Genomic DNA, 51809 nt, shown 5'->3' with positions numbered 1-51809 from the left:
CGCGAGCAGCTATCACCCAGTAATGGGAATCCCCCTCCTGTGACGCGAAGCGCTAAGGTGGGGGAGGATGTCAAGGACTCTTCATCTTCGGTGGAGAGGAACACCTTCTTCTGCTCGTTCCAGAGCCAGGGCGCATGGGCCTTGTCGTCGTAGTAACGCACATACTGGCCTTGCATCACGTGGGCCGGGTTGTTGGGATCCAGACCCCAGGCCTGGCCGTAGCTCGGCAAGGTGGTGATGCCGAGGCTGGCCGCGTGCTCCAGGTTCTTGGCATGCCACATGGGCACGGCGCCGCCGCCAATCTCCTTGCCGTTCTTGTCAAGGTCATGCCAGATGTTGTCGATGCCCACCGCCCCGTTGCCGCACGGAATGGTGCTGCCACCGGTGCCCGGCTGGCAATCGCTCTGGCTCGGCAGCGCCGCCTTGCCACCCAGACCGTGGGTGCCACCGGTGACCCCCTGCCAGCCACGGGTGTAATAGGGCACCCCTATGTTGATCTTGCCCGCCGCCAGGGCACCACGGAAGTAGTGGGCCGCCCAGGCGGAGTTGAGATAGCCGATGCCGCCAAACTGGGCCTGGGTGTAGACACCCCACTGGGACAACTCGGGATCCGCCTTGTTGTCGAACAGGGCGGCGTTGTGACCGACGAAGTGGTTCCAGGCACCGTGGAAGTCATAGGTCATCAGGTTGACGTAGTCGAGGTACTGGGTGACCTGGAAGTTTTCCATGCCGCGCAGCAGGTAGGCCGAGGCCGGCGAGGCGATGGTCAGCATGTACTTGCGACCGTCCTCGGTGCCGGCGCTGTCGAGCTTGTTGCGCAGGGTCTTCATCAGCACTTCATAGTTCGCAAAGAGCTTGCCGCGACACTGGTTGGAGAGCGGGAAATCGTTGGGGTTGCCCGCATCCTTCATGGAGGTGGGGTACTCGTAGTCGATATCCACCCCATCAAAGCCGTACTGGCGGATGAAGCCCACGGCCGAGTCGGCAAAGGCGTTGATGCCGGCGGTGTTGACCGAGCAGTCGCCCTTGGTGGTGGCGGCGTAGAAGCCGCGGGTATCGGCCCAGCCCCCGACGGAGATGAGGGTCTTCACGTCCGGGTACTGCTTCTTGTACTTGGACAGCAGGTTGAAGTGACCCTGATAGGCGAACTCCGGATCCATCTCGGCGCCCGGCACTCCGTTCCAGGTCAGCTTGGTGGCGGCGTCATCCACCTTGATGGTGTGACTCTGCTCGTCCACCGCCGCGAAGGCGTAGTTGATGTGGGTGATCTTGTCCCAGGGAATGTCGCTCACCAGGTAGGCGGGCAGGCCGTTCTTGCCGGTGCGCCAGGAGGTGAAATACCCGATGACGCGGCGGCCGTGGTCATCCCCCATGCACTCGCTGCCGTCGGCGCGGTAGATCTGGCGCACGTCGCAGGAGAGGTTGCCGCCGGTGGGGGGCAGGGCCGCCTCTTCCACCTGCACGTCCACCTGGGCCGACTCGCCAGAGAGGTTGCTCTTGTCGGTCGCCACCAGCTTGAGGCCGGTCAGCCCCTTGTTCTGGGGCGTCCAGCTCAGCTGCCAGGGGGCGCTGGTGTCCTCGCCCACCTTCTGGCCATTCACGAAGAGCTCGACCTTGGCGACGTCGTCATTGGCGTCGGTGACATTGCCGCTCACGGTGAGGGCGCGGCCCAGGGTCACCCTGGCACCGGCGGCCGGGCTTGCGATGCTCACCCTGGGCGCCTCCGGGGCCACCACGGCGGCGACCTTGAAGCTCGAATCCGCCTCGCTCAGCACCTTGCCGTCTTTATCCAGCGCCCGGGCCTTGAGGGCGTGATTGCCCGCACCGGCGGCAGACCAGCTGGCACTCCAGGGAGAAGCCGTGGCGGTGGCGACCAGGGTGCCGTCGATGAGGTATTCCACCCGGGCGAGCGCCGTGACCGGGCCGCTCAGCGTCACCGCCAGGGCCACACTGGCCCCCTCGCTGACGCTGGCACCCACGGCGGGGGAGCCGATGGCGACGACCAGGGCCGGCGGCGGCACCTCGCCACCATACAGCTTCCAGGCATCGGCCCAGACCACCCCCACCCCGGGGGCGTAGTGATAGGGGGACGCGCCGCACCAACCTGAGTAAGGGAATTCCTTGCATTCATAGAGGGCGCCTGCGTTGCTGACGATGTCGCCAGACTTGTAGGCGGTGCCGGCCTGATAGGCGGGGTAAGCGGCCTGCGCCCAGGCAGGGACGGCCGCAAGGGCGACCAGCATGGCAAGCCTGCTGGGCCTCAAGATCTGTTGCATATTGTTATCTTCCTTGTTTTGTCTTGGCTTCAATACCGGGAAAAGCGCAATCGCAACAGGGAACAAGGGAGCGACAACAGGCCATGGACGGGCCACAAACCCTCAAGTCACCCTGGGTAACCCCGCTGTCTGGCCCGGATGGGACAGATCGGAGGCTTTGCGTCCCGGCATCACTGCCGGTTTGCCCTTTGCCTGGGTTCCGTGAGGAACGGCTCGAGTATAGGAAGCAAGTGACCACTGCTCAATCTTTATTCTCGAAGGAAAATATGTGAATGCTGGCGGCCTCACACTTTTCGCTCCCACCTGATGACAAATAGATCATCAATATCAAACTGTTAGCCACGTCAAAAAATGGCAGATGGGCTCCTTTGTCTCCTCATAATGTGCGTTGGTTCACTGGTCAGAGCTGCCAGAAATGTGACAATGCGCGCCCTTGGCCACGATGCCAAGGCTATGGAAACACTGGCAAAAATAAAAAAAGGAATACCCATGAAAGGAACACCTACCCTGCTGTCGCTGGCCGTGGGGCTCGCGCTCGCGTCCCCCTCTCTCTACGCCGCCGGCTTCAGTTGCCCGGCCGACAGTGCCCTCACCCCCATCCCCGCCATCCAGGGCAGTGGCGACAAGAGCCCCCTCGTCCCGGACGATCAGTTCGAAAGCGCCCAGAGCGTCTCGGTCAAGGCGGTGGTCTCGGGTCTGGGGGAAAGCCTCAACAAGGGCTTCTACCTGCTGGATGTGCAGGGGGACGGCAACCCCGAGACGTCGGACGGCATTTTCGTCTACCTCAATGACAAGAACTTCGCCAGCAAGTACCCGGACATCCAGCCGGGCGCCCTGGTCTGTCTGGAGGCCAAGGTCGAGGAGTATTACGGCCACACCCAGCTCAAGCCCCTGTTTGACGGCAGCACGCCGCGCCTGACAACCCTGGCCCAGGGCGACGCCCCGGCCGCCACGGCGCTGCGGGTACTGGAGGGGGAAACCCTGGCCCGGGCCCTGGAGCGTCACGAAGGGATGCGGGTGCGCCTCGACGCCGACAGCGCCCTCAAGATCAGCCGCAACTTCAGCTACGACTATGCCGCCCGGCGCAACAACCTGGTGCTCGCTCACGGCGCCCCGCTGATGAAGCCGACCCAGCTCCATGTGGCGAGCAGCCCCGAGGCCGTGGCGCTGGCCGAGGCCAACGCCAGCAACCGCGTCTTCCTCGAGTCGGACTTCAAGGCGGGGGACGGCAAGCTCCCCTGGCTGCCCGCCTGGGAGCCGGAGCAGGGTTACCTGCGCATCGGCGATGCCCCGGTCAATCTGGAGGCCATGGTCGGCTACAGCTACAACGAGTACCGGCTGATCGTGCCCCGGGATCAGACCATCACCGCGGGGGATCTGCTGCGCACCGGCGACAACGACCGCCAAAGCGCCCCGGCCCGCCTGGATGGCACTGACCTGCGCATCGGCAGCTTCAACGTGCTCAACTACTTCACCAGCCACTCCAGCGTGGGGGGCGCCCTCAACGTGCTCTGCGCGGATCAGGCGGATGCGGACAGCGCCAAGGGCTGCAACCGCGGCGCCAAGAGCCTGGAGGAGTTCCAGTTGCAGCGCGCCAAGATCGTCAACGCCATCACCGAGATGGACGCCGACCTGCTCGGCCTGATGGAGATGGAGAACAACGGCTTTGACGAGCACGCCGCCCTCCACGATCTGGTGGAGAGCCTCAACGCCAGGCAGAAGGAGGCGAGCAAGCACTACGCCTTCGTCACCCTGCCCAAGGCCCTGCTCACGGAGGATCGCTTCTTTGGCGGCGACGCCATCATGGTGGCCATGATCTACCGCCCCGCCCTGCTCACCCCGAGCGGGGATGCCGACGTCATCCCCCTGCCCCAGCAGCGCTACACCACGGGCGGCGTCACCAAGAGCGCCGGTCAGCGGGACTCCCTGGTCCAGCGCTTCACCGTGGCGGGCAGCGACGCCCCCCTGACCCTGGTGGTCAACCACCTCAAGTCCAAGGGGTCGGGCTGCTATGAGAACGGGGATGGCAAGACGGAGCCTGCGGATCTGCAGGGCAAGTGCACCGAGTTTCGGGTGAGCGCCGCCAAGGTGCTGGGGGAGGCGGTGAGCAAGATGCCGGGCCAGGTGCTGCTGGTGGGGGACTTCAACTCCTACGCCAAGGAGGATCCCATCCGGGTGCTGACCGACTATGCACCGGTCGCGGGGGAGCGCCAGATCCGCTCCGCCTCCCACACCTACATCGGCGACAAGCCCTATGAGCAGATGGGCCAGACGGTGGCCAAGGGTTACGGCCTGGTGGATCTGAACGTCAAGTTCAACCAGGAGAAGGCCATCTCCTACAGCTACGAGGCCGAGCTCGGCACCCTGGACTACGCCCTCGCCAACCCGGCGCTGGCTGACAAGGTGGTGGCGGTGGCCGACTGGCACATCAACTCCTTCGAGAGCAACCTGTTCGAATATGGCAGCGCCTACACCGGCGACCTCATCAAGTCGGACAACCCCTTCAGCGCCTCGGACCACGACCCCGTCATCGTTGACCTCAAGCTCAAGGAAGCGAGCAAGGGGGGTGGCGGCGCCATGGGCGCCCTGCTGCTGGCCCTGTTGCCGCTCGCCTGGCGGCGCCGTCGCTAAGACGCGGCATCCTCGATGCCAGGTGCAAAGCCCGCGATGATCGCGGGCTTTTTTTGTGCCAGGGCCATTTGAAAAACAAATGAAAAGGGTCACATCATGGGATTAATAAATACCCTGTTGCCCCCGCCTCGCCCCTTTCCCGGGGGCTGGTACCCTGTCGACGGGGAAACCCGGTGCTGACGTATCCCGCAGGCTGCCGAACGAGCCAACCGCCACGCGGCAGAGGATGGCACCACGCAGCCCGCGCCGTGGCCATGGCGGCATCGGCGCCAATCCCCGTCAGCAGCGGCCAGGGCCGCTGATGCCCTCGCGGACAGGGTGAAGCGCCATTTGCCAGACAAATGCAAAGGGCGAGATCATGGGAAATCCAAATGACAGGCAAACAAAAAGGCCACCGCGATGCGGTGGCCTTGGTGCTTTCTTGCGAAAGATGGTGGAGCTACGCGGGATCGAACCGCGGACCTCTTGCATGCCATGCAAGCGCTCTCCCAGCTGAGCTATAACCCCGATGTGTGTGAGTGACACTGAATCACTCTGAATTTGGTGGAGCTACGCGGGATCGAACCGCGGACCTCTTGCATGCCATGCAAGCGCTCTCCCAGCTGAGCTATAACCCCAACTCACCTCGGCGCTACCAAAGTTATCTCTGGCAACGGAGGCGCATGATAGGCATCACCCGCTTTGCTGTCAACCCAAAATTCTCGCCCGCTGGAGCGTTTAGTCAAAATTCAGACAGTTAGCTGTTTTTACCGCCAACCTCGTCGCTATGTCGCTGTTTTACGTCGCAAATCCGCTTGAGGCCAAAATACGAAGGGCCCCCGTCAGGGAGCCCTTTTCATGCCATGGCCGATGTTTATTCAGCGGCCATGCGCGCTTCGATGTACGCCAGGGCGCGATCGATACGGGCGAGGACCCGCTCCTTGCCCACCAGCGCCATCACGGCGTCGGCGATGCCAGGGGACTGGCCCGTACCGGCGCTCTGAATTACTCGGCGGCCATGCGCGCTTCGATGTACGCCAAAGCGCGATCGATACGGGCGAGGACCCGCTCCTTGCCCACCAGCGCCATCACTGCGTCGATGGCAGGGGAAAGATTACCCCAGACCGGTGACGGCAATGTGCGGCGGCAAGCTTACTCGGCGGCCATGCGCGCTTCGATATACGCCAGGGCGCGGTCGATACGGGCGAGGACCCGCTCCTTGCCCACCAGCGCCATCACGGCGTCGATGGCAGGAGACTGGCCCAGACCGGTGACGGCCACACGCAGCGGCATGCCGACCTTGCCCATGCCCTGACCCAGCTCGGCGGCGGTCGCTTCAATCAGCTCGTGCAGCGCCTCGGTGGTCCAGGTCTCCAGGGCCGCCAGCTTGGCCTTGGCCAGCGCCAGCGGCTCGGCAGCCACACCGCGCAGGTGCTTCTTGGCTGCCGCTTCGTCGATGGCCTCGTACTCTTCGAACAGGTAGCGGCTCTGGGCAGCCACCTCCACCAGGGTGTTGCAGCGCTCGGCCAGCAGGGTGACCACGTCGGCCAGCGCCGGGCCCTTGCTGGTGTCGATCTGCTGGTGTTCCATGTGCCAGGCCAGGTGCTTGGCCACATAGGCCGGATCCAGGCTGCGCATGTAGTGGTTGTTGAGCCACAAGAGCTTGTCGGTGTTGAAGGCGGAGGCGGACTTGGAGATGGCATCCAGGCTGAACAGCTTGATCATCTCGTCGAGGGTGAAGATCTCCTGATCCCCGTGGGACCAGCCCAGACGCACCAGATAGTTCAGCAGCGCTTCCGGCAGGTAACCGTCGTCGCGGTACTGCATGACGGAGACGGCGCCGTGGCGCTTGGAGAGCTTGGCGCCGTCGTCACCCAGGATCATGGAGACGTGGGCAAACTCCGGTACCGGCGCGTTCAGCGCCTTGTAGATGTTGATCTGGCGCGGGGTGTTGTTGATGTGGTCTTCCCCACGCACCACGTGGGTGATCTCCATGTCCCAGTCATCGACCACCACGCAGAAGTTGTAGGTCGGCGCGCCATCGGTACGGCGAATGATCAGATCGTCCAGCTCGGTGTTGGCGAACTCGATGCGGCCACGGACGTGGTCATCGAACACCACGGAGCCTTCGGTCGGGTTGCGGAAGCGGATCACGTGGGGCGCATCGGCCGGGTGATCGTGGTCGCCATCCCGGCACTTGCCGTCATAGCGGGGCTTCTCGCCGTTGGCCATCTGGCCTTCGCGCAGCGCTTCCAGCCGCTCCTTGGAGCAGTAGCACTTGTAGGCGCGGCCGTCAGCCAGCATCTCGTCGATGAGGCCGTTGTAGCGATCGAAGCGCTTGGTCTGGTAGTAGGGGCCCTCATCCCAGTTCAGCTCCAGCCATTCCATGCCCTCAATGATGGCGTCGATGGCCTCCTGAGTGGAACGTTCCAGATCGGTATCCTCGATACGCAGCACAAACTCACCGCCCTGGTTCTTTGCAAACAACCAGGAATAGAGTGCGGTACGGGCACCGCCGACATGCAAAAAGCCGGTCGGGCTGGGAGCAAAACGGGTTTTGACTTTCATCTTTAAGCCTTGTGTAGAGGGCCTTGGGCCAATTCGTTAAAAAAACCGTCGCATTTTAGCACCGACAATGACGGATGGGAAAACCATGGCGAGGCAGAGGGGAAAATAGGGTCTATTCCCGCAAAAACCGCTGTTTTAGAGTGATGTCTCAGAATTTTCCCTTTTTTCCCGCTTAGCTAGGCGAGGTCGCTGGAGAGATCTCCCGCACAGCCGATACTTCAGTCACCCCGTCAACGAACCCTCAACGATACAAGGAACGCGCGATGCAGTTTCGTTCTATCCAGAATCGTATCCTGGTACTGGCCGGTGTCGCCATGACCACGGCCCTGGTCATCCTGATCCTGCTCAACCAGTATTCAGGCCGGCAGACCCAGCAGCTCACCATCGACTCCAGCCGCGCCGCCCTGCAACAGGAGGCGTGGCAGAAGGTGAGCGCCAACGCCCGTGCCGAGGCCGCTACCATCACCCAGCTGCTGCAAAAGGGGCTCACCTACACCCAGCAGATGGCCAGCGTCTTCGCTCGCCAGCAGGAGGGCAAGCTGCCGCTGGATCGCCAGCAAGCCACCGACCTGCTCAAGGCCCAGCTTGCTTTGGAGCCCCAGCTCTATGGCGCCTTCGCGGGCTTCGAGCCCAACGGCTTCGACGGCCAGGACGAAAGCTTCGCCGGCCAGAGCGCGCTCGGCAGTGACGACAAGGGGCGCTTCGTTCCCTACTTCTACCGCGACAAGGAGCAGATCGGCAGCGATCTGCTGCTCTCCATCGAAAAGAGCGATCCGGACGAGTTCGGCAACCCGGCCAACGACTACTATGCCTGCCCGAAACGGGAGGGGCGCCCCTGCCTCATCGATCCCTTCAAGGTGGACATCAACGGCCAGCAGGTGCTGGTGAGCACCATCACCACCCCCATCCTGGTGGATGGCCGGTTCAAGGGCATCGCCGCGCTGGATCTGGCGGTGGACTCCATCAGCCGCCAGGCCCAGTCTCTCAACAGCAACATCTATGACGGCAAGGGGGAGACCCTGATCGTCAGCGCCGCCGGCGTCATCACCGGTACCAGCGGCGACGCCAGCCTGCTCGGCAGCCGCGCCGACAAGGTGCTCGGCAACGGCTGGCAGCAGTACCTCAAACCGGACGTGCAGCGCCAGGAGCTCACCGACGCGTTTCGCATCTCGGTGCCCATCGCGGTGCCCGGCATGGCCCGCAACTGGGCCATCATCGTCACCCTGCCCTACAAGGTGGTGCTGGCGGGAGCGGACGAGCTGGCACGCCAGCTCACCGACATGAACCGCGCCGCCATGACCCAGCAGCTCATCGGTGCCCTGCTGGTGCTGGTGCTGGCCCTTGGCACCATGCTGGTCATTGCCCGCAGCATCACGGGCCCCATCCGCCAGATGGTGAGCCTGGTGGATGACATCGCCGACGGCGAGGGGGATCTCACCAAGCGCCTGGAGAGCCGCTCCCGGGACGAGCTGGGGGCCCTGGCCCGGGGCATCAATCGCTTCATCGACAAGCTGCAGGCCTTGCTCGGGGATGTGCAGAAGACCGCGAGCGAGGTCCATCGCCACGCCGGGGATACCGATCGCATCGCCGGACAGACCGACAACAACCTGCAGCATCACCAGGCGGAGATGGAGCAGATGCTGACCGCGGTACAGGAGATGTCCTACGTCAGCCAGGAGGTGGCCACCCACGCCAACAACACCGCCGACTCCGCCAAGCAGGCCCAGAGCGCGGCGGACGAGGGCAAGGTACGCTTCCAGCGGGTGATCCACTCCATGCACAAGGTGGCCGCCGAGGCAGGCAAGGGAGCCGAAGTGGTGGAAGGGCTGGCTCACGACAGCGAGCAGATCACCAGCATCCTCACCGTCATCCAGGGGATCGCCGATCAGACCAACCTGCTGGCGCTCAACGCCGCCATCGAGGCGGCTCGGGCCGGGGAGCAGGGGCGCGGTTTTGCGGTGGTGGCCGACGAGGTGCGCAAGCTGGCGGGCAACACCCAGCAGGCGGTGCAGAATACCCAGGAGCTGATCGACAAGATCCGCCACAGCTCTACCAACGCGGTCAACGCCATCCAGCAGAGCCAGCAGCTGACCCATCAGGCGGTGGGGGAAGCGGATCAGGCGGAGGCGGCCCTCGGCAGCATCTTCCAGGCCATCGCCACCATCAACGACATGACCTACCAAATCGCCTCCGCCGCCGAGGAGCAGAGCTCGGTTTCCGAGACTGTCTCCGGCAATCTGTCAAAAACCAGCGCACTGGCCAACGACATCGCCAGGGACGCCACCAGCACGGCCAACGCCAGTCAGGCCTTGCGTCAGGCGGCGGAACGTTTGCAGCAATTGTTGGGTCAGTTTCGTCTCAGCTGATAATTTTCATGCTCCGGACTCTCCCCCTCGGGGGCGAGTCCGTTTACCATAGGCGGCATATTTGCCTGATGGCAGGCAATGTAGTGAGAGGTAAATGCCGTGCCCACCCCGGACCGTCGCCCACGTGGCCATAACAGACGAGCCCAGCAGCGTCGCCAAGACGAATCACAAGGAACCCTGCTCCAACGTATCAACGCGGCTACCCTGCCCCTGCGCCAGCGTCTCGGCCAGGGTATGAGTGGCCTGGGTCAGCGCAACAAGGAGCCGAAGGCGGCCTCGTTCAAGCTGGCAAGCCCCCTGCCCCGCAAACACACCATAGGGTTGCTGGTGCTGATCCCGCTCTGGCTGCTGGTGCTGGCCTGGGAGCCCGCCCCCGCCGCCCCGACCACGGCGCCGTCAGGCTCTCTGGCGGTCCCCCTGGCCGTGCCGGCCCAGGCCCTGACCGTCGGCAACGCCGGTGAGCCCCAGGCCGCCAAGCCCGTCGAGGAGAAAGTGGATGGCACCTGGTTGCAGCACGACGTGCAGGCCGGTGAAACCCTCTACTCCATCTTCCGCAAGTTCGAGTTGCCGGGGGCCGAGCTCAGCCGGCTCATCGCCATCGAAGGGCCGGACAGGCCGCTGACCCGGCTGCAGTCGGGCAAGTCGGTGTTCATCCTGGTGGACACCAGCCGCCGCATCCAGCGGGTCGAGGTCCGCTCTCTCGGTCAGGTCAGCTACCGCTACGACCGCCAGGGGGAAGGGTTCGCCCTCAAGGAATAAGGGGGCTCGACCACTTCCCCTTATGCAGACGGGAGGCCATGGCCTCCCGTTTTTTTTGATGTGAAGCATGAAACAAGCTGCTGACTTCACAATACTTTTAGCTCGCTCAAAAAATGAAAAGTGCCAAATTGACAAGGGATCGGGCTCCAGTACAATCGGTCAGGCTTTAGACAGGGATTGTGCTACATGCTACTGGGACAAAGAGACGTGGTCAGTCATGCTTCAACCCCTGACTTCCAGGCAAATGCTGCCCAACCAGGCTTAGTTTCATTTTGTTATAGATAGGACTTACCACATGTCTGACATTCGCACCGGCCAAGTAAAATGGTTCAACGAAACCAAGGGTTTTGGCTTCATCGAGCAATCCCAGGGACCGGACGTTTTCGTTCACTTCTCCTCCATCCAGAGCGCAGGTTTCAAGACCCTGGCTGAAGGTCAAAAAGTCCAGTTCACTGTGACCCAGGGCAAAAAAGGCCCTCAGGCCGAGAACGTCACCGTTATCTGAGCCAGCGCCAGTGAACCCGTAGGAGGAGCCATCGCCCCTCCTATTTTTTTGCCCGCGATTTCCCCTCCCCGATCGGCAGAGCTCTTGCCGGGCTTGCCATCCCCACCTGTAAGCCGTCTATGGCCGCCACCAGCCGCTATAAATCAAAATGATGAGTTTTGGTTAAATGCCCCGGTTTTAACTTATAGCGAGCCACTGTCTGTCATTCAGGCCCTGCCAAGCCTGTTAGCCGACCGCAAAGGGTTGTGCCCGATCTCCGGGAGGCTATTAGCAAGCAATACATCTTGGTCTTATGACTTGGGATGTGCGGGGAAGAGAGAAAACAGGCAAACGCCGGATACGACAAGTCATCGCGGCGCGATGTGATGGGCAATTCAATTCAAAGGGATTATGAGGACGTCGAAGAGAGATTGGAGCGGGAAACGAGACTCGAACTCGCGACCCCGACCTTGGCAAGCGCGGATCATGCTCTACCAACAGGACGCGGCAGTGATGGTACTGAGAAACTGGATTCGTGTACTTGGGGGAGAGATTGAGTTCGAAGGGTTCGAAGAGAGATTGGAGCGGGAAACGAGACTCGAACTCGCGACCCCGACCTTGGCAAGGTCGTGCTCTACCAACTGAGCTATTCCCGCAAAACCTGAAAACAGACCGTACAGCATTTGGTTGCTTGCGCTACTGTACGGGAGCCGAATTATAAGAGCAGACATTCCAATTGCAAGGGCTTTTTTGTCTGGTTGCAGCCGTTCGCTCAAAAGCTGGCCGAACTGCTGATTTTAGCAACCGAACGACGGCAAACCCTTGCCAGCCACTCAGATTTTGAAGACGTGGGCGCGGTAGAACTGCAGTTCGGCGATGGATTCGCGGATGTCGTCCAGCGCCTGGTGAGAGCCGCTCTTCTTGAACTGATCCAGCAGTTCAGGCTGCCAGCGACGGACCAGCTCCTTGATGGTGCTGACGTCCACGTTGCGGTAATGGAAGAAGGCTTCCAGATCGCTCATGTGCTTGACCATGAAGCGGCGATCCTGGCCGATGCTGTTGCCGCACAGGGGGCTGGTGCGCTCCGGCACCCACTGGCGAATGAAGGCGAGGGTCTCGGCAACGGCCTTGGCCTCGTCGTATTCACTCGCCTTGACCCGGGCCACCAGGCCGCTCCTGGTGTGGGTGTTGACGTTCCAGCCATCCATCTTGCCCAGCTCTTCCTCGCTCTGGTGGATGGCGATGACCGGCCCTTCGGCCAGCACGTTCAGGTCCTTGTCGGTGACGATGGTGGCGATCTCCAGTACCACGTTCTCTTCGGGGTCCAGACCCGTCATCTCCATGTCGATCCATACCAGGTTCTGCGCGCTGACTGTCATGATTGCTCTCTCTATTGGGAGGAATGGCGGAATTTTGCCAATTTGCATGTATCATACTGGCTTTGAATCTGTTCATAAACTGGCAAACCCCGTGGCAAAGAAAGCAAAACTCAATCTGGGTCAACAAAGGCGCGTCCAGGCCAACCGCGAGCGGCGGCTGCAAAAAGAGCACACCACTGTGGTCGATGACACCCTGTTCGGCCCCGCCATCGAAGGGGTGGTGATCAGCCGTTTCGGCCAGCACGCGGATGTCGAGGCGAGCGATGGTGCCATCCACCGCAGCAACCTGCGGCGCAGCAGCATCAGCAGCCTGGTGTGTGGCGACAAGGTGGTGTGGCGCCCCGGCCTCAATGCCGCGACTGCCGGCGTCATCGAGGCGGTGCACCCGCGCCACTCGGTGCTGACCCGGCCGGACTTCTACGACGGGGTCAAACCCATCGCCGCCAACATCGACCAGATCATCATCGTCTCGGCGGTGATGCCCGAGTTCTCCACCAACATCGTCGACCGCTACCTGGTGGCGGCAGAAGATGTGGAGATAGCGCCCCTCATCGTGCTGAACAAGGTCGACATGCTCGATGACGCGGCCCGCGCCCGTATCGAGCACCAGCTCGAGACCTACCGCAAGCTCGGTTACGAGGTGCTGCTGGTGAGCTGCGAGAGCGGTGAGGGCATCGACGCCCTCAAGGCGGCGCTCACCGACAAGATCAGCATCTTCGTGGGCCAGTCCGGGGTGGGCAAGTCGTCCCTCACCAACGCCCTGATGCCGGGGCTGGACGTGCTCACCGGCGAGATCTCCGAGAACTCGGGGCTCGGCCAGCACACCACCACCACGGCGCGGCTCTACCACTTCCCGAGCGGCGGCGATCTCATCGACTCCCCCGGGATCCGCGAGTTCGCCCTCTGGCACCTGGAAGCCGACCGCATCACCTGGTGCTTCGTCGAGTTTCGCGACTACCTGGGTGGCTGCAAGTTTCGCGACTGTACCCACAAGGATGATCCCGGCTGCGCCCTGCGCGCCGCGGTCGAAGCGGGCGCCATCAGCGCCGATCGCTTCCACAACTACCACCGCATCCTGGAAACTATGCAGGAAGCCCGCCACGGTCGCCAACAGGCGCGGCTGTGACCCGTTCAACTCATTCCCAGATGAAGATCATGAGCATCACTGACAACCTGAAAATTGCCGGTCAATACTGCCTGCCCAAACACGCCCTCTCCCGCCTGGTGGGCAAACTTGCCGCCGCCGAAGCGGGCAACCTCACCACCAAAGTGATCGAGGCCTTTATCAAGCAGTACCAGGTCGACATGAGCGAGGCGCTGCACGAGAGCCCGGCCCACTACAAGAGCTTCAACGCCTTCTTCACTCGCGAGCTCAAGCCCGGCATCCGCCCCGTGGTGGAAGACGCCATGACCCTGGCCCTGCCGGTGGATGGCACCGTCAGCCAGCTCGGGCCCATCAGCCAAGGTCGCATCATCCAGGCCAAGGGCCACGACTACAGCGCCCGCGAGCTGCTGGGGGGCTATGAGGATCTGGTGGCGCCGTTCAAGGATGGCGACTTTGCCACCATCTATCTGGCACCCAAGGATTACCACCGCATCCACATGCCGCTGGATGGCGTGCTGGAGAGCATGGTGTTCGTACCCGGCGATCTCTTCTCCGTCAACCCCCTCACCGCCGAGAACGTGCCCAACCTGTTTGCCCGCAACGAGCGGGTGGTGGCCACCTTCCGTACCCCCCACGGCCCCATGGCCCTGGTGCTGGTCGGTGCCACTATCGTCGCGAGCATCGAAACCATCTGGGCCGGCAACATAGCGCCGACCAAAGAGAAGAAGGTGGTGCGCTGGGACTACACCGGCGATGAAGCCATCACCCTGCAAAAGGGGGCCGAGATGGGCCTGTTCAAGCTGGGCAGTACCGTGGTCTGCCTGTTTGGCCCGGGCATGCTGGCCGGTTTCGAGCCGCACCTGGCCAACGGGGTCACCACCCGCATGGGTCAGCCCTTTGCCACCCTGGCGGCGCAAGCATGAGCGATCAACCCGCTTCCCAGAAGAACAACCCGCTGCACGGGCTGACCCTGGAAGCCATCGTCACGGCCCTGGTCGCGCACTATGGCTGGGAAGCGCTGGGGCAGCAGATCAATATCCGCTGCTTCACCGATAATCCCAGCATCAAGTCCAGCCTGAAGTTCTTGCGCAAGACCCCCTGGGCCAGAGAGAAGGTCGAAAGCCTCTATCTGTACGTCCAGCGCAAGCAGGCCAAAGAGAAGGAGTGACGCCATGGCGTTCAAGATTACCTACACCTACAAGAAGCAGGCCAGGGAGATTGGCTACGCCAACGACAAGTTCAACAGCATCTATGAGGCCGTTGCCGCCGCCGAGGGGATCGATCTGACTCGCTTCCACGCCATGGAAGAGCAGCTGGCCCAGGTGTGCCGCCGCGACAAGAAGAGCATGAAGGATTACCGGGAGAACTACTTCAAGGAACTGGGCTTCTCCAACATCGTCATCGAACGGGACGCCAAGGAGTAACCATGCGCACCCTGACCCTGATGGCGGCCACCCTGCTGCTGGCCGCCTGCAACACGACACCGAGGGAGCCCCTGGTCGGCGCGGATCGCGACGAACATGGCTGCATCGGCAGCGCGGGCTATCAATGGTCGGCGCTGGCAGGCCAGTGCGTGCGGCTGTTCGAGCAGGGCATTCGCCTCAATCCGACCGATGCCGATCAGACCGTCAGCGCCTTCGTGCTGTTCAATGCCGATCAGAGTCAGGCCGAGCTGACCCTGCCAGAGGGCGAGCCGATCCGGCTGATCCGCCAGGGCGAAGAGGGCAACTGGTCCTGGCAGGGCGGCGGCTATCAGCTCTTCCCCTGGAAGGGCTATGTGCTCAAATCCGGTGAACAGGCGCTGTTCCACGGTGACAGCGGCTTGCAGCCCTGAGCGCGACAGCACCTATCCAAGTCCCGGCTCCTGCCGGGGCTTTTTATTGGGCGCCTCATAAAAAAGCCACACCCGGAAGGGTGTGGCAAACAACAGGCTGGATTACTCAATCAACGCTAAACAGCGCCTCAAGACGCTGGCTACGTCGAGGCTGCCGGGACACCTCAGCGATCTATGGCGTCCAACACCCGGGCGGAATAGACCATGGCGGCCCCGGTGTTCATGGCGATGGCGACCCCCAGGGCATCGGCGATCTCCGCCCGGCTGGCGCCCTGCTTGAGGGCGGATTCGGCGTGCACCGCGATGCAGCCATCGCAGCGGGTGGTGACCGCCACCGCCAGGGAGATCAGCTCGCGGGTCTTGCCATCCAGGACACCCTCCTTGCTGCCGGCGGATGAGAGCAGCTGAAAACCCTTGAGGGTATCCGGGCTCAGGGTGCCCAGCTCCATCACGCGGCCGGTCAGTTCTTTACGGTATTGTGCCCAATCTTGCATCTTGATTCTCCTCTGGGGTGAACGGGCACCTGCCCGTTCGATGGAGCCAGTATTGCATCAAGGTGTGATTCAATTAATACTTAAAAGATGCAAATAAACACCATATCGAATCATGAGTGACATAGATCAGTTGATCGGCCAGGCCGGGATCCGCGGCTCCTTCGATGTACGCTGCCTCTATCGCGGCGGCTTCCCCCTCTCCCACCCGCAGAGCCCGAGCGGGGTCATGCCCTTTCATCTGCTGATGAAGGGGGAGATCCGGGTCAGTACTCAACAGGGTCAGGAGGTGACCCTGCAACCGGGTGAACTGCTGCTGCTGCCGGGGGGGGAGCCCCACACCATCTGGCGGGGCGGCGAATCCCTGGCGGACATCGAAGATGACGCAGGCCTGCTGCCCGTTCGTGGCGACGGGGGGGATGAAGTGGAGTTTCTGTGCGGCGAGTTTCATTACCAGGGCCCCCTGCGCCCCCTGCTGCTGGACGCCCTGCCAAGCCCGCTGTGCATCCCCCTGCTGGCCAGCGAGTCCCGCGAGGCGCTGTCCCTGGTGCTGGCCCTGATCCGCCAGGAGCTGACCCGCGAGCAGCAAGGATCGAGCGCCGTGCTGACGGCTTTGAGCCAGGTGTTGCTGGCCATGGGGCTGCGCGCCCATGCCAGCGATCCCGGCGGAGCGCTTGGCCTCATCGGCGCCCTGCAGGATGCGCGGCTGGGTCGCTCCCTGCAAGCCATGCTGGCCAATCCCGCCCATCCCTGGAGCGTGGACGAACTGGCGACCCTGGCCGCCATGTCGCGCGCCACCTATTTTCGCCATTTCCGCCAGCGCCTGGGGTGCAGCGTTTGGGAGTTCATGGTGCGGGTACGCATGGTGCGGGCGGCGGAACTGCTGCGCCAGCCGGATCACCTGCCCATCGGCGAGGTGGCCCAGCGGGTGGGTTATCAGTCCGAGGCGGCTTTTGCCAAGGCCTTCAAGCAATCCACCGGGCTCGCCCCTGGCAAGTTTCGCCAGCAGGGGCTGGCCTTTGGGGAGTGACGGGCAAAAAAAGACCCCGCTGCACGCAGCGGGGTCTGTGATCTTCAGGCTGTCCGGTAAGCGGGATCAGTTGCTGAGGGTTGCGAACAGGCTCTGTTCCAGGCTGCCGCGGGAGACGCACACCGGGGTGATGGAGGGAGCCAGCACTCGCTCGCCGGAGGACTCGACGAAGTAGAGCTGGGTATTGCCCTTGACGTTCACGGTGGCGACGCTGTTGTTGCCGCTCTGGGTGATGATCAGGTTGATCTGCAGGTTGGGGTTGCCCAGCGCCACCTTGGACCCCATGGTGCCGCAATCCAGCCACTCCAGACCGTCGGCCGAGTTCTCGACGTTGGCGGTCATCAGGCCGGAGCCACGCTGGCTGTTTTCGATGTTAAGGCCATGATCGCCAAACCACTTCTCGGCGCGGGCCCACACCAGATCCACCGGGATCTGCATCTCCTGGGTGTTGTTGGTCGCCTTGGCTACCGGCGGGGTATAGCGGTACTGCTCGCCGCCATTGTTGTCGCTGGCACAACCGGCCATCAACAGGGCCAGTGCTACTCCCACTATCTTTTTCATGCTGCTTCTCTCATCCATATAATCCGGCCCTCGGCCAACCGGCGGCTATTATGGCGATCGCGACACAGGCTGTCAGCAGGGATCCGCACAAATGGCGTACTCTTAACCCAGGCTTTACAAAACCCACCTGTTATCATAGATTTGCTCGAAGTCTCCCCCGTGAGTGCTCTCGTGACTTCTTCGCTCTCCCTGGCGCTGCTGCAGCAGATCATCGACCAGTTACCCATGAATATCTTCTGCCGGGACAAGCACGGACGGTACCTGTTTGCCAACAAGGCATTCGCCAGGGAAGCCGGCCTGCAAGATCCGAGCGAACTCATTGGCAAGAGCGATGCCGAGATGCCCTGGGGGGATGTATTCCGGGAGGAAGATGACCGCCTGCTGGCCGACGGCAAACCCCTGCTGCACCAGCAGCTCCATTGCCACAGCGGCGAAGGCGCCAGCTGGATGGAGATCAACAAGGTTCCCCTGTATGACGAGCACGGCGACCCCATCGCCCTGTTTGCCATGGTCAGCGCCATCGATCAGCGCAAGGAGCTGGAGCAAACCTTCCGCCAGCAGCAGTTGCTGCAACGCCGCCTGCTGGATGCCATTCCCGACCTCATCCGTCTCGAGGATCACCAGGGCGTGCTCATCGACTGCAACCAGGCCTTTCTCGACTTCATGGGGCTGGTGGCAAGCGAGGCTCTGGGTCGGCGCGTCCCGCCCCGGCTGCCCGTCGAACAAACCCTGGGTCAGGGGGAGTATTGCGTGGTGGATGCCCAAGGCAGAGGCCGCCATCTGGAGGTCACCCGGGTCGAGGTGCCGGATGACGAGGGCAACTCCCTCGGCATCCTGACCCTGAGCCGCGACATCACCGGGCTTCGCACCACCCAGGCCCAGTTGCAGCAGGAGCAGCACTACGACAGCCTGACCGGCCTGCTCAAGCTCTCCCACTTCCTCCAGACCAGCCGTCATCTGGGGGCCCGCAAGGCCAGCCTGCTGCTGGTGGATCTGCAACATTTTCGCGAGATCAACGATCGCTTCGGCATACGGGTCGCCGACCGCCTGCTGAGCCAGGTGGCCCGCCGCCTGCAACGACTGGCGCCGCCCCAGTCCCTGCTCTGCCGGGTCGCGGCGGATGACTTCGCCCTGCTGCTGCCCGAGCTCCCCCTCTCTCTGGATACGTGGAGCCGCAACCTGCAGCACGAGCTGATGACGCCCTACCAGGTCGAGGAGCACAGGATCCAGATCCCGGTGTTCCTCGGCATCGCCCATGGCAAGGCCAAGGATGCCGAGCGTCTGCTGAGCCACGCCGAGGCCGCCCTGGCCCAGGGCAAGCGCCAGCAGCAGCACTGTACCCTGTTCGACCCCGCACTCGATGCCAAACTCAAGCGTCGCCAGCTCATCGCGGCCCAGTTGCCGCTCGCCATCAAGTCCGGCCAGCTGACCGCCGTCTACCAGCCCATTATCAGCACCCGCACCAGCCAGCTGCACGGGGCCGAGCTGCTCTGCCGCTGGCCCCATCCCGAGCTAGGCATGATCTCCCCTGACGAGTTCATCCCGCTGGCGGAAGAGCTGGGACTCATCGGCCTGCTCGGCTGCCACATGCTGGAGCAGGGCTGCGCCCAGCTTGCCCGCTGGCAGGTGGCGGCCCCGGATCTGGTGCTCTCCATCAACCTCTCGCCCCTGCAGTTCCGCGATCCCGAGCTCTGCCCGCAGATCTTCGACTGCATCGCGCGCCACGGGCTCGCCCCCTGGCAACTGGAGCTGGAGATCACCGAAGGGGTGCTGATGGAGAATGCCGACGAGATAGAGAGCAACCTGGCCAGCCTCATCGAGGCGGGCTTCCAGCTCGCCATCGACGACTTCGGCACCGGCTACTGCTCCCTCGCCTATCTTCCCAGGCTGCAGGTGGCGACCCTCAAGCTCGACAAAAGCTTCACCCAGGGGCTGGCCACCAACCAGGCCACCACCGCCATCGTGCGTTCCGTCATCGGGTTGGGCCATGAGCTTGGCATCAAGATCACCGCCGAAGGGGTGGAGACACCGGAGCAGCAGGCCTGGCTGGTGCAGGTCGGTTGCGATCGGCTGCAAGGCTATCTGTTCAGCCGCCCCCTCCCACCGGCCGAGTTTGCCCGCAGCTACCATCTGCCGGAGCAGTAAGCCAGCAACAACAAGGCCACCCAAGGGTGGCCTTGTTGTTTCTGGCGCGCAGTAGTGGCTGGCACACATCAGGCAGCTTACTCCTGGAAGTAGGTACCCCAGCCGTCGTAGTCCACGCCGTATTTCTCGAGGATGGGCAGCATGGTGGCGATGTCCGCCACTATGGTCTCGATGTCCAGCTTGCACTCGACGGTGGCGTCGAAGCAGAAGATGGTGGCGCCGTCATCCAGCTCCATCTCTTCGGCATCGGTCACTTCGAAACCGGCCTTGAACAGGTCGACCGCCGCCTTCTCCAGCAGATCGAAATCCTGGCAGGCAAAGTGGTGCTCAATCTCGTACTCCAGATCCGGGTTGCTGCCATCGGCCAGCAACTCGTTGACGATGGCGGTGGTCTCTTCGCGCCACTCTTGCATATCAAGACTCATATTAACCCCAGATGCGACTGTGTTGTGATCAAATGCCAGCGCGGACGGTGCCATCTCGGCCATCTGCCGCCCCGCAGGCCCGGTTGCGGCAAAGCATACTCGCACAGCCCATCCGGCTCAATGCGGCAGACCAAGATAAGCCGTCGTCGGCAGCCACCCCAAATGGGGTGCCATCACAAAAGGTTAATAAAGGGTAATCTGCCGCCAAAACAGGATTGCTCCATATGGAGCTTTGCACGGATGTGTCAAAACCACGCGACAGCGCCAGCAAGCCGTTTGAAATCAGCAGGATCCACCAGCAGCGCGACGGTGACAAGGCCATCCACGGAGTGTATCAAGGAACGCGGGCAATCCATCGCCCGTACGGAAAGAGGAGCCAGTGAGGCTCCCTTTTTATCATGTGAAGGAGCACATAGATAATGCCTAAAAAAACAATAATGAGCCTGCTTGTCGGCTCAACCCTTATGATTGGAAACCACGCCATGGCCGCCCCGGTCCACGGTCCGTTCGATCCCCCCCTGGCCGATGAGGTGAAGGTGCTGGAGATGCTCAAGAAGAGCGGCCGCATCCCGACCCTGGCCTCCCCCGAGCAGGAGCAGGCGGCCCTCGCCAGCTACTATCGCGAGAAGTCGCGGACCTATCAGGGCAACAGCGGTACCCTGGCGGTGAAAGAGGGCAAGGTGCGGGAGACCATCCTCAAGAAGATCCGCCTCAACGGCACCGCCCGTCCCGGCGATCGGGTGCCTACCCTGCTGCTCAAGTCCATCGAGCGGGAGCACTACCAGGGCAAGATGCGCAAGGACAAGATCCTCGCCATCCTGGTGGACTTCCCCGACTACCCGAAGAACAGCATCCGCCCCGAGCTCACCAAGATGTACTACCCGGATTACACCCCGGAGCACTACAACGACCTGCTGTTCTCGTCCAAGGGCTATGCCGGCCCGAACGGCGAGCAGTTCATCTCCATGCGCCAGTTCTACGAGCAGCAGTCCGGCAAGAGCTACAGCGTGCGCGGCCAGGTGGCGGGCTGGTATACCGCCAGCAAGAACGCCGCCTACTACGGCGCCAATGCCACTCCGAACACCATCCGGGAGCTGGTGAAGGAGGCGCTGATCCAGGTGGCGGGCGACCCCTCCATCGATCTGTCCGAGTTTGACCAGGAGGATCGCTACGATCTCAACGGCAACGGCAACCGGGACGAGCCGGACGGCCTCATCGACCACCTGATGATCTTCCACTCCAGCGTCGGCGAGGAGGCCGGTGGCGGCGATCTCGGCGAAGACGCCATCTGGGCGCACCGCTGGAACCTGGGTGCCCCCTACCCCATCCCGGGCACCAGCAGCCCGAGCCAGAACTTCGGTGGCAAGTTTGCCGCCTACGACTACACCATCCAGCCCATCGATGCGGCGGCCGGGGTCTGTGCCCACGAATATGGCCACGATCTGGGGCTGCCGGACGAGTACGACACCAAGTACACCGGCAAGGGCGAACCGGTGGCGACATGGTCCATCATGTCCTCAGGCTCCTGGGCCGGGGTCATCGGCGGCACCGAGCCGACCGGGTTCTCCGCCTGGGCCAAGGAGTTCCTGCAGGCCTCCCTCGGCGGCAACTGGCTGCACGGCAGCAATGTGCAGCTCGCCGATCTCAGCCCGCGCGGCAACGTCTACATGCTGGATCAGGCCAACGACAAGGGACGCAACGACGACGTGGTGCGCATCAACCTGCCGGCCAAGCAGATCCCGCTCAACCCGCCCTACGCCGGCCAGTACGAGTATCACGGCGGCAAGGGCAACAACCTCGACAACCGCATGAGCCTCAAGCTGGATCTGAGCGGCAAACAGAGCGCCAGCCTCAACTTCAAGGCCTGGTATCAGATTGAAGAGGGGTACGACTACGCCAGGGTGCTGGTCAACGGCCAGCCCATCGCGGGCAACCTGACCACCAGTGACGATCCCAACGGAGTCGGCTTCGGGGTCGGCATCACCGGCAACTCCAACGGCTGGACCGATGCCGAGTTCGACCTCACCCCCTGGGCCGGTCAGCAGGTCACTCTGACCCTGCAATACCTGAGCGACGGCGGCGTGGCCGAGAACGGGCTGTTCGTGGACGAGCTGCAGATCCTCGCCGATGGCGACACCCTGCTGAGCGACGGTGCCGAGGGCAACTCCCCCTTCACCCTCGCCGGCTTCGTGAAGAGCGACGGCAACGAGGCCAAGGATCACTACTACCTGGCCGAGTGGCGCAACCATGCAGGAGTGGACAAGGGGCTGGCCCACATCAACGTGGCCGACCAGTTGATGCGCTACGAGCCGGGCATGCTGCTCTGGTACGTGGACAACAGCCAGGTCAACAACTGGGTGGGTGTCCACCCGGGTGAGGGCTTCCTCGGGGTGGTGGATGCGGATCAGCACACCCTCAAGTGGAGCGACGGCGCCGTGGCTGGCACCCGCTACCAGATCCACGACGCCACCTTCAGCCTGGGCTTCCAGCAGCCGCTCAACCTCAAGCACCCGAGCGGCTCCCTGCTGCGCGACTTCTGGATCACCCCGAACCGGGTGTTCAAGGATTCCCGCAGCTACCAGAGCAAGGAGATCCCGGATGCCGGTCGCCTGCTGCCCGAATACGGGCTCAAGATCAGCGTCACCGGTCAGGCCCGTGACATGAGTACCGGGCGGATCATCGTCAGCCGCCACTGAGCACGACAGCCATGACAAGGGGCCCCAGGGCCCCTTTTTTCATCTGCCGACCCGCAATCTAGGATGAAAACAGGCCAAACCGCCCAACAAACACCCTGATTGCTCGCTTGTTGAGCGAACAGTCCGACTATCTGCGCCATGCGGTTGACACATCCGTTCAGAAAGGGTTTAATGCGCGCCGTTGCCCAGATAGCTCAGTCGGTAGAGCAGGGGATTGAAAATCCCCGTGTCGGCGGTTCGATTCCGTCTCTGGGCACCACAATTCCTCCTTAGTTCAGTCGGTAGAACGGCGGACTGTTAATCCGTATGTCACTGGTTCAAGTCCAGTAGGAGGAGCCAAATTCGAAAGGCCCGCTCAGATGAGCGGGCCTTTTTGCATCTGTCATTTACTCACATGCCGGGGCTAGTAGTGGTTTTCGTCCCCATGCCATACGTGTCCGGCCGAGCAGGCCCGGGCGACTTCGTGGCAAGGGTCGTCCGCATGGCGGCGGAAGAAGTGCTGATCCTGTTGCAGCAGGAGCGAACTCATCGAGTGGCTCATGCCAGCCAGTGCCTCGCCGGCGGTCAATCCTGCAACCCGGTGATCTGTGGCCAAATGAGCCAGGACTTTTTCACGACTGTTCATGATCGCCTCCCTCTGTGGATCCGGTCGTAAATTGACCATAGCAGCCGTACTCTGCATACCGCAAACCCGCGTCAGCAAAGGGCTACAGGCAGGTCCCGACCTTCTGCTCCGGCATGAAAAAACCCGCTCATGACAAGCGGGTCTGTTTCACTCAGCTAACCGCCGTTGCAGGCCGCCAGCAACAGAGTGGCACCACAGGTGGCGCTGAACACCAGCAAACCCACCTGCAGCACCCCCTCCGGATCCCTCTGTGTGCGTCTCTTGCGAACACGTATCCATCTCGGCTTCATCGAGCCAACTCCATCCAGTTTCCTGCACCCGGGGTGCTGACCTATCCCTGCCCGTCCCGGCAGGCGGCTCATCTTTGTCCAGTTGCAGCCCGCCGTCAACCGCGGCGAAACCACACCTTGTACGGCACCGACCTCAGACTCCATCTCTGTTAACAATCTGGAAAACTGGCGTGACCCGCTCCTGCGCCAGGGCTATGATGAGGCCGACGATTTTCCTACCCTCAGGGAGACCCCAGATGAGCAGCCCCTTGCACTATGTGCTGGATGGCATCCATTGCGAGCCACACTTTTTTACCGTGCCCCTCGACCACCAGCATCCCGACGAGGAGGCGACCCTCACCCTGTTTGGCCGCACCCTCTGCCGCAAGGACAAGCTGGATGATGACCTGCCCTGGCTGCTCTATCTGCAGGGGGGCCCGGGGTTTGGCGCACCTCGCCCGACCGCCGATGGCGGCTGGATCAAGCGGGCCCTGCAGGAGTTTCGGGTGCTGCTGCTCGATCAGCGCGGCACCGGCCACTCCACCCCCATCAGTGCTGACGCCCTGGCGGGGATGACCCCAAGTGAGCAGGCGGACTACCTCGGCCATTTTCGCGCCGACAGCATAGTGCGCGACGCCGAGTACGTTCGCGAGGTGCTGAGCCCGGGGCGCCCCTGGAGCCTGCTCGGCCAGAGTTTCGGTGGCTTTTGCAGCCTCACCTACCTCTCGTTGTTCCCGCGGAGCCTGCACGAGGTCTACCTCACCGGCGGGGTGGCACCCATCGGGCGCAGTGCGGATGAGGTCTACCGCGCCACCTACCAGCGGGTGGCGGACAAGAACCGCGCCTTCTTCACCCGCTTCCCCCATGCCCAGGCCCTGGCCAACCGGCTGGCCAACCACCTGCACCACCACGACGTGCGCCTGCCCAACGGCCAGCGCCTGACGGTGGAGCAGTTGCAGCAGCAGGGGCTGGATCTGGGGGCCAGCGGCGCCTTCGAGGCACTTTACTACCTGCTGGAAGACGCCTTCATCGGCGAACGCCTCAACCCCGCCTTCCTCTATCAGGTGCAGGCCATGCAGCCGTTCAACACCAACCCGGTGTTCGCCATCCTGCACGAGCTCATCTATTGCGAAGGGAGTGCCAGCAACTGGGCGGCCGAGCGGGTGAGAAGGGAGTTCCCTGCCCTGGCCTGGGCGCCAGGCCAAGATTTCGCCTTTACCGGCGAGATGATCTTCCCCTGGATGTTCGAGCAGTTCCGCGAGCTCATTCCCCTGAAGGAGGCCGCCCACCTGCTTGCCCAGAAAGCGGACTGGGGTCCCCTCTACGACCCGGCGCAGCTGGCCCGCAACACTGTGCCGGTGGCCTGCGCCGTCTATGCCGAGGACATGTACGTGGAGTTTGACTACAGCCGCGACACCCTGAAGGGGCTTGGCAACAGCCGCGCCTGGATCACCAACGAGTACGAACACAACGGCCTGCGGGTCGATGGCGAGCGGATCCTGGATCGGCTCATCCGCATGAACAGGGATCGCTGATCCCGCCGGGCGCACGCCCGCAGCAAGACAACAAGTTCGAGGGCGGCCCATGAGCCGCCCCGCCCATGGAAGCAACACAAAACAACAAGGACACCCATTGGATCATCCGGAAATCTCGGCCGGCTGGCTGAGTCGCCTCTTCTATCGCTGGACCGGCCCGCTGCTGCGCAAGGGGCTGACCCAGCCCCAGGTCAGTCTCGACGATCTCTATCCCCTGCTGCCGGAAGACAGGCGCGACGGCCGCGCCGACGCCTTCCTCGCGCTCACCGCCCGCCAGCCGGTGCACCCCTGGCCCCTGACCGCCTTTATCTGGCGCCATTACAAGGGACGGATTGGCCTGCTCACCCTGCTGCAACTGCTCGGTATGCTCGCCACCCTGACCAGCCCCTGGCTGCTCAATCACAGCATGACCCAGCTCGGCACCGATGCCACCACCGGCCACAAGCTGCTGCTGGCCCTGGCCCTGTTCGCCTCCGTGCTCGCCGCCGGCATGCTGGCGGAGCACTCCTTGCAACTGGCCCTCAAGATGCACGTGCCCATCCGCCGTCTGCTGGCCGAATCCCTGCTCGCCAAGGTGATGAAGCAGGGTGGCAAGAGCTTCGACGACAGGGCCGGCGGCCGGGTTCAGAACCTCATCAACCGGGACGTGTGGGACATTACTTGGATTCTTGCGGACCCCGCCATGCCGATCACCATGGCGCTGCAACTCATCGGCACCATCGCCCTGCTGGTGTGGCAGGTGGGCAGTGCCGGTCTGGTGGGCTTCGCGGTGCTGGCCCTGCTGCTGCTCATCTCCACCCGGGTAGTACGGCGCATGAACCAGCAGGAGCAGCAGCTCAAGCGCCAGCAGGATGAGCGCAACGGCATCCTGGCGGAATACATCAAGAAGCTGAGGCTGGTACGCCAGAACGGGCTTGGCCCCTTCTTTACCCGGGCGGCCAACACCAAGCGCCAGCAGGAATTGGGGGTGCTGGGCCGGGTGCTCAGGCTCGATGCCATCAACGAAGGGCTGATGCTGAGCACTCCCCTGCTGGTGACCCTGGCCACCTTCACCACCTACCTGGCGTCGGGCAACACCCTCACCCTGCCCCAGGTGTTCACCACCATCGCCCTGTTTACCGTGCTGCGCATCCCCATGATGCGACTGCCCTACCTCATCCGCACCCTGATCAACTTCAACACCGGCTTCAACCGGCTGTGCGAGTTCCTGAACAGCCCGGAGCAGCACCGGGAACTCGATGATCCCGCCCTGCCAGCGGGGGCCCTCCACCTGGAAGGCGTCAGTGCCCTGCACCAGCAAAAACCGGTGCTCGAGGGAGCCAACCTCGCCATCGCACCGGGGGAGCTCGTGGGGATCACCGGGGCCACCGGGGCGGGCAAGAGCTGCCTGCTGCATCTGGTTGCTGGCTTTGACAGCGAGTTTGCCGGCAGCATCCGTCGCCACGGCCGGGTTGCCCATCTGGGCCACAAGCCCTGGCTGATGAACGACACCATCCGCAACAACATCCTGTTCGGCCAGCCCTGGCACGCCGAGCGCTATCGCTGGGTGCTCGGCGCCTGCGCCCTCACGGCCGATCTCGCGCTGCTCAGCCACGGGGATCAAACCCTGGTGGGGGAGCTCGGCACCCGCCTCTCCGGCGGCCAGCAGCAGCGGGTCGCCCTGGCTCGCGCCCTCTACGCCCGGGCCGATATCCTGCTGCTGGACAACCCCTTGTCTGCGCTCGACCCCATGGTCGCGGCCCAGGTACTGGAGCAGGGGCTCGCCTTCAAGCCGGGGCCGACCCGGCTGCTGGTGAGCCACGACCCGGATGTGCTGGCCAGGTGCGATCGGGTGATCCGCATCGAGCAGGGGCGCCTGGTGGAGCTCGATGCCCACCAGTTGGCGGATCTTGTCCAGCATCCCCAGCCCGCCCCGCCGGTGCCCCCTCAGGAGGCGGAGCAGTTCAGCGAGGAGAAAGTGGTGGAGGGCAAGGTGGACTGGGGGCTGTTTGGCTTCATGTGGCAGCGCCTCGCCGCCCCCGGAGCCATCCTGCTCGTCCTGCTGCTCACCCTGGGCCAGGAGGGGCTGCGCATCGCCTCGGATCTCTGGCTCGGCGGCAAGGCCGAGGTGAGCGACGTCACGACCCTGCTCGGCATCTATGTGCTGCTGGGGGCGGGCTCCCTCGCCTGCATCATGGCGGTGCGAGTCATCAACTACAAACTCGGCCTCAAGCTGGCCTGGACCCTGTTTGACGGCATGCTGGGGCGCATCAGCCGCGCCCCCATGGCCTTCTTCGACAAGGTGCCCCAGGGGCGCATCCTCAACCGCTTCGACCGGGATCTGGGGGAGGCGCAAGAGATGCTGCTCTCCATGCTGGTGGGACTGTTCGGCATGCTGGTGTCCGTGGCCTTGCAGGTGGTGGTGATCGGCATCAATATTCCCCTGCTGCTGCTCATCGCCCCCCTGGTGGGATGGGCGCTCTATGTGTTGCAGCGCCGCTACCGGGCGGTGCAACTCAAGCTGCGGCGCCAGTCCTCGGTGCTGCGCTCCCCGCTCTACATCAGCATCAGCGAGACCATCCGCGGCGCCCCCGCCCTGCGCCTGGCAGGGGTCGAGCGTTTCGCGCTGGACCAGGTGCTGCACCACTATGACAACAACCTGCGCAGCTGGTACACCACCACCTCCATCAACCGCTGGCTCGGCATGCACCAGACCCTGCTCTCCGCCGCCCTGGTGGGGGCCGTGGCACTCATGGTGGCCTTTGGCAACAGCCCGCTGCTGGGGGCTGTTGCCATCACCTATGCCTTTACCGCTTCCGCCATGCTCAACTCCCTCATCCGCACCTTTGCCGAAGTGGAACAGGTGATGAACGCGGTAGAGCGGGTGCGTGAATACAGCGAAATAGAGAGCGAGCGCCAGGAGGGAGAGGCACTCGCCACCCCTCACCCCGCAGTGCGCTTCGACAACCTAGGGCTGCGCTACCCCCAGACCAGCCAGTGGGCACTGCACAGGGTGAACTTCGAGCTGGCCCCAGGTGAAAAGGTGGGTGTGTGCGGGCGTACCGGGGCAGGCAAAAGCTCCCTGCTGGGGGTATTGCAGGCCATGTATCCCGCCTCCCAGGGGGAGATCTTCTACGGCAATCAGCCACTGTCACGACTTGCACCGGAGGCGGTGCGCGATCTCTACGATACCGTCTCCCAGATCCCGCTCACCTTCTTCGGTACTCTGCGGGCCAACCTGGCGCCCCTGACCGAGCATGAGGACGCCATGCTTGAGCAGGCGCTTGCCCGGGTGGGGCTGGCCGAGCGCTGCGCCGGACGGCTGGACGAGGATCTCGACAGGCTGCAACTCTCCGCTGGCGAGACCCAGTTGCTGGTGATCGCCCGCATCCTGCTGTCGCGCCGCCCGCTCATCGTGCTGGACGAGGCCACCTCGGACCTCGATCACGGCGGCATGCGCAAGATGGCGGAGCTGCTCTACCGCTACCGGCCGGAGGCCAGCTATCTGGTGATCGCCCACCATCTGGAACCGCTCTTGTCGGTGGACAAGGTGGTGGTGATGGAGGCCGGCACCGTGGTGGAGCAGGGTTCGCCGGTGAGCCTGCTGGCCAACTCCCACTCCCGCTTCCACCAGCTTTTTGCCGGCCAGGTCAACCGTCAGGTGCCCCAGACGGCATGAGCACCAACAATAACAAGGGCTGCCCGCGGGCAGCCCTTGTTGCTTGCAAAGAGCCTCAACGCTCCATGATCTGGGTGATGTCGTCCTTGTTGATATGCACCTCCCGCCCCTCTTCATCGTAATAGCGATACATGCCAGTGCTCTCGTCCAACCTGGGTTTGCTGTCGGTGGCAATCATCTTGCCATCCTTGGTGCTCATGATGTATTGGGAGCTACACCCCGCCAATCCCAACAGACAAACCAGCATCATCACAGCTTTCATCACTCTCCCCTTCTTCACGCTCACCCTGGCGGTGATAGGTGAAGCCTAGCTCAACCGGATGGCCCGTTTACCTTGATTGCAGCAACAGGATTCACAGAAAGAATCCACCTGCTATAGCCATTGAAAATGATCTATCAAGAAAAGAAAGACCGGACATCTGTCCGGCCTGCTCTGGATTATTAGTTACTTGCCCGGCTTGCGCTCGCCGGTGACGGTGGGATTGGCCGGATCCATGCTCCACTCGAACCATCCGCCATCGTAGACGCTGATCCGCTTCCAGTCCATCAACCAGGCGTAGAAGAACGCCTCGGAGGCGCGCCAGCCGGTGCCGCAGTAGAAAGCGGCCTGCTGGGTCGGCTCGATATTCCACTCATCCCACATGGCAAGGATCTCGCGGGCGGGCTTCATGGTGCCGTCCGGGTTGTGGAAGTCGCTCATGCTGTTGGCATCCACCCCGCCATGACCCCATCTGGCCCCGGGAATGTCCCCCTTGGGCTTGATGTAGCTGTAGCCCGAGGTATTGCCCACGAACTCGTCCCAGGTGCGCACGCTGACCAGGGCGCCGTCCGGCTGCTTGAGCAGGGCCTTGGCCTGGTCAAGGGTGGTGTAGTACTCGGGACGGGCGGGGATGGCCACGCCAAACTCCTTGGCCGGGGTGAACTTGTTGGCCAGCCCGGTCTCGGTGCGCAGATGCTGCACGAACCAGGCCTCCAGCCCGCCATCCAGCAGTCGCACATCCTCGACCCCCGCATACATCATCAGATGGGCCGCACGGGCCGCCGCCATGGTGTTGCGGCCATAGAGGATGACGGTGGTGTCATGACGGATGCCGTTCTCCAGCAGCAGCGCCTTGAGCGCCTCGTCAGAGACCTTGTTCCACAGCGGCTCCCCTTCCAGCCGGTTGGTGTCGATGTAGCCGGCTCCCGGAATGTGGCTCAGCAGATAGGCCTTGGGGGATCCCCAGTCCACCTCGAACACCTTCCACTCCCCCTTGGGGGCGGCGATGACCGGTTTGCCTGCCTGCAAGTCCGCCAGCCAGAGCGGATGGACCAGCTGCTTCCAGCGTGCCAGGTGCTCCCGGGGCGCCTCTTTCCATCCCTGCAGCTCGAACAGCTGCTTGATGCCCTGCTGGCGCAGCAGACGGGCCACCTCGGCCACCTCGCGAGGGGTCCCATAGAGGGCGACGGGTTTGTCGGCCTTCAACCCCTTGCTCGCGAGTGCCGCAGGCCACTCCTCGTCACTGTATTTCCACTCTGCGGAGAGCAGCTCGGCACCGGCCACATGGCCCCCCTGCTTCTCCCCGTCCATGGGCCAGCCCTGATAGAAATAGCTCGGGCGGGTATCCAGGATCACCGCCTCCTTCCCCTTGGCATCGGCCAGGGAGAGAGGGGGCAGCTCGGCGGCCAGGGCGGGCCAGGCACACCAGAGCAGCAAGGCGGTCAGGCCGCTTCGCCACAGTCCAGTCATTCGTTTCATGATGTCGTCTCGATGCATAGTGAAGAGAGTTAAAAAATGGAGCGGCCCAGGCGCTCGGCCAGCAGCTCCAGCGCCGCCGTCCCGGCCAGGGAGTTGCCCGCCTTGTTGAGCTCGGGTGACCAGACGCAGATGGAAAGCTCTCCCGGGATCAGCGCCATGATGCCGCCCCCCACCCCGGATTTCCCCGGCATGCCGACCCGGTAGGCGAAGTCGCCCGCCTCGTCATAGAGGCCGCAGGTGGCGAGCAGGGCATTGACCTGCTTGGTGGTCCGGGCTGGCAGCAGGGGCGTGCTCTCGCCAAGAGGGACGCCCCGGTTGGCCAGATAGACGAAGGCTCGTGCCAGATCGACGCAGCTCATGCGGATGGCGCAGGCATTGAAGTAGCTCTGCAATACTTTGTCCACCTCGTTCTCGAAGTTGCCATAGGCCTTCATCAGATAAGCGATGGCGGCATTGCGGGCGGAGTGCTGGTACTCGGAGCGCGCCACCACCTGATCCGCCATGATGGCCGGGTTGCCGCACAGGCGGCGTACCAGCTCCAGAGTGCGTTGGCGAGGAGCGGTGAGCCGGGTTTCCAGCAGATCGCTCACCACCAGGGCACCGGCGTTGATAAAGGGGTTGCGGGGAATGCCCTGCTCGAACTCCAGCTGGACGAGGGAGTTGAACGGCTGACCGGAGGGCTCCTTGCCCACCCGAGCCCAGATCTCCTCCTCCTGATAGAGGGTCAAGGCCAGCGTGAGGCTCAGGGCCTTGGAGATACTCTGGATGGAGAAGGGCTCGAAAGCGTCACCTGCGGTGAACAATTCCCCTTCAACGGTACAGACCGCGATCCCCAGCCGGTCGGCAGGCACCTGGGCCAGGGCGGGAATGTAATCGGCCACCTTCCCCTGCCCGAGCAGCGGACGCACCTCTTCCAGGATGCCGGCCAGTAATTCGGATGACAACACCATTGGCTATTCCATGACGTGAAACGAGGCGGGGCCAGCCCACCGACAAAAATCCCGCCGGCGGCGGGATTTTCTATCTGCCCGGGAGGCAGTCAGATATCAGGCCGGCTCGCCGTACCAGAGATCGAACAGCTCGGTGACCACCACGGCCTCCAGCCCTTTGCCTTGCAGCCAGGTCTGAACGGCGGAACGGTCTTCGTCGGTGCACTTGCCGAGCTGCTGGGTGCAGATCATCCCTTCCCAGGCCAGGTGACCCGAGCCGGCGAAGGCCAGCTTGCGAGGCTCAATCACCTCGTCGATCAGCGCATCGACCACGGCATCAATGGTCTCTTCGGCGGTGCCGACCGGGAAGTTGAAACTGATGTCGAACCCCATTTCCTGGAATTCATCGACGCGCAGTTTCTTACGCAGACGGCGGCTACGGTTGGCCATGATAGCTCCTTAGTTGATACGTTGACTCAGTTGACTCGTTTGAAAATCAGATCCCAGACACCGTGGCCCAGACGATGGCCACGCTGCTCGAATTTGGTCAGGGGGCGCCAGTCGGGACGGGGCACCCAGTTGCCGGTGGCGGAGGTGTTCTCGTACCCCTCGGCGGCACTCATCACCTCCAGCATGTGCTCGGCGTAGTTCTCCCAGTCGGTGGCCATGTGGAAGACGCCACCGATGGCAAGCTTCTGGCGGATATCCTGGGCAAAGGCAGGCTGCACGATGCGACGCTTGTGGTGGCGGCTCTTGTGCCAGGGGTCTGGGAAGAAGAGCTGCAGGCAGGAGAGAGAACCGTTCGGGATCATGTGCTCCAGCACTTCCACCGCATCGTGGCAGATGACGCGCAGGTTGGTGACGCCCGCCTCCTGGGCGGTGCCAAGGCAGGCGCCTACACCCGGAGAGTGCACCTCGATGCCGATGAAGTTCTTCTCGGGGGCGTTCTTGGCCATCTCCACCAGGGAGGCGCCCATGCCGAACCCGATCTCCAGCACCACGGGTGCCTCGCGGCCAAACAGGGCCACCATGTCGAGCGGCTCTGGTGCGAAATCGATGCCCATGACCGGCCAGAGCTCTTCCAGGGCCTTCTCCTGCCCTTTGGTCAGGCGGCCTTCGCGACGGACGAAGCTGCGGATCTTGCGCATGAACTTGCCGTCTTCGTTAAACACATCTTGGGTCACAGACATAGTAAATTGCTCGTTATTGCATCGCTCTGGAACAGAGCCGACATAAATGGATCGCTCGTTATTGCATCAGTTCGCAAAAACAGGGGAGCGAATTATCCCAAGATAGGCACAAGGCGCAAGTGTTTCCCACAACAAATCCCCCGGGACTGCCCACATCCACCGACAAGGTTGACAAATGCCACCCCCTTCACAGAATCTGCCGGACGTCAGGTTCATCCTGACGCGGAAAAATAAAACCATATACAACAAAGGATTGCAGTATGAAGAAAACCCTCTTGGCCCTCGTCCTGCCTGCCCTGCTGGCCGGTTGCAACCCCTCTGACAACGACTCCCAACCCCCTGCCCCCGCAGCTCAGGCCCATGAATTTCTGGTGCAACTGAGCTCTGGCGCAGAAGGGATAGGCGCTCGTCCCACAGGCACCGAGGCCGAAACCCGCGCCGCCGCCTGGATCCAGGATCACCTGGCCGGTTGGGGCTACGAGGTGCAGAACCAGCCGTTCACCTACACCCGGGGCGGCACCGAACGCACCTCCCAGAACATCGTCGCCGAGCTCAAGGGTCAGAGCGACAGGGTGATCCTCATCGGTGCCCACTATGACAGCACCGGCGAGAAGAAAGGATCCGAAGGCGCCACCGACAACGGGGCTGGCGTCGCCGCCCTGCTGGCGGTTGCCGAGGCACTCAAGGGAGAGACCCTGCCCTACACGGTGCGTTTCGCCTTCTTCGGCGCCGAGGAGAACGGCCTCAACGGATCCAAAGCCTATGCCGCCAGTCTCGACACCGATGCCGTCGCCAAGCTGCTGGCCATGGTGAACTACGACACCATCGCCGGGGGTGACATCGTCTATGTCCACTCGGCCCACTCCGACGTGGCCGAGTACAACTGCACCGACCCGAGCCGCTACAGCTTCGATCCCAAGGTGCGCGATCGCCTGCTGGCCATCTCCCAGCAGACCGCCACCCCGTTCGCCATCCACCCCAGCTACAGCGGCTACCCGGAAGGGGAGACCGGCAGCTGGTCCGATCATGCCCCCTTTGCCTGCCTGGGGGTGCCCATCGCCTACGTGGAGGCCACCAACTTCACCATCAACGGGGAAGATGGCTATGACGGCTACTCCCAAAGCACCAATCCGGCGCTGTGGGACTGCTACGACGACGCCACCAAGAGCGCCTGCGACCGGGACAGCGAGACCCAGTGGGGCAAGATCTGGCACACGGAGCATGATCGCCTCGACAAGATGGCCGAGCTCTTCCCGGGCCGGATTGAGCAGCAGCTCGGGGCCAATACCGACCTGATGATCCGCTTCCTCAAGACGCCGGGGCTCTGACCCCCATCCCGCCCGATGCCCCCCTGACAGGGGTTTTTGCGCCCCTGACCGGGGTCGGGACGATAAAATTCGGGCAGGTGCCAAACCTGCCCTTTTTTATGGATTTTTGTGACAGCCATTGCCTCATTTCTGAAATCTGATACAAACGGATAACCTGGCGGTTGAATGGAGCGACCGCCACCTAGTCAGAGAGAACCCTATGCAGCCGTTTTTTGCCCAGCGCTTCGAGAAGGTCGAGCCTTCCTTTATCCGCGAAATCCTCAAAGTTGCCGCCAATCCGGAGATCATCTCCTTCGCCGGCGGCCTGCCCAACCCTCATCTGTTCCCGGTCAAGGCCATCGAGCAAGCGTGCCAGGACGTGCTGCGCGAGCAGGGAGCCGCCGCGCTGCAATACGCCACCACCGAGGGCTTTGCCCCGCTGCGCCAGTTCATCGCCGACCGCTACCTGAGCCGCCACGGCATGACCGTCAATCCTGACAACATCCTCATCACCAGCGGCTCCCAGCAGGCGCTGGATCTGCTGGGCAAGGTGCTGGTGAACGAGGGGCAGGATCTCATCATCGAAGAGCCGGGCTACCTTGGCGCCATCCAGGCGTTCTCCGTCTATCAACCGAATTTCAAGCCCATCACCCTGGCGGAAGAGGGGCTGGATCTGGCCGCGCTGGATGCGCTGCTGGAGCAGGGCTCCAGCGCCAGGCTGCTCTACGGCGTGCCCAACTTCCAGAACCCGAGTGGTGTATCCTACAGCCGCGCCAACCGGGAAGCCCTGGCGGAGCGCCTGGTGCGCCACGATCTGCTGATGGTGGAAGACGACCCCTACGGCGAGCTGCGCTTCGAAGGGGAGCACCTGCCCCCCATCGCCAAGCTGGCCCCCCACAACACCGTACTGCTCGGGTCCTTCTCCAAGACGGTGGTACCCGCCTTCCGCCTGGGCTGGATGGTGGTGCCGGACTGGCTGCGCAAGAAGGTCACCATCGCCAAGCAGGCCACCGACCTGCACAGCAACGCCTTCAGCCAGCAGGTGCTGCACCGCTTCCTGACCGACAACTCCCTCGACGCTCACCTGGAGAAGATCAAGGAGGTCTATGGTCGCCAGCGTGCCGCCATGGAAGCCGCCCTCGCCCGCCACTGTCCGCCCGGCGTCAGCTACACCCGTCCCGAAGGGGGCATGTTCCTCTGGCTGACCCTGCCGCCCAGCGTCAGTGCCATGGCCCTGTTCGACGAGGCCATCAAGGAGAAGGTTGCCTTCGTGCCCGGCGCTCCCTTCTATGTGCGCCCCGAAATCCAGAACACCCTGCGCCTGAGCTTCTCCTGTGTGGATGAGGCGACCACGGAAGAGGGTGTTCAGCGTCTGTGCCGCGCCCTGGCCCGCATGCTCTGAGCCATCCGGCCATAAAAAAACCAGCGACCCGGTCGCTGGTTTTTTTTGCCTCGCGCTTGCCCCTCAGCGCCCCTGTGCTGCCAGTTGGCTGACAAACTCCTTCATGGGCATGGGCCTGCCAAACAGGTAGCCCTGCAGGAAGGTCACCTCGCGGGCCTTCAGATAGTCGGCCTGCACCTGATTCTCCACCCCTTCCGCCACCAGTTGCAGACCGAGCCGGGTCGCCAGATCGATGACGTTCTCCACGATGTGGCTGGAGAGCGCGTCCGACCCAATCATGCCGACGAAGCTCTGATCGATCTTGAGGAAGTCGACCTGGAAGGTCTGCAGGTAGGTCAGGCTGGAGTGGCCGGTGCCGAAATCGTCGATGGCGATGAAGACCCCGAGGGCATGCAGCTCGGCAAAGAGCCGGTCCGTCGTCTCGTCCGCCACGATGAGCTCGCGCTCGGTCAGCTCCAGCACCAGCTTGATGGGATTCCCCTTGAAGGCGTTGATGAAATCCCGGCAATCTTCCACCAGGCTCAGATCCTTGCAGTGGCTGGCGCTGATGTTGAAGCCGAAGTGGAACCCTCGCGGCAGATGGTGCGCCTTGCCCGCAAACTGTTCGCGCACCTGCGCCATCAGCAGCCGGGTCATGGGCACGATGAGACCACTGTCCTCTGCCAGGGGAATGAAGCGATCCGGCGAGATCATCCCCTGACGGGGGTGTTGCCAGCGCATCAGCACCTCGCAACCGCTCCATTGGCCGTCCTCCCCGTTCACCACAGGTTGCAGATAGGGGATGAACTCCTGCTGGGAGAGTGCCCGTTTCAGCTCCTGGGCCGGCGAAGTCGAACGGCCCATCAGCCAGAAGACCGCCATCCCGAGCAGCAGGCTCAGCAGAGGATAAATAATGACGCCCACCTTGGAGTAGTCCCAGATGTGGGCACGGTACTCATCCACCGACACCGTGGTCACTACCTTGAACGGGTACCTGGTCGAGACCTGTTCGAGATAGCCATTGCGGTCCTTGGGGATCAGCTTGTCGGTGAGCTCGCTGTTTCGCAGCAGCATCTCGTTGCCGACCACCAACCCCAGTGGGGAGTTGCGGCTCAGCATGTCCAGGATGTTGAGCAGGTAGTAGCCGTCGACCCCTACCAGCACGCTGAACTCGCCCACCTCTTCCCGGTAGGCGATGAGGGGACGATTCGGGGTGACCGGGTTGCCCTTCATCAGGTCGAGCCTGCCCCCGACATAGTCATCCAGTTTGATGCCGCCATCGACCGGGCCATAGAGGGAAGAGCAGTAGATCCGATCCCCCCTGGCCAGGTTGACGCTACGCACATCCGGCACCGTGGCCACCTGATCCCTGAGCCCCTGCACCACCTCGAGACAGGGCCTGCCCAGGCTGCCGGTGAGGGCCGACGCCGCCAACTGGGCATTGTCCAGAGTGCGGTCGAACATGACCCTGGCATGTTCCAGGCGCGCCACCGCATCCTGTTTCACACCGGTGGCGGTCTGCCAGATGACGATGACGAGCCCAAGGAGCATGGGCAACAGACCGGCCAGCAAGGCACAGAGCAGCCGGACATAGAATTGACGCACCTTCAAACGTCGAAATGGCATAACGGCCCTCATGAACATGGCGAAAAAGCGCTCGAGTTTACCCGCTGGCGCCCGTTTGGCAAGCCGGAATGAGCCCCTGATACCGCCGCGCCACGGCGCCCCCCGTGGTCGCAACGCCCGGCAACCCCGTGGACAAAGGGGGCGGCGTCTTGGGAGACAAAAATCATAATGCTCATAAAAACAGGAGCTTGTCCATCGGGCACCCAGGCTCTAGAGTAGACCCTAGAGCGTCAGGGAGGCAGGACATGAAGATACTGATCACGGGGGGCACGGGGTTTATCGGCCGCCGTCTGGTGGCACACCTCAAGGTGGCGCACGAAGTAGTCGTGCTGACCCGCCAGGGCAGCCGGGCCTACGAGCTGCTCGGCCACGATGTCACCCTGCTGGACAGTCTGGACAGGCTGGATCACCTCAATGACGTGGACATCGTCATCAACCTGGCCGGCGAACCCATCGCCGCCGGACGCTGGAGCGAGTCCCGCAAGCAGTTGCTCTGCAACAGCCGCTGGCTGCTGACCGAACAGCTGGTGGATCTCGTCAAACTCTCCAGCACGCCCCCCAGATTGCTGCTCAATGCCTCCGCCATCGGCTGGTATGGCCGCCAGGATGACGCCCCTCTGGATGAAACATGCCAGAGCCCTCACGACGAATTCACCCACCGTCTCTGTCAGCAGTGGGAGCAGCTTGCCCAGCAGGCCCGCTCGGCCCAGACCCGGGTCTGCATCCTGCGCATCGGCCTGGTACTCGGCATGGAGGGGGGCGCCTTGCCCAGGATGCTGCCCCCTTACCGCCTGGGCCTCGGCGGCCCCATGGGCAGCGGCACCCAGATGATGAGCTGGATCCACGTGCAGGATCTGGTGCGGGCCATGCTGTTTCTCGTCGAGCACGGCGAGTGTGACGGCATCTTCAACGGCACGGCCCCGCAACCGGTCAGCAATCGCCGGTTCAGCGAGACCCTGGCCGCCACGCTCCATCGCCCGCACCTCTTCTTCGTACCGGCCCCCCTCCTGCGACTCCTGATGGGAGAGGCGGCGGATCTGCTGCTCACCGGACAGCACGTGCTGCCCGCCCGCTTGCAGCAGGCCGGTTTTCACTTCAGCTTCCCGGCCCTGCCCGGCGCTCTGGACAATCTGCTGCACTCACCCCGTTGACCCAATGACACATCCCGACCAAGGTCGGGATGTGTCGAGCCATCAGAGCAGCCCCTGCCCCAGTCCCCTGAGCCGGTCGCTCAGGGTACCCGCCAGCAGTTGGCGGCGCATGCCCTGTCCGGCCAGGGTCACCAGCACGGCCCCAAGCAGGGGGAGTGCAGCCCAGATGGCCCAGTGGAACTGCCACTGCGCCCCCTCCCACCACCACTGCAGACCGAAGGAGCAGAGCTCCACCACCATGGCGGCGCAGAGCCCTGCCAGGGCACCGCTCGCCACCAGCTCCCAGCGCAGCATCTTCTCGAGCAGGGCGCTGCCCGCCCCCAAGGTGCGCATCAGCAGCAGCTCCCGGCGCCGATGGGCCATGCCGGCCTGGGTCTGGGTCAGCAGCACCAGCAGGGCGGCCACCGTCACCAGCCCGAGCATCAACCCCAGGGCGCGGCTCACCTGATCGGAGACCAGGGTGAGGCGGCCTATCAGATCCTCCACATCGATGAGGCTCACCGTGGGGTGGCGGCGGATGAGTTCCACCTCTGCCCCTCGCCCCTCAGGCGGCAGACGATAGCTGCCGAGCCAGGTCTGGGAGAAGGGGGCCAACACATCCGGCGAGAAGATCATGTAGAAGTTCGGCCTCATGTTGTCCCACTTGATGGACCTCAGGCTGGTCACCCTGGCCTCGAACGCCTGCCCCTCTATGGTGAAGCCGAGCACGTCGCCGAGCGCGATGCCGAGCCGTCCCGCCAGTGCCTCGTCGACGGAGACCTCCCCCTTGCCGGCCAGCCATTGACCGGCAGTGACCTTGTTGTCGGCGGGCAGGGCCGATGTGGTGGTGAAGTTGAGCTCTCTGTCCACCCCCTCCCGCGCCGCATCCTCCCCCACCGCCTCACCGGCGATACGGGTCAGGCGCCCGCGCACCATGGGGTAGAAGTCCGAGGTGATGGCCCCGGCCTGGTGCAAATCGGCCAGGATCCCTTCCCGCTCGCTGTCCGCCACATTGACCAGAAAGCGGTTCGGGGCATCGGCAGGCAACCGGGTGGAAAAATCCTCCAGCAGATCGACCCGCGCCGCCCACAGCAGCCCGAACAGCATCAGGGCCAGGGCGAAGCCCGCCAACTGGAACAGACCACTGCCCCGCTCCCGGGAGAGGTGATTGATGGCCAGGCGCAGGGCATGGGGCCCCTTGAGCCGACTGCCAAGACGCAGCAGCACGGAGGCGAGCAGGGCCAGCAGCGCCATCAACACCCCCATGCCACCGATGAGCCCGCAGGCCAGCCTGATGTCGGCGGTAAAGCCCCACACCAGGGCAAACAGCCCGATGAGCCCCACGGGCACCGTCAGCCAGGGGGGGATCCCCGCCTCCAGTTCCCGGCGCAGCACCCGCAGCGGCGGTACCTTGAGCAGCCTCAGGAAGGGAACGAACGCCAGCATCAGGGTGATGAAGAAGGCGACCGCGAGGCCCAGGGCGAAGGGTCGCCAGGAGGGGGGCGGCAGATCCGCAGGCAGCAGCTCCCCCAGCAGGTTCAGGGTCAGCCACTGCATGGCGCTGCCCGCCACCAGCCCCATCAGGGCCCCCACCAGGGTCAGGGAGAACAGCAGGGTGCCCATCAGTTGCCACAGGGTGCGCCGTGAGGCCCCCAGGGTCTTGAGCAGGGCCACCATGTTGGTCTGGCGCTCGGCGAAATGGCGCACCGCTATCCCCATGGCCAGGGCGCCGAGCAGCACGCCGGCAAGGGATGCCAGACGGAAGAAGCGCTCGGCATTGCCCAGGGATTTCCCCACCTGGGTACCCTGATCGTCGGGTTTGACGAGCTTCTGCCCGGCGCTCAGCCTGGGGTTGAGCCAGGCCTCATAGCGGGCGATGGCGTCGCGGGGCCCCTTGACGAGATAGCGCCACTGCTGGCGACTGCCCGGCAGCAGGGCCCCGGTCGCCTCGATATCGGCGCTGTGGATCAAGGCCCTTGGCGCCATCTGGAAGGGACTGAACCCCTGATCCGGCTCCTGGCCCAACTCCCCAGCCACCGTCAGCCGAGTGTTGCCGACCTCGAGTACCTCCCCCACCTTGGCGCCGAGCAGCTGCATCACCCTGGCGGAGAGCCAGATCTCGCCGGGCGCCGGGGCGCGCTGGGGAGTGAGCTCCAGCTTGCCGTAGAAGGGAAAATCCCCGGGCACGGCGCGGATGGAGGCCAGTTGCAGGGTATCGCCGTGAAACAGCATGCTGTTGAAGCTGACCGTGGTCTGCACGGCAAGCCCCTCCTGATGCGCCTGCGCCAGCCACTCTGCCGGTGCCGGCGTCGCGGAGCGCAGCACCCTGTCCCCTCCGATGAAATCCCGCCCGGAGGCCTTGAGCCCCGCATCCAGCCGATCCGCCACCAGAGCCACGCTGAGCACGCAGGCGACGCTCAGCGCCAGCGCCAGCACAAACCAGCGCAGCTCGCCACTGAACCCTTCCCGGCGCAGCAGCTTCAATCCCAGTCGCCACTGACTCATGACGCCTCCCTCACCGTCCATGCTGCTGCCAGCGATCCCCTGGTGCAGCTCTGTCTCCACTGACTCATGACAGCTCTCCCACCCTGGCCGCCATGACAGCCTGTGCCTCCAGCCGCCCGGCTGACATCACCAGCTGCCGCTGGCAGCGCTGGGCCAGCTCATGGTCATGGGTCACCACCACCAGGGTGGTGTTGTGCTCGCGGTTGAGACGAAACAGCAGTTCGATCACCGTCTCCCCGGTCTTGCTGTCGAGGTTGCCGGTGGGCTCGTCCGCCAGCAGCAGGCTGGGGCGGGTCATGAAGGCACGGGCAATGGCGACCCGCTGCTGCTCGCCGCCGGAGAGGCGCGGCGGCAGGTGGTGCAACCGCTCTCCCAGACCGACCTGGGCCAGCAGCTCCCGGGCACGGGGCTCGCTGTCGGTCTCCCCCCGCAGCTCGGCCGGCAACATGACGTTCTCCAGGGCGCTCAGGGTGGGCAGCAGCAGGAACGACTGGAACACGAACCCCACCTGCTCGGCCCGCAGCCTGGCGCGTCCCTCCTCGTCCAGCCGGGTGAGGGAGTGGCCGAGGATCTCTATCTCGCCGCTGCTCGGCAGATCGAGACCGGCCAGCAAACCGAGCAGGGTGGACTTGCCGGAACCGGACGCACCGACCAGCGCCAGCGTCTCGCCGGTATTGACTTGCAGATCGATCCCTTCAAGGATGGTGAGGCTTTCCTGACCGAGGCGAACGGTTTTTCCGAGCCCCCTGACGGCGATAATGGGCGTTGAACTCATCTTGGGTATCCTGTTTGCCTGAACCTGTAATGACAATAGAACGTGGGAGTTGACTGCATGATGCGTCTCTTGTTTGCCGTGAGTTGCCTGTGCTGCTGGGCAGCGTCCGTCCAGGCCCAGACCCTGCTGGTACTGGGCGACAGCCTGAGTGCCGGCTACCAGATGCAGGCCGAACAGAGCTGGCCTGCCCTGCTCAATGAAAAGTGGCAGCAGCAGGGGGGAGAACACACCCTCATCAATGCCAGCATCAGCGGTGAAACGACCCAGGGCGGCCTGGCTCGCCTGCCCGCCCTGCTCGAAACCCACAAACCGGACTGGGTGTTGATCGAACTCGGCGCCAACGACGGGCTGCGGGGATTTGCTCCCGCCATCACCCGGGCCAACCTGACCAAGATGATCGAGCTCACCCGGGCGCACCAGGCGAAGACGGTGCTGACCCAGATCCTGCTGCCCCGCAACTATGGGGCGCGCTATCTGCAACAGTTCGAGCAGATCTTCCCGGATCTTGCCAAGGCCAACGACCTGCCGCTGATGCCCTTCTTTCTGGATGATATTGTGCTGCGCCCTGAACTCATGATGAACGATGGACTGCACCCGACGGCCGCCGCCCAGCCCCGGATCCGCGACAAGGTCGCCCGCTTTGTCGAGCCTCTGCTGACTCAGTAGCCCGGTGGCCGGGCCCATGGCCCTTCCCCTTGCCCAGCAAAAAGCCCCCGCATGGCGGCAATGCTGTTCAGATAAGCACTTTTTTGACTGATTATTCATAAATTGGATTTGAGTTGAGGGGGCAAGGCTGTGTCCAGTCGATCTTCCTCCAGCCTTTATCCAGCGGGGCTTGCAATAGAAAGAGGGAGGCATCATGCCTCCCTCGATTTTTTGTCCTGATACTACGTGGACTGGAACTCAAATTCTCTTAAGTGAACAGCATTGCCCGCATGGCGGAGGCTTTTTCATGGTTCGGCGTGCCGGGTTCAACGGCCCAGGATCTGCCGCATCCGCTGCTGGGCCACGTCCACCAGCAAGTCGGGCTGGAATTTGGAGATGAAGCGATCACACCCCACCTTCTTGACCATGGCCTCGTTGAAGTTGCCGCTCAGAGAAGTATTCAGGGTGATGAAGAGATCGGACATGCGCGGATCGCTGCGCACCTCGTGAGTCAGGCGATAGCCATCCATCTCCGGCATCTCGGCGTCCGTGATCATCAGCATGATCTCGTCGGTCACCTTCTTGCCCGCATCGCACCACCCCTTGAGCAGCTTGAGGGCCTGCAAGCCGTCCTGGCACTCGATGACCTCGAGCCCGAGCTGGGCGAGAGTCTCGCGCACCTGGTTGCGGGCCGTGCTGGAGTCATCGACGATGAGCACCCGGCGTCCCTGCATCTGGGGCAGGATCTCCTCGTCCAGCACCTCGGACGAGATACGCACGTCATAGGTGATGATCTCCGCCAGCACCTTCTCCACGTCGATGATCTCGACGATCTGGTCGACGCCCCCTTCCGGGATGCGGGTAATGGCGGTGAGGTAGTTGGCACGACCCGCCGAACGGGGCGGCGGCAGTATGTCCTTCCAGGTCATGTTGACGATGTGGGCCACCTGCCCCACCAGGAATCCCTGAATGGTGCGGTTGTACTCGGTGATGATGAGGTTGGACTCCTGATCGATGGCCATGGGACGCATCCCGATGGCACCGCGCAGGTTGATGACGGGGATGGAGACGCCGCGAATGTTGGCAACACCGCTGATGTTGTGGTGGGACCCCGGCATCTTGTTCAGATGAGGCAGCTTGACCACTTCCCGCACCTTGAAGACGTTGATCGCAAACAGTTGCTGGGCACCCAAACGGAACATCAGCAGTTCCAGGCGATTCTCCCCTACAAGCTGGGTACGTTGATCCACTGAATCCAATATGCTCGCCATATAACGCCCTTACGTCCATTTCCCGAAATTGCCCCGCACCGGAGCTGCGACATGCCAACCAGCCCCGCTTTCCCTGTCGGGACAACGCAAGCCTATATAGAAATAATGAAAAGCGTCGAGGAAAGATAGGATCTTGACCACGGGGCGTGATCATCGCCCCATCACTGCCTCATGGCAAGCACAGCCACGCACCGGCCCCGACAACAAGGGTATCGACCACACAGGGCCATTGCTGAACCCCGGCGTGCCGCTCTTGTCATCCAGCGCGGTCCGCCAGCAACAAAAAGACCGGCCACATGGGCCGGTCCTGGGATGTGCAGTGCGTCCGGGACGACTTAGAAGTTGTACTGCAGGGCCACAGCGACGATGTCGTCGGTGGACTTGTTCAGGCTGTTCTTGCCGGTGGAACCCACTTCGTCCAGCAGGTTGATCTTGTAGTCCACGTAGGCATTGAAGTTGTCGGTGAAGTTGTACCAGGCACCCACGGAGACGTATTCGGTCGCGGTGTCATCGATGCCGTGAGCGCTGTCCTTCACGTCGGTACGCAGGTAGGCCAGGGAGGGCTTGAACTTCGGCGTGATGTTGTACTGCACGACCGCTTCGTAGCCATCCATCTTCTCGGCGTAACCGCGCAGGGAGCCGGTGTCCACGAAGAGGTGATCTTCACCGTGGGAGTAGGTGGCAGCCATGTAGAGGTTGCCGACGGCGTACTTGGCGCCCACCCCGAACAGCTTGGCGTCGCTGTCGCCGCCGAAGCTCACGTTCTCGGCCTGCTCGTCGGTCTTGCCTGCCTGGTTGTAGGCAGCACCCAGGCTCAGGCCCATGTTGAAGTCATAGTTGGCAGAGAGAGCATACCCCTCGGAAGAACCTTTCGGGCTCCAGGTGCTGTTCGGGCCGACGCGCTCGCTGCGGCTCGCGTTCTGCGGGTCGTTGTTGCCGGTGAACTGGGCACCCAGGGTCAGCCCCTGCCAGTTGTACATGTACTGGGCCAGGCCGTTGGTACGACCGGTGCCGAACACCTCGGTGTCCTTGCCCAGACCATCACCACCCCACTCCGGCAGCACGTCGGTGTAGTTGTTCACCGCCTTGGTGAACAGACCGTCCTGGCGACCGTAGCTGAAGGCACCGAAGCGATCGTGCTTGATGCCCGCATAGGCGTAACGCAGCTCGTCGTTGTCAGAACCGGAGACCGGCAGGTTGTACTCGGCGAAGCCGAACGCGGTCAGATCCTCGTCAACCTTGGTTTCACCTGCGATGTGCAGACGCAGGTAGCTGGCATCGCCTTCGGTGGCATTGTCATCGGTGCCGTAGTACATGCCGTTGACGCGGCCGCCGATGTCCAGTTTGGTACCATTCTGATCGTAAACGTTGGCGGCCTGTGCACCACCGGCCAGCAGCAGGCTGGAGATGGCCATCGTCAATGCTGTCTTTTTCATTGTTCTTTCCTCAGGTGTAAGCACTCTCTGTCAGACCAGAGTTCGGTCGTGATGATCGGTTGATGTGCCGATGGCCTAAGGTAGATCCGGAAACCTTGATGGGAACTGAAGCGGCGAACGATTAATTATAAAAGCGTCAATTCGAGCTGACGCCGCGACACATAGTGTCACGCGAAATAATTTTTGCGGAACTTATGACCAAGAAAATCAATATAGCAATACAAGTGATCTATAAAGCGGGATAAATGCAGTTTAATCCTTCAACAAGGCGAGAAGCTGGGAAGCCCTGCCGGGCGACACGGGCTCCCCGCACACCTTCCCCGCCCCGTCAGACCGGCTGCCAGCCGCGCATGACCCTCAGCAGGTCCTTCCAGCTCACTATGCCCACCAGGGCGCCGTTCTCCAGCACAGGCAGACAGGAGATCTGGTGCTCCAGCATGAGGCCGGCGGCCTCTTTCAGGGAGCGTTCGGGGGAGACGGTGATGGGTTCACGGCTCATGATCTGGTGGGCGCGCCGGTTGAGGGTCTCGGTGTCCCGGTTCATCTCGGCATCCGTGTCCAGATAGGGGCTGATGGCACGCAGCAGATCCCGGTCCGAGATGACCCCCACCAGCTCCTCTTCTTCCACCACCAGAAGGTGGCGGAAATGGGCCTGCTCGAAGATCTCCTTGATGACGCTCAGCCTGTCATCCATGGAAACGGTCGCGACCCGGGTCGTCATGATCTCTTTAATCAACATGGTCAGCCTCCTGCCCCCCAGATGTCTCTGTTATGACACGTTTTTCCGGCGGCAGCCATCCCCCCCGCCCTCAAGTGCAAATTTGTGTCATTTCACGTAAGATCCGCGCCAGTTTCTCTCCTTCAATCGAGCCAAGCAGACCCATCCATGATAGTTGCCAGTCAAATCGAACTGATCCGCGGCGGCCGCACGCTGCTGGACAACGCGTCCGCCACCATACACCCCGGCCACAAGGTGGGCCTGGTGGGCAAGAACGGCTGTGGCAAGTCCACCTTCTTTGCGCTGGTGCGGGGCGAGCTGGCCATCGACAACGGCAGCTTCAGCCTGCCCGCCGGCTGGCAGATTGCCGGCGTGGCCCAGGAGACCCCGGCGCTGGACTGCTCCGCCCTGGAGTACGTGATCGACGGCGACAAGGAGTTCCGCGCCCTGGAGGCCGAGCTCGCCCGGGCCGAGGCGGATGACAACGGTCTGCTGGTGGCCGAGCTGCACGGCAAGCTCGATACCATAGGTGCCTACAGCATTCGCGCCCGCGCCGCCGAGCTGCTGCACGGTCTGGGTTTTGGCGGCGATCAGCTCGACTCGCCGGTCAGAAGCTTCTCCGGTGGCTGGCGCATGCGCCTGAACCTGGCCCAGGCGCTGCTCTGCCGCTCCGATCTGCTGCTGCTGGATGAACCGACCAACCACCTGGATCTGGACGCCGTCATCTGGCTGGAGAAGTGGCTCAAGGGCTATCAGGGCACGCTGGTGCTCATTTCTCACGACCGCGACTTCCTCGATTCCGTGGTGAATCGCATCATCCATATCGAGAACGGCAAGCTCAACGAATACAGCGGCGGCTACTCCGACTTCGAACTGCAACGGGCCGAGCACCTGGCCCAGCAGCAGTCCATGTACGAGAAGCAGCAGCGGGAGATGGCCCACATGCAATCCTATGTGGACCGCTTCCGCTACAAGGCCTCCAAGGCCCGTCAGGCCCAAAGCCGGCTCAAAGCCATGGAGCGGATGGAGAAGATCCTGCCCGCCCACGCCGACTCCGAGTTCAGCTTCGAGTTTCGCGAGCCCTCCGCTCTGCCGACCCCGCTCATCGCCATGGAGAACCTCAGCGCCGGTTACGGCGACAAGGTGATCCTGGAGAAGATCAAGCTCAACCTGGTGCCGGGCTCGCGCATCGGCCTGCTCGGTCGCAACGGCGCGGGCAAGTCCACCTTCATCAAGATGCTGTCGGGCTCCAACCCGCCCCTCTCCGGCAAGCTGGAGGTGAGCGCCGGGGTGAGTATCGGCTACTTCGCCCAGCATCAGCTCGAGACTCTGCGCCTTGATGACAGCCCCCTCGATCACCTGGTGCGCCTCGCGCCGGACAAGACCGAGCAGGAGCTTCGCAACTACCTCGGCAGCTTCGGTTTTCACGGCGACAAGGTACTCGACAAGGTGGCCCCCTTCTCCGGCGGTGAGAAAGCGCGGCTGGTGCTGGCCCTCATCACCTGGCAAAAGCCCAACCTGCTGCTGCTGGATGAACCGACCAACCACCTGGATCTGGAGATGCGCCACGCCCTGACCATGGCCCTGCAAGGGTTCGAAGGGGCCATGGTGGTGGTCTCTCACGACCGTCACCTGCTGCGCACCACCACGGATGACTTCTATCTGGTCCACGGCGGCCGGGTCGAGCCCTTCGATGGGGATCTCGACGACTACCACAAGTGGCTCGGCGAGCAGGAGAAAGAGGCCAATGCCAAGCCGGCAGATGGCACTGTCTCCGCCAACTCGGCGGTGGCGCGCAAGGATCAGAAGCGCCTTGAGGCCCAGTTCCGGCAAGCGACCCGGCCGCTGCGCCAGAAGCTCGAGAAGCTCGAAACCAGCATGGAGAAGCTGCAGGCCAAGCTGGCCGCGGTGGAAGAGCAGCTCGCCGATCCCGCCATCTATGAAGAGAGCGCCAAGGGCAAGCTCTCCGAGCTGCTCAAGTCCCAGGGCCCCCTCAAGGAGGAGCTGGAGCACGTCGAGCTGGAGTGGATGAGCCTCTCTGAAGAGCTGGAAACCATGGAGCAGGCCTTCTTTGCGTGATGAAGCCTTGATGGCCAGCGAGCGGGTCAGCCCCGACGCCCTGCCCACCCCTTCCGAGTTCTGGACATGGAGCACAGGCGCCTATGGCCAGCGCAGCCAGGACTGGCTCCACGTGCAAAGCATGGGGGGCAACGTCAACCTGGCACTCCTGCTGCACCACCTCGACCTGCTCCGGATCCCGGTCGACCTCACGGACTTGCAACCGGCCCTGGTACAGACCGAGGCGGTGCTGCTCCCCTGGCGCACCCTGCGCCAGCAGGCCAAGTCACGGGTGGGGGCCGAGGAGTACCAGACCATGCTGGCCCACGAACTGGAGCTGGAGCGGCTGCAACAGGGGGTCTTGCTGCAGACCCTGCGCACCCTCGCCCTGTTTCGCGGCGACAGCCGCAACCTGTTTCACTATCTATCGTTACTGGGTGCCCAGCAGGGCCCCCTCAGAGATCTCATATGCTGAGCTACCGCCACGCCTTTCACGCCGGCAACCACGCCGACGTGCTCAAACACGCCGTCCAGGCCCTGATCATCGAGTCCCTCAAGAAGAAGGAGAAACCCTTCATCGTGCTGGACACCCATGCCGGTGGCGGTCTCTACGACCTGCGCGGCGACTGGTCCCAGAAGAAAGCGGAATACGCCGACGGGATCAAACGCCTCTGGGATGAGCGGGCCCAGTGGTCTGCCATGGCCCCCTATCTGGGTGTCATCGAGGAGATGAACAGCGATGGCCAGCTGCACTACTACCCCGGCTCGCCGGAGCTCTCCCGCCGCCTTATCCGCGATCAGGACAAGCTGGCGCTGATGGAGCTGCACAACAACGAGGTGGAGGATCTTCGCGCCAACATGGGGTACGACCCCCGCGTCGCCGTCCACCATCGCGACGGCTTCGAGGGGCTGGTGGCCCTGCTGCCCCCCACCCCGCGCCGTGGTCTGGTGCTGATCGATCCCCCCTATGAGCTCAAGGAAGATTACTTCGCCGTGGTCGATACCCTTAAAAAAGCGCAAAAGCGCTGGGCCACCGGCATCTACGCCCTCTGGTATCCCATCCTCGGGCAAGAGGCGGACAAGTCCCGCGACATGCTCAAAGCGATCAAGCGGGAGAACTTCGGCAACGTCCTGGTGGCGGAGCTGGAAGTGGCCGGCCAGACTGCCGATTGGGGCATGAACGGCTCCGGCATGCTCATCGTCAGCCCCCCCTGGATGCTGGACGAGCAGATTGAAGCCTTCCTCAAGCCGTTGTGCGCCAAGCTGGCGCAAGGCGCCGGCGCCCAGTACAGGGTGGAGTGGCTGAACAAGGCCGAGGCCTGACCCTCGGAACCACAGAAAATGAAAAAGGGCCTGTCACAGCAGGCCCTTTTTCATTGGGGCTGATGACCCGGCACGTTCACGCTGGCCAGCTGCTCGGGCAGGCGGCTCGCCAGCCAGTCGATGGCAAGCCGGGTCTTGAGGGGCAGATGCGGTCCATGGGGCCAGAGGGCGTTGATGGGATAGCGCCGACCCGGCAACCGGGCCAGCAGCTCGCGCAGCTCGCCCCGCTCAAGGTGGGGCCGCGCCAGCCAGGTCGGCAGCCAGGCGAGACCAAAGCCCGCGATGGCCGCCTGGGTGATGGCGTTGAGATCGTCCATCTGCAACCGCCCTCTGGGCTGGACTTCGCGCCATGCCTCGGCCTCCTGCCACCACCACGACAGCACCCGCCCCTGGCGCAGATAGGCAATGCACTCATGATCCGGTAGCTCAGCCAGGGTCACAGGTTCCCCCCGCTCGGCCAGATAGGCGGGCGAGGCGCAAAGCGTCATGCCGTGCTCCCCGAGCCTGCGTGCCGCCAGATCCAGGCTGTCCGGCGGCTCTGCGTTGCGGATCACCAGATCCACCCCCTCCTCCACCAGATCCACCTTGCGATCGCTGAACGACAGCTCCAGGGCCAACCCGGGATACGCCTTCGCCAGCGCCAGCAAAATGGGGGCCACGCACTGCTGGCCGAACAGCACCGGCATGGAGACCTTCAATCTGCCGTTGAGGGTGAGCTTGTTGCTGGCCAGCGCCGTTTCCCCAAGACGCACCTCCTCCAGCGCCCGCAGGCAGTGGCGATAGAAGAGCGCCCCCTCCTCGGTCAGGCTCTGGCTGCGGGTAGTGCGATGAAACAGTTGCACGCCGAGACGCAGCTCCAGCCGCGCCACCCCCTTGCCCACCGCCGAGCGGGTGAGGTGGAGCCGCTCCGCCGCCTGGGCGAAGCTGCCCGCCTCCACCACGGTGGCGAAGAGATCGATGCCGTTGAGCGTGTTTGCCATCTATTGCATACCTTTTGGAGCCAATATGGCGAAATAGTATCAGCACTGCGGAAAAAAATGACTGGTAAGCTCCCTTCATTCTTCACACGTTTCAGATGGAGTTCCCCTCATGAGCCAGATCCTGCTGCTGCAATCCAGCCTCAACGGCCCCGCATCCCGCACCAACCAGTTGATGAAGCACTTCCTGCAAACACGCCGGGAGCAGGGCCACCAGGACCAGGTAGTGGTGCGCGACCTGACCGCCCTCGACTTGCCCGCCCTCGACAGCCCGTTGTTTCACGCCCTGCGGGGGGCTGAACCTGCCAATGAGGCCATCCGGCAGGCGGTGGCGCTGTCGGATCGGCTGATTGCCGAACTCAAGGCCGCCGACCTGCTGCTGATCGGCGCCCCCATGTACAACCTCAATGTACCGACCCCCCTCAAGAACTGGTTCGATCTGGTGGCACGGGCCGGGGTGACTTTCCGTTACACCGACACCTACCCCATGGGGCTGGTGGAGGGGGTCAACGCCCTGGTGTTCAGCAGCCGCGGCGGCGTGCATCAAGGACAGACGACGGATGCGGTCACCCCCTACCTCCAATCCGTGCTCGGCCTGATGGGCATCACGGAGGTGGAATTCGTCTACGCGGAGGGAATGGATCTGCGCCCCCACGGGGCGGAACAGGGAATGCGCGAAGCCCATGCTCGGATCGCTGGCCTCGGCAGGTAGGGCCATCACCCGATCTTGCCCCTTCCAACCGGCCACCTGCTACGCGGGACATTCCAAGTAAAAAAGCCCCGCAAGGGGCTTTTCTATGACTGCGGCAGTGGTGGCTGAAGAGACTAGGCTTGCCTGGCATCGGCGCCTGCGGGCATGTCCCGCCAGAGCGCCAGAATGAGCAGCGCCAGCAGGGCAAAGGGCGGCACCAGGCAGAGCAGCACGCACAGGAAGGTGACAAGCCTCGGGTGGCGGCTCTTGCGCCGGGCCAGTCGCCAGGCCACCACGCCGACGACGATCATCAGCAGCAGCATGAAGAGAACAAACAGGTTGGAGTTGATGGTCATGAAAGCTCCTTTTTCATGGAAAAAGGCACACTCTAGCGCCGTTGCGGTCCCGGGCAACTCCCTATCTGGTGGTGCCTTCCTGGTCGATAGGCATTTTCTATTTCGCCAATAGATGAGAATGATTTTCATTTGATGGAATTCTGGGTGATACTGCCTTCATCGCCAGAGGAGACACCACCATGAAAAAGACCATCAGCTTCGCCATCCTGCACTTTTGTGTCGCCTTCACCGTGGCTTACCTGCTGACCGGCGAACTGCTCACCGCCAGCCTGATCGCCCTCATCGAGCCCGCCGTGAACACGGTCGCCTTCTACTTCCACGACCTTGGCTGGCACAAGCTCAAGCCCCACCACAGCCTGCAGGCCAAGACCAGCAGCTTCGCCCTGGTCCACTTCTCGGTGGCCTTCGGTGTCGCCTACCTGCTGAGTGGCGAGCTGCTCACCGGCGGCGTGATGGCACTGATCGAACCTGCCATCAACACCGTCGTCTTCTTCTTCCACGAGCGGCTGTGGCGCAGCCGCCAGCAGCTGGCTCTGGCCTGAGGGAGGGGCAACTGCCCTTCCCCCTGAACAAGCCTCTCTCCCCCGGCCAGGGGACCACTCCCTGCCGTACTGACCAATTTGTTGATCCCGCCCCAACATTTATCACCTCGCCCTTCCCCTGCGCCCCTCTCTCGCTACCATACCCGAATGGCAATCCAAGCCTCGTCGGAGTCACCCATGAGCCCTCTCCGCCATCCCCGTTGGTTACCAAGCAGCAGACTGGAAGCTGAAATTCAGGGGCGGTAGCCATGTCATCGGCTTGCCAACTCCTGCCGATCACAGCAAGGGGCGACCGGCGACTCATCCACAACATGCTAAGGAAGGTGCGAACAAGTCCCTGATATGAGATCATGTTTGTCATCTGGAGCCATGAAAAAGGGTTCATCATGAGTCAT

General features: G+C 63.2%; 44 protein-coding genes, 5 tRNA genes, 1 pseudogene and 1 riboswitch. Of the genes and pseudogenes, 25 read left to right on the top strand and 25 right to left on the bottom strand.

What is annotated here, in order from left to right; all coding sequences use genetic code 11:
• A partial coding sequence (locus PG896_RS10325) for a glycosyl hydrolase family 18 protein (protein WP_270835682.1) occupies positions 1-2243 on the bottom strand: 2243 nt, incomplete at its 3' end.
• Positions 2244-2388: 145 nt separating this feature from the next.
• Positions 2389-2472: riboswitch (cyclic di-GMP riboswitch) on the bottom strand.
• A 293-nt stretch (positions 2473-2765) separates the two neighbouring features.
• Here PG896_RS10325 and PG896_RS10320 point away from each other — a divergent pair.
• Positions 2766-4907, top strand: coding sequence for an ExeM/NucH family extracellular endonuclease (locus PG896_RS10320; RefSeq protein WP_201872634.1), 2142 nt, complete (start codon positions 2766-2768; stop codon positions 4905-4907).
• A gap of 431 nt (positions 4908-5338) precedes the next feature.
• On the opposite strand, the gene PG896_RS10315 is transcribed toward PG896_RS10320, so the two are convergent.
• From PG896_RS10315 to gltX, 4 genes and pseudogenes are all read right to left on the bottom strand, one after another.
• Positions 5339-5414: transfer RNA gene (locus PG896_RS10315), tRNA-Ala, on the bottom strand.
• A gap of 34 nt (positions 5415-5448) precedes the next feature.
• A tRNA-Ala gene (locus PG896_RS10310) sits at positions 5449-5524 on the bottom strand.
• A gap of 367 nt (positions 5525-5891) precedes the next feature.
• Positions 5892-6027 (bottom strand): annotated as a pseudogene (locus PG896_RS21190) (glutamyl-tRNA synthetase); the annotation flags it as partial.
• An 11-nt stretch (positions 6028-6038) separates the two neighbouring features.
• Entirely contained in the window at positions 6039-7454 is a 1416-nt protein-coding gene (gltX, locus tag PG896_RS10305; RefSeq protein WP_270835681.1) for a glutamate--tRNA ligase, read from the bottom strand.
• Positions 7455-7717: 263 nt separating this feature from the next.
• Between gltX and PG896_RS10300 the strand changes: the two genes are divergently transcribed.
• The 3 genes from PG896_RS10300 (at position 7718) to PG896_RS10290 (ending at position 11084) form a co-directional block, all read left to right on the top strand.
• Positions 7718-9820 carry a methyl-accepting chemotaxis protein gene (locus PG896_RS10300; RefSeq protein WP_270835680.1) on the top strand — a complete coding sequence of 701 codons (2103 nt, stop codon included), beginning with the start codon at positions 7718-7720 and terminating at the stop codon, positions 9818-9820.
• Between the two features lie 99 nt (positions 9821-9919).
• Positions 9920-10579: a LysM-like peptidoglycan-binding domain-containing protein gene (locus tag PG896_RS10295; protein WP_010675484.1), complete on the top strand. Its 660-nt coding sequence runs from the start codon at positions 9920-9922 to the stop codon at positions 10577-10579.
• 295 nt (positions 10580-10874) lie between these two features.
• Positions 10875-11084, top strand: a complete 210-nt coding sequence (locus tag PG896_RS10290; protein WP_005297820.1) for a cold-shock protein — start codon at positions 10875-10877, stop codon at positions 11082-11084.
• A 559-nt stretch (positions 11085-11643) separates the two neighbouring features.
• Here PG896_RS10290 and PG896_RS10285 read toward each other — a convergent pair.
• Positions 11644-11719: transfer RNA gene (locus PG896_RS10285), tRNA-Gly, on the bottom strand.
• 177 nt (positions 11720-11896) lie between these two features.
• A complete protein-coding gene (orn, locus tag PG896_RS10280; RefSeq protein ID WP_257710189.1) occupies positions 11897-12442 on the bottom strand; it encodes an oligoribonuclease in 546 nt (181 codons plus the stop codon).
• Between the two features lie 91 nt (positions 12443-12533).
• Here orn and rsgA point away from each other — a divergent pair, with 91 nt between their 5' ends.
• The 5 genes from rsgA to PG896_RS10255 are packed head-to-tail and all read left to right on the top strand — an operon-like array spanning position 12534 to position 15381.
• Positions 12534-13568 carry a small ribosomal subunit biogenesis GTPase RsgA gene (gene rsgA / locus PG896_RS10275; protein ID WP_039040203.1) on the top strand — a complete coding sequence of 345 codons (1035 nt, stop codon included), beginning with the start codon at positions 12534-12536 and terminating at the stop codon, positions 13566-13568.
• Between the two features lie 29 nt (positions 13569-13597).
• A complete protein-coding gene (gene asd, locus PG896_RS10270) occupies positions 13598-14470 on the top strand; it encodes an archaetidylserine decarboxylase (protein WP_042879887.1) in 873 nt (290 codons plus the stop codon).
• Entirely contained in the window at positions 14467-14715 is a 249-nt protein-coding gene (locus PG896_RS10265; protein WP_041212447.1) for a VF530 family DNA-binding protein, read from the top strand. The genes asd and PG896_RS10265 overlap by 4 nt, the downstream gene beginning before the upstream one ends.
• Positions 14716-14719: 4 nt before the next feature.
• A complete protein-coding gene (locus PG896_RS10260) occupies positions 14720-14971 on the top strand; it encodes a DUF2960 domain-containing protein (protein WP_102948419.1) in 252 nt (83 codons plus the stop codon).
• A gap of 2 nt (positions 14972-14973) precedes the next feature.
• Positions 14974-15381, top strand: a complete 408-nt coding sequence (locus tag PG896_RS10255; protein ID WP_102948418.1) for a hypothetical protein — start codon at positions 14974-14976, stop codon at positions 15379-15381.
• A 164-nt stretch (positions 15382-15545) separates the two neighbouring features.
• Here the strand turns inward: PG896_RS10255 and PG896_RS10250 are convergent, their stop codons facing one another.
• On the bottom strand, positions 15546-15875 hold the full coding sequence (locus tag PG896_RS10250) for a carboxymuconolactone decarboxylase family protein (protein WP_270835679.1): 330 nt from the start codon (positions 15873-15875) through the stop codon (positions 15546-15548).
• A gap of 112 nt (positions 15876-15987) precedes the next feature.
• Between PG896_RS10250 and PG896_RS10245 the strand changes: the two genes are divergently transcribed.
• Positions 15988-16902, top strand: a complete 915-nt coding sequence (locus PG896_RS10245) for an AraC family transcriptional regulator (protein ID WP_270835678.1) — start codon at positions 15988-15990, stop codon at positions 16900-16902.
• A gap of 66 nt (positions 16903-16968) precedes the next feature.
• On the opposite strand, the gene PG896_RS10240 is transcribed toward PG896_RS10245, so the two are convergent.
• Positions 16969-17463 carry a hypothetical protein gene (locus PG896_RS10240; protein ID WP_270835677.1) on the bottom strand — a complete coding sequence of 165 codons (495 nt, stop codon included), beginning with the start codon at positions 17461-17463 and terminating at the stop codon, positions 16969-16971.
• Positions 17464-17634: 171 nt separating this feature from the next.
• On the opposite strand from PG896_RS10240, the gene PG896_RS10235 reads away from it, so the two are divergent.
• Entirely contained in the window at positions 17635-19608 is a 1974-nt protein-coding gene (locus PG896_RS10235; RefSeq protein WP_270835676.1) for a sensor domain-containing protein, read from the top strand.
• 77 nt (positions 19609-19685) lie between these two features.
• On the opposite strand, the gene rraB is transcribed toward PG896_RS10235, so the two are convergent.
• Positions 19686-20033, bottom strand: a complete 348-nt coding sequence (gene rraB / locus PG896_RS10230; RefSeq protein WP_080628938.1) for a ribonuclease E inhibitor RraB — start codon at positions 20031-20033, stop codon at positions 19686-19688.
• Between the two features lie 482 nt (positions 20034-20515).
• Between rraB and PG896_RS10225 the strand changes: the two genes are divergently transcribed.
• From PG896_RS10225 to PG896_RS10215, 3 genes are all read left to right on the top strand, one after another.
• Positions 20516-22729, top strand: coding sequence for an immune inhibitor A domain-containing protein (locus PG896_RS10225; RefSeq protein WP_270835675.1), 2214 nt, complete (start codon positions 20516-20518; stop codon positions 22727-22729).
• 183 nt (positions 22730-22912) lie between these two features.
• Positions 22913-22988, top strand: a tRNA-Phe gene (locus PG896_RS10220).
• Between the two features lie 4 nt (positions 22989-22992).
• Positions 22993-23068: transfer RNA gene (locus tag PG896_RS10215), tRNA-Asn, on the top strand.
• 64 nt (positions 23069-23132) lie between these two features.
• Here the strand turns inward: PG896_RS10215 and PG896_RS10210 are convergent.
• Entirely contained in the window at positions 23133-23354 is a 222-nt protein-coding gene (locus tag PG896_RS10210) for a hypothetical protein (protein WP_010675494.1), read from the bottom strand.
• 155 nt (positions 23355-23509) lie between these two features.
• Positions 23510-23644, bottom strand: a complete 135-nt coding sequence (locus tag PG896_RS10205) for a hypothetical protein (protein WP_080560565.1) — start codon at positions 23642-23644, stop codon at positions 23510-23512.
• Between the two features lie 236 nt (positions 23645-23880).
• On the opposite strand from PG896_RS10205, the gene PG896_RS10200 reads away from it, so the two are divergent.
• Both PG896_RS10200 and PG896_RS10195 read left to right on the top strand, forming a co-directional pair.
• Positions 23881-25158: an alpha/beta hydrolase gene (locus PG896_RS10200; RefSeq protein ID WP_124812697.1), complete on the top strand. Its 1278-nt coding sequence runs from the start codon at positions 23881-23883 to the stop codon at positions 25156-25158.
• A gap of 97 nt (positions 25159-25255) precedes the next feature.
• Positions 25256-28816 carry an ATP-binding cassette domain-containing protein gene (locus tag PG896_RS10195; protein ID WP_201922242.1) on the top strand — a complete coding sequence of 1187 codons (3561 nt, stop codon included), beginning with the start codon at positions 25256-25258 and terminating at the stop codon, positions 28814-28816.
• A gap of 55 nt (positions 28817-28871) precedes the next feature.
• Here PG896_RS10195 and PG896_RS10190 read toward each other — a convergent pair whose 3' ends face one another.
• From PG896_RS10190 to trmB, 5 genes are all read right to left on the bottom strand, one after another.
• Positions 28872-29078, bottom strand: a complete 207-nt coding sequence (locus PG896_RS10190) for a YgdI/YgdR family lipoprotein (RefSeq protein ID WP_048207004.1) — start codon at positions 29076-29078, stop codon at positions 28872-28874.
• A 183-nt stretch (positions 29079-29261) separates the two neighbouring features.
• A complete protein-coding gene (locus PG896_RS10185) occupies positions 29262-30545 on the bottom strand; it encodes a sulfurtransferase (protein WP_392389674.1) in 1284 nt (427 codons plus the stop codon).
• Between the two features lie 38 nt (positions 30546-30583).
• Positions 30584-31504 (bottom strand): glutaminase B, encoded by a 921-nt coding sequence (gene glsB, locus PG896_RS10180; protein ID WP_010675499.1) that lies wholly within the window; start codon positions 31502-31504, stop codon positions 30584-30586.
• Between the two features lie 96 nt (positions 31505-31600).
• A complete protein-coding gene (locus tag PG896_RS10175; protein WP_039040181.1) occupies positions 31601-31933 on the bottom strand; it encodes a YggL family protein in 333 nt (110 codons plus the stop codon).
• A gap of 26 nt (positions 31934-31959) precedes the next feature.
• The gene (gene trmB, locus PG896_RS10170; protein WP_010675501.1) at positions 31960-32673 is read right to left on the bottom strand and encodes a tRNA (guanosine(46)-N7)-methyltransferase TrmB; all 714 of its coding nucleotides are present in this window, start codon (positions 32671-32673) and stop codon (positions 31960-31962) included.
• 260 nt (positions 32674-32933) lie between these two features.
• On the opposite strand from trmB, the gene PG896_RS10165 reads away from it, so the two are divergent.
• Together PG896_RS10165 and PG896_RS10160 are read left to right on the top strand one after the other, a co-directional pair.
• The gene (locus PG896_RS10165; RefSeq protein ID WP_124814375.1) at positions 32934-34001 is read left to right on the top strand and encodes a M28 family metallopeptidase; all 1068 of its coding nucleotides are present in this window, start codon (positions 32934-32936) and stop codon (positions 33999-34001) included.
• Between the two features lie 199 nt (positions 34002-34200).
• Positions 34201-35382 (top strand): aminotransferase-like domain-containing protein, encoded by a 1182-nt coding sequence (locus PG896_RS10160; RefSeq protein ID WP_041212430.1) that lies wholly within the window; start codon positions 34201-34203, stop codon positions 35380-35382.
• Between the two features lie 63 nt (positions 35383-35445).
• On the opposite strand, the gene PG896_RS10155 is transcribed toward PG896_RS10160, so the two are convergent.
• A complete protein-coding gene (locus PG896_RS10155; RefSeq protein WP_201922247.1) occupies positions 35446-36987 on the bottom strand; it encodes an EAL domain-containing protein in 1542 nt (513 codons plus the stop codon).
• A 245-nt stretch (positions 36988-37232) separates the two neighbouring features.
• Between PG896_RS10155 and PG896_RS10150 the strand changes: the two genes are divergently transcribed.
• A complete protein-coding gene (locus PG896_RS10150) occupies positions 37233-38138 on the top strand; it encodes a TIGR01777 family oxidoreductase (protein ID WP_124812904.1) in 906 nt (301 codons plus the stop codon).
• A gap of 42 nt (positions 38139-38180) precedes the next feature.
• Here the strand turns inward: PG896_RS10150 and PG896_RS10145 are convergent, their stop codons facing one another.
• Together PG896_RS10145 and PG896_RS10140 are read right to left on the bottom strand one after the other, a co-directional pair.
• Complete coding sequence (locus PG896_RS10145) at positions 38181-40622, bottom strand: ABC transporter permease (RefSeq protein ID WP_201872626.1); 2442 nt, start codon at positions 40620-40622, stop codon at positions 38181-38183.
• Between the two features lie 64 nt (positions 40623-40686).
• On the bottom strand, positions 40687-41397 hold the full coding sequence (locus tag PG896_RS10140) for an ABC transporter ATP-binding protein (RefSeq protein ID WP_042016058.1): 711 nt from the start codon (positions 41395-41397) through the stop codon (positions 40687-40689).
• Between the two features lie 57 nt (positions 41398-41454).
• On the opposite strand from PG896_RS10140, the gene PG896_RS10135 reads away from it, so the two are divergent.
• Positions 41455-42063: an arylesterase gene (locus tag PG896_RS10135; RefSeq protein ID WP_039040186.1), complete on the top strand. Its 609-nt coding sequence runs from the start codon at positions 41455-41457 to the stop codon at positions 42061-42063.
• 305 nt (positions 42064-42368) lie between these two features.
• Here PG896_RS10135 and PG896_RS10130 read toward each other — a convergent pair whose 3' ends face one another.
• The 3 genes from PG896_RS10130 to PG896_RS10120 all read right to left on the bottom strand — a co-directional run bounded on the left by PG896_RS10130 (position 42369) and on the right by PG896_RS10120 (position 45488).
• On the bottom strand, positions 42369-43313 hold the full coding sequence (locus tag PG896_RS10130) for a chemotaxis protein CheV (RefSeq protein WP_041212426.1): 945 nt from the start codon (positions 43311-43313) through the stop codon (positions 42369-42371).
• Positions 43314-43648: 335 nt separating this feature from the next.
• Positions 43649-44749: a porin gene (locus tag PG896_RS10125; protein ID WP_043156284.1), complete on the bottom strand. Its 1101-nt coding sequence runs from the start codon at positions 44747-44749 to the stop codon at positions 43649-43651.
• Positions 44750-45077: 328 nt separating this feature from the next.
• On the bottom strand, positions 45078-45488 hold the full coding sequence (locus PG896_RS10120) for a CBS domain-containing protein (RefSeq protein ID WP_010675511.1): 411 nt from the start codon (positions 45486-45488) through the stop codon (positions 45078-45080).
• Between the two features lie 147 nt (positions 45489-45635).
• On the opposite strand from PG896_RS10120, the gene PG896_RS10115 reads away from it, so the two are divergent.
• The 3 genes from PG896_RS10115 to PG896_RS10105 are packed head-to-tail and all read left to right on the top strand — an operon-like array spanning position 45636 to position 48848.
• Entirely contained in the window at positions 45636-47546 is a 1911-nt protein-coding gene (locus PG896_RS10115; RefSeq protein ID WP_010675512.1) for an ABC transporter ATP-binding protein, read from the top strand.
• Positions 47539-48000 carry a DUF2390 domain-containing protein gene (locus tag PG896_RS10110; RefSeq protein ID WP_039040190.1) on the top strand — a complete coding sequence of 154 codons (462 nt, stop codon included), beginning with the start codon at positions 47539-47541 and terminating at the stop codon, positions 47998-48000. Before PG896_RS10115 ends, PG896_RS10110 begins: the two co-directional genes overlap by 8 nt.
• A complete protein-coding gene (locus tag PG896_RS10105) occupies positions 47994-48848 on the top strand; it encodes a 23S rRNA (adenine(2030)-N(6))-methyltransferase RlmJ (protein WP_042879855.1) in 855 nt (284 codons plus the stop codon). The genes PG896_RS10110 and PG896_RS10105 overlap by 7 nt, the downstream gene beginning before the upstream one ends.
• A gap of 50 nt (positions 48849-48898) precedes the next feature.
• On the opposite strand, the gene PG896_RS10100 is transcribed toward PG896_RS10105, so the two are convergent.
• Positions 48899-49828: a LysR family transcriptional regulator gene (locus PG896_RS10100; protein ID WP_270835674.1), complete on the bottom strand. Its 930-nt coding sequence runs from the start codon at positions 49826-49828 to the stop codon at positions 48899-48901.
• A 109-nt stretch (positions 49829-49937) separates the two neighbouring features.
• Between PG896_RS10100 and PG896_RS10095 the strand changes: the two genes are divergently transcribed.
• Complete coding sequence (locus PG896_RS10095) at positions 49938-50537, top strand: FMN-dependent NADH-azoreductase (RefSeq protein WP_270835673.1); 600 nt, start codon at positions 49938-49940, stop codon at positions 50535-50537.
• Between the two features lie 113 nt (positions 50538-50650).
• Here the strand turns inward: PG896_RS10095 and PG896_RS10090 are convergent, their stop codons facing one another.
• A complete protein-coding gene (locus tag PG896_RS10090; protein WP_201873092.1) occupies positions 50651-50872 on the bottom strand; it encodes a hypothetical protein in 222 nt (73 codons plus the stop codon).
• A gap of 179 nt (positions 50873-51051) precedes the next feature.
• Here PG896_RS10090 and PG896_RS10085 point away from each other — a divergent pair, with 179 nt between their 5' ends.
• Complete coding sequence (locus PG896_RS10085) at positions 51052-51414, top strand: DUF2061 domain-containing protein (RefSeq protein ID WP_203762989.1); 363 nt, start codon at positions 51052-51054, stop codon at positions 51412-51414.
• Positions 51415-51809: the final 395 nt, after the last annotated feature.

The sequence above is a fragment of the Aeromonas sp. QDB30 genome (assembly GCF_027707645.1).
In the GTDB taxonomy this organism is placed as follows: Bacteria; Pseudomonadota; Gammaproteobacteria; order Enterobacterales; family Aeromonadaceae; genus Aeromonas; species Aeromonas caviae.
This window is presented reverse-complemented; position numbering and strand designations above follow the sequence as displayed.

Coding starts and splice junctions, on each gene's coding strand:
- PG896_RS10145 (WP_201872626.1), bottom strand. CDS start 40,622: ATGAGTCAGTGGCGACTGGGATTGAAGCTGCTGCGCCGGGAAGGGTTC.
- PG896_RS10090 (WP_201873092.1), bottom strand. CDS start 50,872: ATGACCATCAACTCCAACCTGTTTGTTCTCTTCATGCTGCTGCTGATG.
- PG896_RS10290 (WP_005297820.1), top strand. CDS start 10,875: ATGTCTGACATTCGCACCGGCCAAGTAAAATGGTTCAACGAAACCAAG.
- trmB (WP_010675501.1), bottom strand. CDS start 32,673: ATGTCTGTGACCCAAGATGTGTTTAACGAAGACGGCAAGTTCATGCGC.
- PG896_RS10185 (WP_392389674.1), bottom strand. CDS start 30,545: ATGACTGGACTGTGGCGAAGCGGCCTGACCGCCTTGCTGCTCTGGTGT.
- PG896_RS10140 (WP_042016058.1), bottom strand. CDS start 41,397: ATGAGTTCAACGCCCATTATCGCCGTCAGGGGGCTCGGAAAAACCGTT.
- PG896_RS10160 (WP_041212430.1), top strand. CDS start 34,201: ATGCAGCCGTTTTTTGCCCAGCGCTTCGAGAAGGTCGAGCCTTCCTTT.
- PG896_RS10175 (WP_039040181.1), bottom strand. CDS start 31,933: ATGGCCAACCGTAGCCGCCGTCTGCGTAAGAAACTGCGCGTCGATGAA.
- glsB (WP_010675499.1), bottom strand. CDS start 31,504: ATGGTGTTGTCATCCGAATTACTGGCCGGCATCCTGGAAGAGGTGCGT.
- PG896_RS10205 (WP_080560565.1), bottom strand. CDS start 23,644: ATGAAGCCGAGATGGATACGTGTTCGCAAGAGACGCACACAGAGGGAT.
- PG896_RS10095 (WP_270835673.1), top strand. CDS start 49,938: ATGAGCCAGATCCTGCTGCTGCAATCCAGCCTCAACGGCCCCGCATCC.
- PG896_RS10120 (WP_010675511.1), bottom strand. CDS start 45,488: ATGTTGATTAAAGAGATCATGACGACCCGGGTCGCGACCGTTTCCATG.
- PG896_RS10260 (WP_102948419.1), top strand. CDS start 14,720: ATGGCGTTCAAGATTACCTACACCTACAAGAAGCAGGCCAGGGAGATT.
- PG896_RS10125 (WP_043156284.1), bottom strand. CDS start 44,749: ATGAAAAAGACAGCATTGACGATGGCCATCTCCAGCCTGCTGCTGGCC.
- rraB (WP_080628938.1), bottom strand. CDS start 20,033: ATGAGTCTTGATATGCAAGAGTGGCGCGAAGAGACCACCGCCATCGTC.
- PG896_RS10130 (WP_041212426.1), bottom strand. CDS start 43,313: ATGGCGAGCATATTGGATTCAGTGGATCAACGTACCCAGCTTGTAGGG.
- PG896_RS10115 (WP_010675512.1), top strand. CDS start 45,636: ATGATAGTTGCCAGTCAAATCGAACTGATCCGCGGCGGCCGCACGCTG.
- PG896_RS10100 (WP_270835674.1), bottom strand. CDS start 49,828: ATGGCAAACACGCTCAACGGCATCGATCTCTTCGCCACCGTGGTGGAG.
- gltX (WP_270835681.1), bottom strand. CDS start 7,454: ATGAAAGTCAAAACCCGTTTTGCTCCCAGCCCGACCGGCTTTTTGCAT.
- PG896_RS10225 (WP_270835675.1), top strand. CDS start 20,516: ATGGCCGCCCCGGTCCACGGTCCGTTCGATCCCCCCCTGGCCGATGAG.
- PG896_RS10200 (WP_124812697.1), top strand. CDS start 23,881: ATGAGCAGCCCCTTGCACTATGTGCTGGATGGCATCCATTGCGAGCCA.
- PG896_RS10135 (WP_039040186.1), top strand. CDS start 41,455: ATGATGCGTCTCTTGTTTGCCGTGAGTTGCCTGTGCTGCTGGGCAGCG.
- PG896_RS10085 (WP_203762989.1), top strand. CDS start 51,052: ATGAAAAAGACCATCAGCTTCGCCATCCTGCACTTTTGTGTCGCCTTC.
- PG896_RS10255 (WP_102948418.1), top strand. CDS start 14,974: ATGCGCACCCTGACCCTGATGGCGGCCACCCTGCTGCTGGCCGCCTGC.
- PG896_RS10320 (WP_201872634.1), top strand. CDS start 2,766: ATGAAAGGAACACCTACCCTGCTGTCGCTGGCCGTGGGGCTCGCGCTC.
- PG896_RS10150 (WP_124812904.1), top strand. CDS start 37,233: ATGAAGATACTGATCACGGGGGGCACGGGGTTTATCGGCCGCCGTCTG.
- orn (WP_257710189.1), bottom strand. CDS start 12,442: ATGACAGTCAGCGCGCAGAACCTGGTATGGATCGACATGGAGATGACG.
- PG896_RS10210 (WP_010675494.1), bottom strand. CDS start 23,354: ATGAACAGTCGTGAAAAAGTCCTGGCTCATTTGGCCACAGATCACCGG.
- PG896_RS10155 (WP_201922247.1), bottom strand. CDS start 36,987: ATGCCATTTCGACGTTTGAAGGTGCGTCAATTCTATGTCCGGCTGCTC.
- PG896_RS10250 (WP_270835679.1), bottom strand. CDS start 15,875: ATGCAAGATTGGGCACAATACCGTAAAGAACTGACCGGCCGCGTGATG.
- PG896_RS10240 (WP_270835677.1), bottom strand. CDS start 17,463: ATGAAAAAGATAGTGGGAGTAGCACTGGCCCTGTTGATGGCCGGTTGT.
- PG896_RS10245 (WP_270835678.1), top strand. CDS start 15,988: ATGAGTGACATAGATCAGTTGATCGGCCAGGCCGGGATCCGCGGCTCC.
- PG896_RS10300 (WP_270835680.1), top strand. CDS start 7,718: ATGCAGTTTCGTTCTATCCAGAATCGTATCCTGGTACTGGCCGGTGTC.
- PG896_RS10165 (WP_124814375.1), top strand. CDS start 32,934: ATGAAGAAAACCCTCTTGGCCCTCGTCCTGCCTGCCCTGCTGGCCGGT.
- PG896_RS10190 (WP_048207004.1), bottom strand. CDS start 29,078: ATGAAAGCTGTGATGATGCTGGTTTGTCTGTTGGGATTGGCGGGGTGT.
- PG896_RS10265 (WP_041212447.1), top strand. CDS start 14,467: ATGAGCGATCAACCCGCTTCCCAGAAGAACAACCCGCTGCACGGGCTG.
- PG896_RS10105 (WP_042879855.1), top strand. CDS start 47,994: ATGCTGAGCTACCGCCACGCCTTTCACGCCGGCAACCACGCCGACGTG.
- asd (WP_042879887.1), top strand. CDS start 13,598: ATGAGCATCACTGACAACCTGAAAATTGCCGGTCAATACTGCCTGCCC.